We start from the raw sequence: 41,651 nt of genomic DNA, 5'->3' as shown, positions 1-41,651 counted from the left end.
TAATGCACCATAAATCCGTTTTTCAACAGCTTTAGTAGATATGTCTAAAAGTGCCGCAATTTCCTTAAAGCGTTTTCCTTCAACTCTATTCATTAAAAAAGCAACACGTTGTGCTTCAGTTAAATTTGCTATAGCATTTTGCAGTTTTTGATGATACTCCTTTTCTTGCATTATAAATTCTGGCGATTCATTAGTGGAGTGTTTCTGCGGTGTTTTTTCGTGTTTTAGCACAACCTTCTGGTGTGCAACAGCATTTAACATTAAGTTATTTGCAGTTGTAAACAAAAAACTTTTTGCTTTTTCTGGTGAAACTTTGCCGCAATTTTGCCAAAGTTTAATAAAAGCTTCCTGTACTTTATCTTTAGGATTTAGATGCTCACCAAATTTGTAATACAAAAAATCGTGCAAGTTTTTTGAGTGCTTTTTGTACAAACGCTCAAATAAGTGCTCTTCGCAAATATGATCTTGGATGGGTTGGCTCATAATTATCGCTCTGCAAATTATAAATAAATTTTATATAGCCTAGGTAGGAAAAATAAAACTATTATTGTTATATAATAAAAACCATAATGCTCCAATGATATGAAAGTGAAAATCAACAAGTTGTTATTATTTTCTTTTTTTGTGTTTTTAACATTTTTTGCTTGTCAAGAAGAAGCATCAGATGTTAATAATCCAGAAGACCAAGAAGTTATACAGCCAGACTCTCAGTTAGCAAGGGCTATGTCTTATGTTACAGCAAATGATGGATCTTACGATAATATTTTAGATAATTCTGATTGTTTTTCAATTGAATTACCTGTCACTATAATAGTTGGTGATGTAACAATTGTAATTGAAACTATAGAAAATATAGAGGGTTTAGAAGAGATGTTTGAAATGTATGAAGATGATGAAGATTTTTTAGATTTTGTTTTTCCGATTACAATAATTTTTAATGATTATACAGAGGTTATTATAGAAAACCAAGATCAACTCGAAGATTTTATAGAAGATTGTGAAATTGAAGAGAATGAAGTTGTTGAGTGTGTAGATTTTGTATATCCTATTTCATTTTCAGTATTTAATTCAAGCTTTAATATAGTAGATACTGTTACAATAGAAAGTGATGAGGCTTTATTTAGCTTTTTAGAAAACCTTGAAGAAGAAGAGAATATCTTAATTGTAAGTTTAAATTACCCAGTAACATTAGAGTATGTCAATGGTGCAACTATAGAGGTGAATTCTAATCAAGAATTAGCAGAGGCTATAGAAACCGCTGAAGAAGATTGTGAAGATAATGGAGAAGATCAATGCGAAGTTGAGGATGTTGAAATGTATTTGCAGGAATGTTATTGGATTGTAGAAACGTATAATGGAGATGACCATCTGCAAAATTTTGCTTTTCATTTCTTAGAAGATGGAACTATAAATGTGATAAATGGAGTTACAGCACAATATATTGATGGGAATTGGAATACGTCCATAAGTAATGAAGGTTATGTAGAAATTGTAATTTCAGATTTAGATGAAATTGAAGAGATGAACGGAAGTTGGATTGTGTATGAATGTGATGAAGACGAATTAGTTCTTAAACAAGAAATAGATGGGCAATTAGTTGTAGTTGAGTTAGAACAAGAATGTGAAGATGATTTAGACTGTACAGCACAAGAAATAGCCCTTAACTTACAAGAATGTAAATGGTGGATGGGGACAAGTTTGTTAAGTCCAAATTATAGTGGTCCATTGTTTTTTTATGAAGACGGAATAGTAAATGTTGGTTATGATAACGGAAATCAGCTAACAGGAACATGGGAAATTGTATTAGGTAATACAGGTGTGTTTCTAATTTTAGATTTACCAGGTAATTATGAAGCTATATCTGTAGAATGGAGAGTTGTAGAGTGTGAAGAGGATAGGATAACATTTGTTTTTGATGAAGAAGAGTTGGTGCTAGAACAAGAGTGTGAAGTACAAGAAGATGAAGTTTTTGATTGCTTTGAAGATTTTGAATTAGTAGAATGTTTAGGTGAAAATAATGAAGCAGAATTTAACCTTAGCGCAAATACTATAGGCTTAATAGATTGTCAATATAATTTTACACCATCTTTTCATGTTAGTTTAGCAGATGCAGAAGCCAATGTTAGTGCAATTATACAGACAGAATCATATTGGTCAGTATCAGGAGAAGTTTATTTGAGAATAGAATCAGATAGTGGAAATTTTGAAATCTTTACAGTATATCTCAACACAGAAGAATGTAATTATTTTGAGTGTTTTGGTAATTACGATCTTACGGTCTGTGATCAGGAAGATGGAGTCGCAGATGGATTTGGAGTTTTTGATCTAAATCTTATTTTCGATAATTGCCCTAATGATGATGTAGTCTATTATTTTTATTCAACAATAGTTGATGCTGAGACAGAAGTTGATGCTTTGCTTAGTCCTTTTGTTAATACAATTGCTTACCAACAAACTATTTACTCTAGAGTTGCTCTGGCTGGAAATCCAAATGTTTACGAGATTTTCTCACACACTTTAATTGTAGAAGATTGTTCTGTGAGTTGCTCAGAAGAAGATGTAGATGGGTTTTTAGTAGAGTGTATTTGGAATGCTGTAAACTACAATGGTAGTGATAATTTAATGAATTGGAATTTTGATTTTGAACCGAATAGCCAAATTGTAGTGATTTACAATGATACCTCTACAATAGATGCAACATGGTCAACATCGCAATCAGATGATGGTGTTGTGGTAACATTTTCTAATATTTCTGGGCCAAACATTCAGGCTATAATAGGTGATTGGTTGGTTGTTGAATGCGAAGAAGATCGTTTGCAATTACATAGAGGAGATGATATTTTGGTTTTAGAACAAAACTGTGAATAATATATAACGAACCACTTATTAGTTGGTAATTTAGTAAGTTTAAGTTGGTGAAAAGAGCTGCCGTCCGCTGGGTAGCTCTTTTCTTTTTTTAGCGAAACATAATTTTTAAAAGCTTGTAAGCATATTAAAATTGTTAGGTAATTAATTCTGCTAAAGGGTAGAATCTTTTTGATTTTGAATTCAGAATCATATAAAGTATTCGTTTATCTCTTGTAAATTCTTAAATTTGCAACTTCAAAAAGAGATAAAGATTATGTTTAATAATTTAAGTGATAAGTTAGATAAAGCGTTACACGTACTTAAAGGTCATGGTAGTATTACAGAAGTTAATGTTGCCGAAACATTAAAAGAAGTAAGACGTGCGCTTTTAGATGCCGATGTTAACTTTAAAATTGCTAAAGAATTTACTAAAAAAGTAAAAGAAAAAGCAATAGGTCAAAATGTATTAACGACACTTCAGCCAGGTCAGTTAATGGTTAAGATCGTTAAAGACGAGTTAACTGAGCTTATGGGAGGTGATGCAGAAGGAATTAATCTTTCAGGAAATCCATCTGTAGTTTTAATGTCTGGTTTACAGGGTTCTGGTAAAACAACGTTTTCTGGTAAACTTGCTAACTATCTTAAAAATAAAAAAACAAAAAAACCTTTATTAGTAGCCTGTGACGTGTATCGTCCTGCTGCGATAGATCAGCTTCATGTTGTAGGAGATCAAATCAATGTTGAGGTTTATAGTGATAAAGGAAATAATGATCCGGTTGCTATTGCACAAGCAGGTATAGCTCATGCAAAGGCTAATGGCCATAATGTGGTAATTATAGATACTGCTGGTCGTTTGGCTGTTGATGAAGCTATGATGACCGAAATTTCTAATATCCATAAAGCTATTCAGCCACAAGAAACCTTGTTTGTTGTGGATTCTATGACAGGTCAAGATGCTGTAAATACTGCAAAAGCCTTCAATGATATTTTAAATTTTGATGGTGTTATTCTTACCAAATTAGATGGTGATACCAGAGGTGGTGCTGCTATATCTATTAAATCGGTAGTTAATAAGCCAATTAAGTTTATTGGTACTGGTGAAAAGATGGAAGCCATAGACGTATTCTACCCATCTCGTATGGCAGATCGTATTTTGGGAATGGGTGATGTGGTGTCTCTTGTTGAGCGTGCTCAAGAACAATTTGATGAAGAAGAAGCACGAAAACTTCAAAAGAAAATTGCAAAAAACCAGTTTGGGTTTGATGATTTCTTAAAGCAGATTCAACAAATCAAGAAAATGGGTAACATGAAGGATTTAATAGGTATGATTCCTGGTGCTGGTAAAATGATGAAAGGCATAGATATAGATGATGATGCGTTTAAAGGTATTGAAGCAATTATTCATTCTATGACACCAGCAGAGCGTGCTAACCCTTCTATAATTAATGCAAGTCGTAAAAAACGTATAGGAAAAGGTTCAGGAACATCTGTGCAAGAAGTTAACCAGTTGCTAAAACAGTTTACTCAAATGAGTAAAATGATGAAGATGATGCAAGGCGGAGGCGGTAAGCGCATGATGCAAGCTATGAAAAATATGCCAAGGTAAGTAATTAGCAGTTTGGCAGTCGTCAGTTGGCAGTCAAAAAAGAACAACAAAATTATAATTACTGCAGACTCAATACTGCAGACTCAATACTGAATTATGACAATACTAGACGGAAGAAAAACAAGTAAGGATATAAAAGAGGAAATAAAAGCCGAAGTTGATAAAATGAAGGCTAATGGCGAAAAAGTGCCTCACCTTGCAGCTGTTATTGTAGGTAATGACGGAGCGAGTTTAACTTATGTAGGAAGTAAAGTAAGAGCTTGTGAACGTGTTGGTTTTGAATCTACAATGGTGCGTCTACCTAATACAACTAGCGAAATTGAATTGTTAGATACTATTGAAGAATTAAATAATAATGATGATATAGATGGTTTTATTATTCAGTTACCTCTTCCACCACAAATAAATACTCAAAAAGTTTTAATGGCTGTACATCCAGATAAAGATGTTGATGGTTTTCATCCTACTAATTTTGGTAAAATGTCATTAGATATGTCTACTTTCATACCAGCAACACCATTTGGTATTTTAGAGCTTATTGATCGTTATGGAGTAGAAACTAAAGGAAAGCATACTGTTGTTATTGGTCGTTCTCATATTGTTGGTCGCCCAATGAGTATTTTAATGGGACGTAAAGGGTTTCCTGGTAATTCTACAGTAACTCTAACGCATAGCCATACTAAAAATATTACTCAAATTACATCACAAGCAGATATAGTGATTTCGGCTTTGGGTATACCTAATTTCTTAAAGGCTGAAATGGTTAAGGACGATGCTGTTATTATTGATGTTGGTATTACTCGTGTTCCTGATGATTCTGAAAAAGGCTATCATATTACAGGTGATGTTGATTTTGAAAATGTGAGTAAAAAAGCAAGTTTTATTACTCCTGTTCCTGGTGGAGTAGGTCCTATGACTATTGCCATGCTTCTAAAGAATACTCTAATAGCTAGAGAACGCCATAGAAAAAATAGAGGTTAATTAACCTCTAAAGGGTTTGCAGATAAAGTCTGGATAGAATTATTTAGCGACGTTATTCCAAATGTCTAGATAAATTTTCCAATCATCATTAACTTTTTTCCAAACGATAAGGTATTTGCCTTGCCAAGACACTTCTTTTTTATCTTTGGTTAATGTTTTGCCTTCGTAATAGCCATAATCGTATGCAGTGTCATTTTCAATATGTATTTCATCTGGAGTGACTTTGTGATATAGAACGTCCACACCTTCCGGAATGGTCCAATACGATGATAAATCATTTTTGCCAGACATTATTTTTCTGTTGTTAGGAAATATCTTTCCGTCTTCGGTATACATGTTTACCAAGGCATTAATATCTCCATCCATATAAGCTTTTGAAAACGCTAGTGTGTTTTTCTTTATAACACCTATATCTGAATCATTGTTAGTGTTCTTTTTACAATCAATTTTCCATGTCGGAAATACAACTTTTTCTGTTTTGTCAACCCATTCCCCAACCCACTTGTAGCCTAAATCACTAATATCGTAGAATGTTAATCGGTAAAAGCCTTCCATGCCATTTGGTGCTTTTTGGTCACGATATAACACAATATTTCCGTTGTCTTTTTTTTCTCCTTCCCAAGTTGGTAATGATGTTGAAGGTAGATTAGATGAATAGTAATGTACATACCATTTACTACTGTCTGCAATAAACTGACGAATACTGCCAGAGTGTTTTCCATCTGCTTTTATGGTTTCGTCTTGCACAGCCATACCATTCATTATGTACTTCCATTCCCAGGTCATATCTACAGGTTCTGCCCAAGTTTGATCTTGTTTTCTGGTAACAGACTTGCAATTACATTTTCCTATTAAACCTTCAAAATCTTTGATTTGTTCTGGTGCTTCAGGATTTGGTAATCCATAAGGATTAGTGTCTGAAATCGAATAATCATTCTGTGAAAAACTAAATGCTGAAATAAAAAAGACAAGTGTAATGATTAATTTCATAGTAGTTGTGTAATTGGTTAGTATTTTTAAAGTTAAAAACCAATCAGTCAACTATGTTGTTAATTAGCATATAATTAACGTCTGCTTTTTCTTTGACGCTTATGATTTGGGTCGAAAGTTTTTTTAGAGTCGCTTATAAGTTCGCTTAGTGTTTTAAACTCTTCTTTGCTAAGTTCGCGATATTTTCCAATAGGAGTATCTAGCTTTATATTCATTATACGAACACGTTTTAGAGTCTGTACTTCGTAGTTTAAATAATCGCACATACGACGTATTTGGCGATTTAAACCCTGAGTTAAAACAATGCTAAAGGTATATTTATCTACTTTTTTAACGTTGCATTTTTTGGTACGTTGTTTCAGTTCTTCAATATAAATACCGCCTGCCATTCGCTCTATAAAAGTTTGGGAAATGGGTTTATCTACAGTAACAATATATTCTTTTTCATGATTGTTGCTTGCACGAAGAATTTTGTTAACGATATCTCCATCATCTGTTAAGAGGATTAAACCTTCACTTGGTTTGTCTAAACGGCCAATAGGAAAAATGCGTTTAGGATAATTGATGTAATCAATAATGTTGTCTTTTTCAACTCGAGTATCTGTAGTACATACAATACCTACGGGTTTATTGAAAGCTAAATAAACAAAGTCTTGTTTTCGTTCGCCAATAATTTCACCATCAACTTTTACAATATCATTAGTAGCTACTTTTGTGCCCATTTCTGGTACAGCATCGTTTATTGTAACACGACCAGCATCAATTAAGCGGTCAGCTTCGCGACGAGAGCAGTAACCAGCTTCGCTGAGATATTTATTAAGGCGTTTTAAATCTTCTGACATAGGGCAAAAATACAATAAAGTCTTTTAGGACTTTGGTAATAACAATGACATTTCATTAAAAATAACATCATCTAAATGTCCCATTTTCTTTTCGTTTTTAGTGATAAGATGCATGTGTAAAAAGGAATCGTGATGCGTAAAAACACCTTGGTGCTGTGTTGAGAAAAAGCCAATTATTTCTGTGTTTTCATTCTCTAATGTATAGTTAGTTTGTCCTTGGTGTGCTTCTTTTGGTGAAGAAACTCTAGTTTCTTTTGGTAAATTTTGAATATGAATTATAGCCTTTGAAACACTGCCTTCTAGTTTAAATGCAAACGGTCGTTTTTTATCTTTAGTTTTACTGTCAATAAAAGCTTCTAGTTCTTTTATAGATTTTACAGAACTTGGCAGTTTGATTTTGTTCCAGTCATTGACATTAGCATACACAAAAAATGGTGCTTTAGCGTTTTTAATTTCTTTTACAGTCATTGTAGAGTCTGTAAGTACTCGAGAGACATAAGTTTTTCCGTTATTGATAACTATTTCACCACGTAAATAAGCTTCAGGGCCAAGACCGTAAAGTCCTTTTTTAGGATTAATAGTGTCTAATTGTATTTTTCCGTACAACTCGCCTTTCCACATCACGTCTTTCATTGCAGCAACACTAACAACATCTGAATAAGTAATGTTTTGCTGTTCTTCCTTATTTGATTTGCAATTAAAACAAATAAGAGCTAAAAGGATGAAAACTAGTTTGTTATTTAGCATAATTAGTAACTACCGATTTATAAACTCAATAATTTTAGGTGTCAATGATGTGTCTTTTAAACCATGACCAAAACCTTGTGTTTCTATGAGCTCAGAATTTTTATAGCGATTAGCAAAAAGAAGTGCGTCTTCAAAAGGAATGATTTTGTCTTTTCTATCGTGAATAATTAATCCTTTTGCTTCAATTAATTTTGTGAAATTTGCTGCTGAAAAGTAATCTACAGGTTTTCCAAATCGTTCTAAAACTATGTTGTCTAATCCGTTAGAAATCCGTTTGTTGTAGCCCATCATAGATTTATATCTTGTAAATACACCTGTAAAATGTGCAGGCGCTCCCAATAATATCATTTTTTTTACTGAAGCTAATTGGTAATTGTGCATAAAAAATACTGTTGCCATTCCGCCTACAGAGTGTCCTATTATGGCTTCAGGTTTAAATTTTTGTGCAACAACATTAATAAATTCAGAATATAAAACAGCATTAAATAGTTTACCATCAGAGCTACCATGAGCTGGAGCGTCTAAGGCTATAATATTGTAATCTTGAGCTTTTAAGTCTTCTAAAATATATTGCCAACGCGAAACATTACTTTCCCAGCCATGGGCTAACAAAACTGTTTTTCCGTTGCCTTGCCAGTGGTAGGTAGCAATTTTTAGATTATCGTAAGTGAGCTCTTTAAATAATGCAGAGCTTACCAGTTTTTTTTGATTTTCTGTATAGCGTCCTTTACGTGGTGAAGCAAATAAATTTAAAGCTTTTTTAGAAGCGTATTTAGAAGAAATTATGCTCGTTGCATTTAATGCTCTACCTATTGATTTTATTACTAAAGTACTCATGCGTTTAATCTTCTTAGTTTTCTTAATACCTTCACTCTACCAATGCACCATAAAGAATTTAATTTTAGCCTGATCTGGAATTTGAATAGCATCAATACTAGCATCCATATCAAACCTTAATCCACTAGGTAATTCTTTTTTATCAATAGTAAAAGAGGCATTAATTTCATTAACTGATACAACAATGGTATTAATTAAATTATGAATTTTTGAAATTTTATAAGCTTCTTTAATATCCTTAAAAGTACTTAGTTTAGAGATGTTCTTTTTGGTTTTGTAGCGCTCGTCAATAATTCTTACACTTGAAATAAGAGAGGTAGAATCTAAAGCTTCTTTAGGTGATAAATCCAAAAGTTTTTTGCCGCCTTTCTCAAAAACTTCAATAGTATTAACAGAGCCGGTAAACTCATCGCCAGCAATGTATCGTACTACGGAATCGTTAATAAAAACAGCATCAAGGTCTTTAACTTTGGTAGAATCTGTAAGTAAACCAATATGATGTTTTTCAACTAAAAAAGGATTAGACGCTTTATCTGTATTGCAACTAGTTATAAGTATTGCACAAGTTATGAGTGCAAAAAAAATGTTTTTCATGTGTTTGTTTTTACTGAATAATTTTCAGAACCTCAAAACGTAGATATTCTGAATGTGATTTTGATTTAGGGTTAAATTATTTAAGCATTTTGGTTAAAATTCCTAAAACACTTCTAATTACAGTTGGGCTAGAAAGTACCTTTACAATAGGGTTTTGTCTATTACTACGTCTTCTAGAGCTAGATTTTCTTTTGCTTTCCGCTTTTTTAAGAGCCTCTTTTTCTTCTTTTGCTTTCCGTTTTGCTTCTTCAGCTTCAGCTTGTTCAATTTTTTTATTTAGCATTTCATAAGCACTCTCTCTATCAACCTCTTGATTGTATTTTTTTGCTAATTGAGACTGTGCTAATAAGTTACTAAGCTCACTTTCGGTTAAAATATCCATTCGGCTCATAGGAGCTCGCATCATAGTAGCTGCTAATGGTGTTGGTTTTCCTTTTTCGTCTAACGCAGAAACTAATGCTTCTCCAATTCCTAAAGAAGTTAAAACATCAGCAGTATCATAGTATTCAGTATCTGGATAATTTTGAGCTGTTAATTTAATAGCTTTTCTGTCTTTTGCTGTAAAAGCTCTTAAGGCATGTTGCACTTTTAAGCCTAATTGCCCAAGAACAGCTTCAGGAACATCAGTAGGGTTTTGAGTTACAAAATATAAGCCAACACCTTTACTACGTATAAGTTTAACAATGCTTTCTATCTGATTTAACAAAGCATCTGAGGCTTCGTTAAAAATTAAATGTGCCTCATCGATAAACATAACCAGTTCTGGTCTTCCACTATCTCCTTGTTCTGGAAATGTAGAATAGATTTCTGCCAATAAGCTTAACATAAAGGTCGAAAACAATTTAGGCTTATCTTGTATGTCTGTTAATCTTATTATATTGATATAACCACGACCATTTTCATCTATTCGTAATAAATCTTGTGTGTCAAAAGAGGTTTCTCCAAAGAACAAATCACCACCTTGTTGTTCAATCTCTATAAGCTTTCTTAAGATGGCACCTGTTGAAGCTGTTGAAATACGACCATAAGCTTCTTCAAATTCCTTTTTGCCTTCGTTAGTTGCGTATTGCAACATCTTCTTAAAGTCCTTTAAGTCTAGAAGAGGCAATTTATTATCATCGCAATATTTAAATATTACTGAAATAATACCTGCTTGGGTTTCGGTAACACCTAAAATTCTAGAAATTAAGACAGGGCCAAATTCACTTATAGTGGCACGTAATCTTACTCCGTCTTGTTCTGAAAGTGTCATGATTTCAACAGGAAAAGATTTAGCATCAAAAGGTAAGCCTATTTTTTGATGACGTTCATCGATTTTTGGATGTCCAGGACTAGGTTTTGCTAAGCCACTTAAATCTCCTTTTATATCCATTAATAAAACAGGAACTCCTTTTTCTGATAAGTTTTCTGCTAAAATTTGTAAAGTTTTGGTTTTTCCTGTACCTGTAGCACCAGCAATTAATCCATGACGATTCATGGTTTTTAGTGGTACATTTACATAAGCATTGGTTTTTGTTTCTCCATCTAACATTGCAGCACCTAGAGTGATAAAGTCGCCTTTAAAAGTGTTGCCTTCGGTGATATCATGTATGAATTTTTCAGAATTACTCATCGGTCAAAAAATTTGCATAAAAATAGTGTAATTTTAAGATAGTATAAAATTGAATTCATCTATTGAAGGTGCTTATATTGCTACTTTAGCAGTACTAACAGGGGAATACTGAAGACTTATTGATATATTTGCTAGCTATGACAAAAAGAGAAAAACAAAAATTGATAGATGAAGGATTACTTCTGCCTTTAATGGAAGAGTTTTATACCATTCAGGGAGAAGGCTATCATAAAGGAACAGCGGCTTATTTTGTAAGGATTGGAGGTTGTGATGTAGGTTGTCATTGGTGCGATGTTAAAGAAAGTTGGCTCCCAGAATTGCATCCTGCAACAGAAACAATTAAAATTGTTGAAAATGCAGTAAAGTATAGCGATATTATTGTAGTGACAGGTGGTGAACCTTTAACATGGAATATGGAGCCCTTAACAGAGCAACTAAAGGCTAAAGGTGTGCAAACACATATTGAAACTTCTGGAGCTTATAAGTTAACAGGGCAGTGGGATTGGATATGCTTATCACCTAAGAAAGTAAAATTACCTACCGAAGAAATTTATCAAAAAGCACACGAGCTTAAATGTATTGTTTACAACAAAGATGATTTTAAGTTTGCCGAAGAACAGGCTGCAAAAGTAAATAAAGATTGCATTTTGTATTTACAACCAGAATGGAGTAAGCGTGAAAAAATGATACCTCAAATAGTTGATTATGTTATGGTAAACCCTAAATGGAAAGTGTCTCTACAAACACACAAATATTTAAATATTCCTTAATAATTTAAAATTACGCCTAAGATTTATTATATTCCTATTATTATTTAGCTTGTTTTAACAAGCTCTAAGTACTTAAGAAACCCTAATTAATTACTTAAAAACCCTATAAAATGATCTTTGAAAATGTTAAAAACTATCGTGGCGAAGCGTGGAAAATAATCGCGTTTCCCGAAGAGGACAGTATCCTTCCAACAGAAATAATTTATATTTCTAATTATGGAAGATTAGTGAAATTAATTGATGACGAACCTAAAATTTACAAGCCTTACCTTCTTAATAAATATCCTCATATTAAGGTAAAAACTACAGAGAGGAAATTGTATCGAGGTTATATGAAGTATAAATACAAAGGCTATTATCTTCATAAGTTGGTTGCGCAAACTTTTTTAGAACAGCCAGAAGATGCTGTTTATGTTATTCATTTAGATTATGATAAGCTTAATAATGAGGCTAGAAATCTAAAATGGGCAACTAAGAGAGAAAAGGAATTGCATCAATGGGAAAACCCTGTTTTTATTGCGTCTAAAGAAAACCAAAAGCGGCCTTATTCGAAGCTTACAGAAAACAATGTAAGACTTATTAAAAAAATGCTAAATGATCCTAACCGTCGTACACGGTTAAAAATTATTGCTAAACGATTTGGAATTTCAACCATGCAATTACAGCGTATTAAAACAGGTGAAAATTGGGGTGATATTCCTTCACTTTAAATTTGTTAAAAGAAAGAAAAGCCTAGTTATGTTTAAATATAACTAGGCTTTTTATAAAGGAGGCTTTAATTAAAAGTGTTATTTTTTAAAAGGGACTGCAACTCTAACAGTTCCCCAACCCATGTGCATATGTATGCCGTCATCAGACTTTTTAAATGCAATAGAGAAAGCTTCTAGTGATTTGCTTCCTTCACTTGTTGGTACAGTTATTCTAGCTACATCATTTTTTTCATCGTAAAAGTAACTTCCCCAAACATTAAGGTCTGTGCTTACAATAATTGTCCATTCCTTCTCACCTGGAATTGCATAAACAGTGTATGTGCCTTTTTCAATTTTTGTTCCGTTTAATTCCATGTCAGTGTATACATTAAGTTCAGCAGCTTCGTTTGCGCCAAGTCTCCATACTTTTCCTGGTTTAGCCAAATCATAAACCTCTCTACCTTTTAATTGAGGCCTACTGTAAACAATCTTAATCAGTTTGTTAGATTCTTTGTAATTGCTAGGGTAAGAAGAAGCATCCATAGGGCTTTTATCTAATTCTGAAAATTTTTGAGCTTCAGCATTAAAAGATAGAAGCAATGTAAAAGCAAAAGCAATGGCTGAAATTAGTCGTGTTGTTTTCATGTTTTTTGATTTTTAGTTGTAGTAAAATTAGTTTTTAATTGATCTAACGGTCGAAAATAAATCCTAAAGTTTACAGATTAAAAGTTAAATAGAAGAATAGAGGTGGTTTAAGTTTTAATATCAAGATAATTAAAGGTTTTAAGTTTTAAATTAAAATCATTATAGCATTTGTTGTTAATAATATAAAAGCTTATAGTCATATTTGTATCGTAATTAATAATAAAAATAAATAGTTATGTGCGGAATAGTATGTGCGTTTGATGTGAAGCAAAAGTCAGAAATATTAAGACCTCAGATTTTAGAAATGGCAAAAACCATTCGTCATCGCGGACCAGATTGGAGTGGTATATATAGCGATGATAAAGTTATTATGGCTCACGAGCGCTTAGCAATTGTGGATCCAGCTTCTGGAAAACAGCCTTTATTTAGTGAAGATAAAAATCTCATTTTGGCAGCAAACGGAGAGATTTATAACCATAGAGCATTGAGAGCACAATTTTCAGATTATGAGTTTCAGACTAAAAGTGATTGTGAAGTTATTCTTGCGCTTTATAAAGAAAAAGGGTCTCACTTTCTAGATGATTTGAATGGTATTTTTGGTTTCGCTATTTATAATGTTGAAAAAGATGAATATTTTATTGCTCGAGATCATATGGGAATTATTCCTTTGTATATGGGTTGGGACAAGCATGGTACTTTTTATGTGGCTTCAGAATTAAAAGCACTTGAAGGGGTTTGTACAAAAATAGAGTTGTTTCCTCCTGGTCATTATATGAGTAGTGAAGATGAAAAGTTGGTAAAGTGGTACAAGCGAGATTGGGAAGATTACGATGCTGTAAAAGATAGTGAAACCAGTGTTACTGAGGTAAGGCAAGCGCTAGAAGATGCTGTGTATAGGCAATTAATGAGTGATGTGCCTTATGGAGTATTGTTGTCTGGTGGCTTAGATTCTTCGGTCACTTCTGCTATTGCAAAAAAATATTCGCAACGTCGTATTGAGGCAGATGATAAAGAACAGGCTTGGTGGCCACAGTTGCATAGTTTTTCGGTTGGATTAGAAGGTTCGCCAGATTTAGTAGCTGCAAAAAAAGTGGCAGATCATATTGGTACAGTTCATCACGAAATAAAGTTCACTATACAAGAAGGTTTAGATGCTATTAAAGATGTTATTTATCAGCTTGAGACTTATGACATAACAACTATTAGGGCAAGTACACCAATGTATTTAATGGCAAGGGTTATCAAATCTATGGGAATTAAAATGGTGCTATCTGGCGAAGGTGCTGATGAATTATTTGGAGGTTATTTATATTTTCATAAAGCGCCTAACGCTCAGGAATTTCATGAGGAAACTGTACGTAAATTAAATAAGTTACATATGTATGATTGTTTAAGGGCTAATAAAAGTTTAGCGGCTTGGGGAATTGAAGGGCGTGTACCATTTTTAGATAAAGAGTTTGTAGATGTTGCTATGCGTATTAATCCAAATGATAAAATGATTAGTAGTGAACGTATGGAAAAATGGATAATACGTAAAGCGTTTGAAGATATGTTGCCCGAAAGTGTGGTTTGGAGACAAAAGGAGCAGTTTAGCGATGGAGTAGGTTACAGTTGGATAGATACCTTAAAAACGTTGGTTGATGAGAAAATAAGTGATGAACAAATGGCAAATGCACATTTCCGTTTTCCGATACAGACACCTCAAAACAAAGAAGAATATTATTACAGAACCATTTTTGAAACTCACTTTCCAAGTGATACAGCTGCTTTAAGCGTGCCACAAGAACCAAGTGTAGCATGCAGTACTAAAATTGCTTTAGAGTGGGATGAAGCTTTTAAGGAAATGAATGATCCTTCAGGTAGAGCTGTAGCTAAAGTACATGAAGATGCTTATTAATTAAGAAAAACTCTTTTTTTGATTTATGTCATAAGCATTGATGTTTTCGCTCTATATATTCGAAAAAAAATAGAGATGAGATACATTGCTTTCTTAATCATTATAGGATTTGTTTTTTCTTGCAATAAAGATGAAACAACACGATCTGATGTTTATAAATTACAACACAAAGGATTACCTGCTCCTAACTTACCTTCTGATAATATTTTAACTCATGATGGAGTAGAATTGGGAAGACGTTTGTTTTATGAAAAAGCATTAAGCTTAGATAACACAATATCGTGTGCTTCATGTCATATTCAAGAATTTGCGTTTGGTGATCCTAATAGATTTTCAATTGGAGTAAATGGTCTACTTGGTAATAGGCAAGCAATGGGTGTGATTAATTTAGCTTGGAATGATAATGAGTTTTTTTGGGATGGTCGCGCTCATCTACTTAGAGATCAGGCTGTATTACCAATACAAGACCCTTTAGAGATGCAGGAAACAATTGAAAATGTAATTCAAAAATTAGGACAATTAGATTATATAAATCGTTTTAATGATGTATTTGGTTCAGAAGATATTACTGAAGAGCGTATAGGTTTAGCTTTAGAGCAATTTATGATTACTTTGGTTTCTAATAATAGTAAGTATGATAAAGTTCAGGCAGGTGAGGCTACTTTTTCTCCATCAGAAGAACGAGGAAGAAAATTGTTTTTTGACCCAGTTAATCCAACAGATCCACAAAACTCAGGAGCTTTTTGTGTAAAATGTCATGGTGGACCAAATTTTGCTAATAATCAGTATATGAACAATGGGTTGGATTTAGATGAGGACATTCTTGATCCAGGAAGATATAATGTAACTCAAAATATAAATGATACTGGTGCCTTTAGAGTTCCTACACTTCGAAATATAGAATTAACCGCTCCTTATATGCACGATGGACGATTTGAAACACTTGAGCAAGTTGTAGATCATTATAATAATGGCGTGCAGCAATCTGCTGGTACTGATTTAGGACTTGTATTTATTCAAAATGGAGGAGGCTTACAACTAACTCAGCAAGAAAAGAGCGATTTAGTAGCTTTTCTTAAAACACTAACAGATCCAACTTTTATTAATAACCCTAAGTATAGTGATCCTTTTTAGAAGAAATAAACTATTTCATTACAAATTAGTTTCATTTATTTATTAAACGAACGCAATAATATGTGTTTCGATTAGAGGCGAATTGAAAGATTCGTCTTTTTGTTTTAAAGCGTGAGAGCTTGCTTAAATGCTCTAACATGTGTTTGAAACCCTTATAAACACTATATTTGACATATAGGTGACATTTAAATGGCGTGAGAAAAACGAGCGTAGCACTATACATTTGTACCAACAAAATTATAGAACATGAAAAAGCAATCATTAAAGGAGAACTTAGTGTATCAACGCAAGTTAAAAGGGTATACCCAAGCCGAACTTTCAGATAAAACTACAGTTGGTGTGCGTACAATTCAACGTATAGAAAAAGGCGAAGTGGAGCCACATTTGCAAACCGTAAAATTATTAGCTGCAGGATTGGATGTAGAGGTTGAAGATTTAATCGTCTTAGATGATCCTAAAGAAGAAAAAATTCAAAGAAAATGGATGTTACTTATTCATGCCTCGCCATTTTTTGGCTTAATTATTCCATTTGCTAATATCTTAATTCCATTATTTGTATGGATTAGTAAAGCAGATGATAGTAAAGTTTATGATACACATGGTAGAACTGTGGTTAACTTTCATATGTCTATCACCTTATATTTTATACTGAGTTTGTTGATCTTTTTTATCCTTCCTGGGTTTAATTTCTTTATTACAGGTTTTATCGTTTTATTTAGTATCATCGTTACCGTTAGAAATATCATGTCTGCTCTAGAGCATGGCACCTGTAAGTATCCTTTAGCAATTCCTTTCTTAAAGCCAAAAGCGGCATAACCTTTTTTTAAATATCATATTATGTTAGGATTATTAGTCATTATAGTAGTCTCATGGTTGCTATTGCATTTTATTGAGAAAAAGAATATTGAAGTATTAGGTATTGTGCCTAATGTAAATAGAGTTATTCAGTTTGTAATTGGGTTTATAGCTATTGTAGTTATCATATTGGTTAACATTTATATAGAGACGATACTTTTGAAAGTGGAGTGGCAGTCCAAATCTATAAATTACAGTGTTGTTTTTGATGCTTTCGTATATCATATCAGGTCTGCGTTAACTGAGGATTTGGTGTTTAGAGGTGCAATACTTTATATTTTAATTCAAAGAATTGGCGCCACAAAAGCCATTTGGGTTTCTGCTATTGTATTTGGTGTGTACCATTGGTTCTCTTATGGTATTATTGGTGAGCGCATTATTCTTCTAGCCTATGTGCTTTTGGTAACTGGATTTACAGGCTATGTTTGGGCATATAGTTTTTATAAAACCAAATCCATAATGTTGGGACTTGGGTTTCACTTGGGTGTAAATTTTATAAATGCATGCTTTTTTGAATCACAACCTTATGGAGAACTTATCTTTCAAGAAATGTCTAGAATAGATGTGAAAGATTGGGATTGGCTTTACTTTAATCTATTTAAAGGTTTATTTCCTTCAACCATGATGCTAGTGGTTGTAAAGCTATTGCTGAAGACAAAACTGTATTCACAATCAGAAATCAATCATCATGAAAGCGCTATTTAAAACCTATCCAAAAGCGTCAAGATTTGTATTGGCACTTATACTTTTCGTTTTAGTATTATTTATAAGTGGATTGACTAATAAAGGATTTATAAAAGAATATATACCTTATGTATCACCTGTACTGTTGTTCGTGGTGACTTGGTTGCTCTATAAAACCGAAGGAAAGACATTAGCATCTATTGGATTAAATTTTAGTTTAAAGAACCTTTGGTTTTTACCACTTGGAGTTGGCATTGGTATGGTGGCTTTATTTGGAGCGACCTATTTAAAAGCATTGTATCTGGGTGAAAGCTTTGAGATGGCAAGTTCAATAGACTATTCAACATTATTGTTAGCCTTCTATTTTATTTTACCTCAAGTAGCTACTGAAGAATTTTTATTTAGAGGTTACTTGTTTAAGAAAACGATTGAAGTGTCTAATGTCATTGTAGCCAATATTATCTTTTCAATTTTGTTTATGCTAATTCATGTTTTAGACGAAAATGTACTGCAACAAAGAGGTTTGATAATTCTGCTTGTGGTATCTATTCCTGTTGGTCATTTGTTATTTGCAACTGCCTTATTAAAGTCTAAAACCTTATGGTTTCCGATAGGGTTACATCTGGGGAATAATTGGGCAACACGGCATTTGATAAGTAATACTAATGACAGTAATAGTATATTTTATCTGACTGAGATAAACACCTTTGAAACTTGGACGCCTTTTATTATGTTTTTAGTGATTTTTAATGGCTTTTTCTTGGTAGTGACTTACGTAATTTGGAAGTGGGATAACATTATCCTTTTATTTAAGTAATAACTCTAGGTTTAAGTTGAATTTAAAGCTGTTTGAATGTTTTTTATTAACTAAACAAGAGGCTAGATTTTACTCTAGTCTCTTGTTTTAACTAACTAATATATTGGTTAATAGCTATTCTTTTATAAAGCGTTTGGTAACAAAAGAATTTTCAATTTTAAATTTGATGAAATAGATTCCAGAAGATAAATTGCTGGTTTTAATACTTGAGTTAGGGTTATCTATTCTTTTAATATTTTTTCCGCTTATGTCATAGATAACTATAGTATTTATAATTAATTCGGTTGAAATTAATAATTCATCATTTACAGGAACTGGATAAAGTTTAATGTTTTTTGGAGAAATAGTTAAATTGTCTAATCCTAGAGTGTTTTCAACAGTTACCATAACAGTTATGCTTTGAGAATTTCCATAGGTATCTGTAGCTGTTAGCTCTACTGGGAAAGTGCCTACTTCTGTAAATGTATCTACGTCTATACTTAGTGTAAAGTTACAGTTGTCAAAAGAACCGTTGTCTATATCGTTTGCCGTAATAGAAACAGAAGGATTTCCGTTTAGATTTATAGTTATATCTTGACCAATAGCGGTAGGATCAATATTGTCTTCAATAGTTACAGTTGCAGTGTTGCTTTCTGAATTTCCACTTTGGTCAGTTACTGTTAATGTTACTGTATTTGCTCCTAAATCTGCACAGGTAAAATTAGAAACGTCAAGACTTCTAGAAGCAATGCTACAATTATCAGTAGAGTTGTTGTCTATTTGGTTAGTGGTTATAGAAGCAACTCCATTAGCGTCTAGTTGTACAGTTATGTTTTGCGTATTAACAGTAGGATCAATATTGTCTTCAATAGTTACAGTAGCGGTGCTACTTCCAGAATTTCCACTTTGATCAGTTACTGTTAGAGTTACTGTATTTGCACCTAAATCTGCACAAGTAAAAGAAGAGATATCAATGTTTTGAGAATTAATAGTACAATTATCTGTAGAGTTATTGTCTATTTGGTTTGCAGTAATAGAAGCGTCTCCATTAGCATCTAACTGTACAGTTATGTTTTGCGTATTAACAGTTGGATTTGTGTTGTCTTCTACAGTAACTGTAGCGGTAGGTGCATTGATGCTGCTATTACCACTTTGATCAATTGCTGTAAGTGTAACGGTGTTGACTCCAAGGTTAGAGCAATCAAAACTTGAAATATCTAATGAGAAATTAGTTACACCACAATTGTCAGTAGAGCCACCATCAATTTGAGAACCTGTTAAGGTTGCATTTCCGTTTGCATCTAAATCAATAGTAATATCTGTAGCCACTGCAACAGGATTTATAAGGTCTACAACATTTATATCAACATCTTGAGAGCTTACTTTATTTTCTGCATCTGTAGCGGTTATGGTTACTGAGTTTACGCCAAGATTAGCGCAAGTGTAATCAAATTGTAGTTGATTTAGTTCAACAGATACTAAATCACAATCATCATAAGTACCATTATCCACATCAGCTAAAGTGATTGATGCTTGCCCATTGATATCTAAAGCTGCGGTAATATTAGGGAAAACAACAATGGTTGGGTTGGCATTATCAAAAACTTCAACATCGAGTCCGTAATCATATAAAGACCACGTACCATCTGAGTTTTGAAGCCTTAAATAGAAATCATGAAAATCACATGTTACATTATTAGTTTCTAAACCAATGGTATATTCATTAGGATTTCCTGTGGCTACAATTGTAGTTGACGTGCCATTACCAAAACCAGGATCAGTGTCGTAAAAATATTCAGCACCTGTTATTGTTGGAGTCGTTAAAATTGTATCGTCTTCAGCATAAAAAATACGTTTTTCATATAAACTCCATACTCCCAAATCATCTTGAGTTCTTATGTAAAGGTGATTAAATCCCTCAGGTAAATCAACAGGAATTGGGATGATTTGTGTTAAATCTCCTGTGTTGGCATCAGCCACTAAAGTTGTACCATTACCAAAACCAGGATCTGTGTTAAAAAAGTATTCAATGTTTGCGATATTACTTGCGCTAGAAATTGGTGTAAAATCTGTAACATAGAATATGCGTTTTTCATAGAGGCTCCATTCTCCTAAGTCATCTAGAGTTCTTATGTATAGGCTATTGAATCCAGTGATTGTTCCAAGTGGAATTGCAAATGATTGTGTAATAGAGCCAGAATTAGAGTTTATAGTTAAAGGTGTGTTATTTCCAAATCCGAGATCAGTATTAAAAAAATATTCAGCAGAAACAATTTCAGTTGCACTTGTGGGTGTCATAAAATCTGTAATATAAAGCTGCCTTTTTTCATATAAGGTCCAGGTGTTTGAGTTATCTTGAGTTCTTATGTATAGACTATTAAAGCCTGTTAGAGATCCTGTTGGTATAGTCAATGTTTGAGTCAAATTTCCAGAATTTGCATTTGGAGTAATTGATGTAGCATTGCCAAAACCAGGGTCAGTGTTAAAGAAATATTCAATATCAATAATAGACTGACTAAACCCTAAAAAACTAAAACAGCCACATAAGAGCATTATGATGTGCGTTTTCATAGGATTAGATTTAGTTGGTTTTTGCTTCAATTGTTACATTCAACGTTCCGTTTTTGGCAATAGTTGGATCGTATGATAATACTTTAACACTAGGGTATCCTGTTGGAAGACCTAAATTTATAAATTTGTAGCCTTCGTAAAGTCCATCGTTATTTACAGGTGAAGCACCTTGTAATGTTAAATCATCATTTAGCGGATCATAATTGGTTTGTGTTCCTGCAATAGATGCTGGTGTTCCTGGTGTTACATTAGTGAATAACGGGTTTGTGTTTTCTTGTACATTAGCATTAATAGTAATGTAAGTGTCTGTTTCAAAGTTATACGTATAAGTATTGTTGTAGTTGTAAGTAACGCAATCATCTATTTGAATGGTATTTGTGCCATTTCTGTTTAATGTAACCGTTCTGTCTGCGCTAGCATTTAAAACAAAAATGCAATTACTTATGTTTAATAATGAATTTGTTGTAGCGTAATTGTTAATGCTCATATTACCTGTGTTACCCATTACATTGTAACTAAAGAATAAAGTGTCTACCATATAAAAGGAAATACTACCGCTAAAAAATAAATTATTAGTAATAGTTACATTAGATGAATTTTGAGACAATGTGAATGTGCTTCTAAATACATTGCCTTGTAAAAGCAGGTTTGTAAAAGTATGAGTGCTTCCAAGTCCAAAGGAATTGATGTCATTATCTAAAAACGAAAGTCCATCTATAGTTGTTGAACTTCCTGTTTGATTTAAAGCATTGATATCACAGCCTCTTACTGTAGCATTGCTAGCTCCATTACTTATGCTCATAGTGCCAATTGTAGTTGTATAACCATTATCTGAATGAGATCTGCCAATAATAGTTAAGTCTTTATTTAAAGTAACATTACCATATGTTGTTGGTGAATGTTGCACATATAAAATGTCACCAGCAGAAGCTGCGTTTATGGCAGATTGTAAGTCGGTAAAATCTGCTGATACATCAGGGTTATTATTAACAATATGTATTGTTTGTGCTAATAGAAACCAAGGTGTTAAAAGCAAAAAAAAGACTAAGGGCTTTTTGAAAAGAAGAATAAAATTTTTCATAATTAATAGTTTTTAAATTATTGATTAATAGCGACATAAATATTTAAAAAGCGCAAAGCTTACTATTAATTAAGTTCAAAATAGATGATCGTAGAGCTTAGAATGTTAATCTCTTGTGTGCAAAACTTGTTGGTTATTAAAAAAGTAGAGATTACTATAAAGATATCTTTGAGAGATTTTTTGTAAGTCCAGATTCTTTAATATGTCAATTATATGGACTTCTTAAGATGTGCTTTTTTAAACTCTAATGGTGTTTGTCCAGTTTCTTTTTTAAATACACCAAAAAAAGACGATCTAGAGTTAAAGCCAGCTTCTAAGCCAATTGAAACAATAGTGTAATTCGAAAACTCAGGATTAGATAGATATGTTTTGGCTTCCTCTATTCTATAAAGGTGTACATAGTTAGAAAAACTAGTGTTAAGCTCTTTGTGTATAAGACGAGATAAATAGCTAGAGCTTAAATTAAGCTTGTTAGCAACAGTTTCTAAAGATAAATTTGGGTTTAAGTAGTATTTTTCATGCTTCATTAAAAGCTCTAATTCCGCAATGTGTCCATTCTTTTTTTCATTACTATTTAAGTTAGTAATAGATGTAGATAATGTTCTTAGTTTTTTTCTTTCTATAATGATTCCATATTTATAAATGCCAATATGTCCTAACAAATAAATTATAGTTGCAATACCAATCCATAAAAGGTAAAAGTTTGGTTTATCATTTTCAATAAAGATGTTTCTGTATGTAAAATGCGCCCAAATACATGTAAATATTAAAATAAAACTTAATATGAATTTTAACCAATTTAAGTCTAATCTAATGTGTTCTTTATTAAACTCTTTTAGTGTTTTTTTATAATCAAATATTAATTTAAAAGACAGGTAGATAAGAACAAACGAAAAAATAACAGAGAAGATTTCATTTGTTTGAATTGTAATAGTAAAAGCTGAGTTTAAACTATCATTGCTAATATTAAAACAGTAGAGTAATCTAAAAATTAAGGTCAATGCTAAGAAAAAAGTAAACGGAATTAACAAAAGTTTTTTTTTACCTAAAGGTTTGTTGTAAAATAGATACGTTGATATGTAATAATAGATAAGAACAGGAATTAATGAGGCAGTAGGAAGGTAGATGTATTTATACATATTCCATAGCGAAATAACACCTATATCAGCTAAAATATATTGCAGGTTACCTAGAGAATAAATAAAAATAAGAGCAGTTAAAATAAGTGTGCTTTTAGATTTATATTTCTTTGAACTGAGCACTATAATGGTGAAAATAATACCTTGTATAATGCCAGTAATAATAATGGTATTAAATAAATTAAAGGTCATTTGGTTGGTATGTAACTAAAGATAATGATAAATTTTGTTATTTTAACAATTTGCTGATTTTATATCTTTTATGATAGTTTTATGAGCTATTGTTTTAATTATAAGATTGTGATTAAAATTAAAGTCATATTTAAATCTTTGAGTACTTATTAATAAAATTAATAAAGCATTTTAAGCTTATATGCTGCGTTTTTTGTGAATTTTAATTTTTTAATCCAGAAGAAATAAGGGGGGAATTTAATTTAAGATGCTTTTTAAGCGTTTTAAGGTGTTTTTTGTGAATTTGTTAAATGTTGATAAGTAAAAGATAAATCTATTAAAAGGCTTAAAAACGGCTAATAAAAAGAGTATATTTGTAAGTGTAAGAACAATGATGCTTTTAGCGTCATTTTTTTATGACTTTTAATCAAATTATAAAATATTGAAATTTTATGAGCGAAGAAAATAAAAAGCAATATGGCGCTGACAGTATTCAGGCCTTAGAAGGTATGGAGCACGTACGTATGCGTCCGTCAATGTATATTGGAGATGTAGGTGTTCGTGGATTACATCACTTAGTGTATGAGGTGGTAGATAACTCTATTGACGAAGCTCTAGCAGGCCATTGCGATAATATAACAGTAACCATAAACGAGGATAATTCTATTACAACAGAAGATGATGGTCGAGGTATTCCTGTTGGTCTTCATAAAAAAGAAGGGGTTTCAGCATTAGAAGTGGTGATGACCAAAATTGGTGCTGGTGGTAAGTTCGATAAAGATTCTTATAAAGTATCTGGTGGTTTGCATGGTGTAGGTGTAAGTTGTGTTAACGCACTTTCTGAGCATTTAAAAGCAACAGTACATAGAGACGGAAAAATCTGGGAGCAAGAGTATGAGCGTGGTAAAACAATGTACCCAGTGAAAACCGTTGGTGAATCAGATAAAACAGGTACAGTAGTAACCTTTAAGCCAGATCCGCAAATCTTTCAGCAAACTTTAGAGTATAATTACGATACACTTGCTAGTCGTATGCGAGAATTAGCATACTTAAATAAAGGCATTACAGTTCACTTAATTGACAGACGTCATAAAAAAGAAGATGGCTCTTTTGAAGGGGAAACTTTTCATTCTGAAAATGGACTACCAGAATTCGTAAAATTCTTAGATGGTAATAGAGAACCTTTAATGAAAGATGTAATTTCGTTTGAAGGTGAAAAGAACGGAGTTCCAGTTGAGGTGGCAATGGTTTACAATACATCTTATGCTGAGAATTTACACTCTTATGTAAATAATATTAATACTCATGAGGGAGGTACACACCTTTCAGGATTTCGCCGCGGATTAACGCATACGCTTAAGAAATATGCAGATAATTCTGGTATGTTAGATAAGTTGAAGTTTGATATTTCAGGTGATGATTTCCGTGAAGGTCTTACAGCAATAGTTTCTGTAAAAGTTGCTGAACCTCAGTTTGAAGGTCAGACTAAAACTAAACTAGGTAACAGAGAAGTTTCTGCAGCAGTAAGTCAGTCCGTTTCTGAAATGCTAACGGATTACCTAGAAGAGCATCCAGAAGATGCTAAAACAATTGTACAAAAGGTAATTTTAGCAGCTCAAGCACGTCATGCAGCTCAAAAAGCTCGTGAAATGGTGCAGCGAAAAACTGTAATGAGTATTGGAGGGCTTCCTGGGAAATTAAGTGATTGTTCAGAGCAAGATCCTGCTAAATGCGAAGTATTTCTTGTTGAGGGAGATTCGGCAGGTGGTACTGCAAAACAAGGTAGAGATAGAGCGTTTCAAGCTATTTTACCATTAAGAGGTAAAATTCTTAATGTTGAAAAAGCAATGCAACATAAGGTGTTTGAAAATGAGGAAATTAAAAACATCTTTACAGCACTTGGTGTAACTATTGGTACAGAAGAAGATCCAAGAGCATTAAATCTTTCAAAATTAAGATATCATAAAATTGTAATAATGTGTGATGCTGATATTGATGGTTCTCACATTGCAACATTAATCTTAACGTTCTTCTTTAGATACATGAAAGAGTTAATTGAAAATGGTCATGTTTACATTGCAACACCACCATTATATTTGGTTAAGAAAGGTGCTAAGAAACAATATGCGTGGTCAGATAAAGAACGTGATGAAATTGTATCACAGTTTGGTGACAATTCTAAAATACAGCGTTATAAAGGTCTTGGTGAGATGAATGCAGAGCAACTTTGGGATACCACAATGAATCCAGAGTTTAGAACTATGCGATTAGTGCAGATAGATAACGGAAGTGAAGCAGATCGTATATTCTCAATGTTAATGGGAGATGAAGTGCCACCACGTAGAGAGTTTATTGAGAAGAATGCTATTTATGCAAATATTGATGCGTAGGTTGAATTTGTCTAAAATACATTAGCTGATTTTTTCAGTATTAAAAAATACCCTTTTCAGGGTATTTTTTTGGTCTTTTGTTATAGTAATTTTACAGAAAGCATCGGTAAAGTGTAAATAACAACGATAAGATGTTGTTTTTTTCAATCTTTTTTTTAGATTTACATTATCTTAACCAATGAATTATGAAAAAAATATTTGCCTCAATTGTTTTAGTTGTAACCGTACAACTATCTAAAGCTCAAGAGTTAGAGACCATTTTGTTAGCTTCAGATGATGCTAGTCTTTTAACAGAAAATTATATTAAACCAGCAATGGAAGGTTTAATGTATAGTATGAATGGAGGATGGGCTACAACAGCTAAAGTTCATAAGAAATTTGGATTTGATCTTACTATTGGGTTAAATGCCTCTTTTGTGCCAAAGGATTTGCAAATGTTTGATTTTGTAGAAGACGATTATACGCATTTATCTTTACCTAATGGCGAGACAAAATTACCGACAGTAATGAGCGAGGATGATGCAGAAACCCAAATTGATGTAAGTGTTCCAATTGATGGCACTACAAATTTCAGAGTCGCTAGTTTTGATATGCCAGGCGGAATCACAGATGATTTACCTATAAACGCTGTACCAGCACCAACAGTTCAGTTAGGGTTTGGTTTGCCTTTTAAAACAGATATAAAAGCAAGGTTTGTTCCAAATACAGGTTTTGATGATGATGTTGAAGCTGGTTTGATTGGCTTTGGTTTGCAACACGATTTAACACAATATTTTGGTCCATTAGATAAATTACCGTTGAGTATTTCCGTACTTGGTGCATTTACTAATATGAATGTTACTTACAATATTGATGATGAAAATTTAGCTAATGATAATGTAACTACTTCTAACGGAGAGACAGAATTTAAAATGAATACATGGACAGTACAGGCTCTAGCTTCCTTAGACTTTAAGATAATTACTTTTTATGGTAGTGTAGGTTATAATAATGGAAAATCTACTGTAAAAATGAAAGGGGATTATGAGCTTACTTATGATATAGAAGATAGTAGTGGCAGTACGATTGGTACAGTAAGCGAAACAATATCTAATCCAATTGATTTAGATTTTAAAGCCAATGGTATGAGAGGAACAATAGGTACACGATTAAACTTAGGGTTCTTTAAAATATTTGGCGATTATACGTTTCAAAAATATAATACGGCAACAGTTGGTATTGCAATAAGTGTGAGATAGATCGCGTATTAAGAGTTTGTTTTTCTTACATTTTATGGTATTTAAATTGAACAAAAAAGCATTAGATTTGCGCTTCAATTTAAATTCAATCAATTAATGAGAAATTTTTTATTAGCCGTAAGTGCTTTTTTGTTTTTAGTAGGATGTTCCAGTGATTCAGATGGTGGTAGTGGAGAATGCGGAACAATTACCTTAACTAATGTGGTACAACAAGGAAATCAACTTGTTTTTAATTATCAAACACAAAATACTTTTAACTATTACGAAATAGGCTACGATGTTACTACAAATTTAACAGGTGTTAGTAATGATCAGCTTTATTTTAATTACGGTTTTACCACTACAGATGTATCTTCAACAACTCGCGAGGAGGATTTTTTAGCTTTCTTTGCAGAAGAAAATCAAACCTTAAGCTTTTATATACGAGCACAGTGTTCTAACGGAGAGCTTACCAAATGGAATGGGCCAATTGTATTACAGATAGAGGAGTATTGTGAGTCTCCAACAGACTTAAATGCTTTTGGTTCTGGTGTTTCATGGAATTTTGATGGAAATAACAATGCCTCATATTATCAAGTAGAGTATGGCTTACATGGATTTAACCTTGGTGAAGGTTCGCAAATAACCACAAGCGATACGTCAACTCATGATGCTGTAATGGCACAAGGAAATACTTACGATTTTTATGTTAGAGCATTTTGTGAAAATGGTTTAGGTTTTGGTAATTGGTCAGGTCCAGTATCTGTATTTGCAGACCAAGATTATAACCTTTGTACACCACCATCTAATGTGGTTCATGAGATAGAATATAATTTCTTTGGTGATCCTGTAGGAGTTGTTTTTCGTTGGGATTTTAATGGTGAAAGTATGTTTGAGCATGTCCTTGTGTCTGATGGATTCGATCCTAATAATACAACATCGGTAAATACATCTGATGGATCAGGTTGGCCAGTATATGGTCAAGGGTTATTTCAAAATACACCTTATGATTTTTATATAAGAGCTGTTTGTGTTGATGGATCTAGAACAGAGTGGGTAGGTCCAAAAAATATAGTTATCAATTAAAAGGGGAATTTTTAAAAATTATAACACAAGCCTAAGATTTAATCTTAGGCTTGTGTGTTTAATAAAGTGTCTTTAAGAAAGAAATATCATTATATGTTTTTTAATTAAAAGTTAGCTACAGTTTAGCGTTGTCGTATAAAAGTTATATTCTGAAATTAATTTTAAACTATGAGTTTTAGATCGTAGTATTTTATTGAAAGCCATAGTACTTATTTTGTAATTTATTTAGCGATAGTATGATATAAATCATTGAAATTAGATTGTAAAACCTTAAATTTGTTTCAAATTTTTAACGATTTAAAACAAAAATAAATGAAAGTAACCGTAGTTGGCGCTGGAGCTGTAGGCGCAAGTTGTGCAGAATATATTGCAATTAAAAATTTTGCTTCAGAAGTAGTAATCTTAGACATTAAGGAAGGATATGCCGAAGGAAAAGCCATGGATTTAATGCAGTGTGCATCTTTAAATGGTTTTGATACTAAAATTACAGGAAGCACTAATGATTATACGAAAACAGCAAATAGTGATATTTGTGTTATAACGTCTGGTATTCCTCGTAAACCAGGTATGACTCGCGAAGAGTTAATTGGTATTAATGCAGGTATAGTAAAGTCAGTTTCTGCTAGCTTAGTTGAGCATTCTCCAAATACGATTCTTATAGTGGTAAGTAATCCTATGGATACAATGACGTATTTAGCACATAAAACTACAGGTTTACCTAAGCATAGAATTATAGGAATGGGTGGAGCTTTAGATTCTGCTCGTTTTAAATATAGATTAGCAGAGGCATTAGATGCACCAATTAGCGATGTAGACGGAATGGTAATTGGAGGTCATAGTGATAAAGGTATGGTGCCATTAACGTCTCATGCAACACGTAATAGTATAAAAGTTTCAGAATTTTTATCTGAAGAACGTTTAAATCAAGTAAAAGAAGATACTAAAGTTGGTGGTGCAACATTAACTAAATTATTAGGAACTTCGGCTTGGTATGCGCCTGGTGCTGCTGTAAGCGGATTGGTACAAGCAATTGCATGCGATCAAAAGAAAATGTTCCCTTGTTCTACATTGCTAGATGGTGAATACGGATTAAACGACCTTTGTATTGGTGTACCTGTAATATTAGGTAGAAATGGTATCGAAAAAATAGTTGATGTACCATTAAGCGATGCTGAAAAAGCACATTTAGCTGAAAGTGCAGAGGGTGTTAAAAAGACGAACGGTCTTTTAGAATTATAATAACCTAATGAATTGATATTAGCCTCACTGGCATGCTTGTTGGTGAGGTTTTTTTGTATATTCAACAAAAATTTTAAAAAAATGAAAAAAATACTTGTATTGGCTGTTATGTCTATGTTCACTTTTGTAGTAGCAGCTCAAGAAAAAATTAAAGAAGGTATAGTAACCTCTAAGCAAACCATGACTACCGACAATGAGCAAATGCAAGCTCAGTTTGATGCTATGGGAGATATGATGAGCACTATCTATTTTAAAGGCACTAAATCTAGAGTAGAGTTGTCTAATCCTATGTCTGGTGATGTGGTTGTAATTTCAGATAGTGAGGAAATGCAAACCTTAACTTTAATGAATAACCCAATGTTAGGGAAAAAGTTTATGCTTCAAAACGTTGAGGTAACACCAGAAATGTTAGAGAATGTAAAATTAGAAGCAACTGATGAAACAAAAACTATTATTGGTTATGAGTGTAAACTATATCATGTAACAACTACAGAGCAAGGTGTAGAAGTGAAAATGGATATGTATGTTACAGAAGAGATAGCACCAGTTATGACCCAACAAACATCGGTGTTAGGTGAAAAACTTAAAGGGTTTCCTTTATATATGGAAATGCATGTAAACCAACAAGGAATGAGCATGGTTGTAAAAACTGAAGTGACTGAGTTGAAAAAAGAAACAGTATCTGATGATAAGTTTAGTATGACACCTCCAGAAGGTTATACTAAGATGGAAGGTATGTAATCTATGACAACATAAATCTAATTAAAGGCCACAGAAATGTGGTCTTTATTTTTTGTTATATTTGCCAAATGCAATCCAAATTACACTTTGGTATTTTACTTATTCTATTTGCCTTTTTAGGAAGGTATATAGAAACATCTACTGTGCCTAATCAGCAGATTGTAATTCAATTTTCAGATACACATGTCACTGAGTTTGATGTACAACATGCTATTGAAGATATTCAATTAAAACTTCAAAGTGTAGGTGTAGAGAATACGGTTATTGGCCAAGATTATGAAGGTAATCTTAAAATTACTTATTACAGTTCTAAAGATGTAAAAAAAATTGAAGCGATACTCTCTAGTGAGAATAACTTCAAAATTGCTCTTAGCCTTGAAGGTGAAAATTCTAAAAAAGATTCAGGCAGAGAAGCGTTAACGAATTATAAGCTTAATGTCTCTGAAATACATAAGAATGAAAACACTAGTGATTGGGATTTTGATGGTGTTCAAATTGCAGAACACAACCAAAAGACAGACCGATTTAAGACACCAAAACAAAGTTATTCTGGCACAAGAAACTATCCACATCAGATTAAAGGATGGGTTAATGTTGCATTAAATTCTAATACTAATAGTTTAGTATTAATAGATAATCATTCTTATATAATTCCTGAAGTAAGAGCAGGACCACTATCTTAAGGAATACATCTGAAAAAATTCCTCAATTTTTCGTGTAACTTTTTGAAACAATCAAAAAGCAAAAAAATCTATTTATAACATAAAAATCAATTGTCTGATTATGACGTAAATTCTATATTTGCGCGTTAAAAATTAGACGTAAAACAAAATAAAATGCAAAACAAAGGAATAATTAAGCTGTTTGCACTACTATTTGGTTTGGTGAGTATTTACCAATTGTCTTTCACATTTAAGGCCAACCAAATTGAAGACGACGCAAAAGTAGCTGCAGTAGCTAAGTATGACGAAACAGTAGAAGGGTATCAAGATTTAAGAGCCAATGCAGAAGTACGCTACTTAGATTCATTAAAGACCTCAAAAATTCAAGTAGATGATAAGTTTGAGCCCATAGAGGTTTATAACTTATTAGGTGTGACTCAATACACTTATAGTGAGGTAGAAGGTAATGCCATGAAATTAGGTTTAGACCTTAAAGGTGGTATTAATGCTATTATTCAAATTTCTGTAAAAGATATATTGAAAGGTTTAGCTAACAATAGTAAAGATCCTATTTTTAATAAAGCTTTAGCTGATGCTGAAGAGTTACAAAAAGACGCACAAGAATCTTATTTAGAGTCTTTCTTTAGAGCTTTTGATGCTATTAAAGGAGATACAAAATTAGCGTCTCCAGACATCTTTGCAAATAGAGATTTAAGTGACGACATTAAATTTGATATGTCTGATGACGAAGTAAAAGTAGTATTAGCAAAGAAGATTGATGAGTCTATCGTTTCTGCTTTCGAAGTATTGCGTAATCGTATTGATGGTTTTGGTGTATCATCACCAAACATTCAACGTTTAGGAAATTCTGGTCGTATTTTAATAGAATTACCTGGAGCAAGAGATAAAAATCGTGTTGTAGATATTATTACTAAAACAGCACAATTACAATTCTGGGAAACTTATAAAGCACAAGAAATGATGCCTTATGTTTTTCAGGTTAACCAAGCTTTAGTAGAAGCTGCTAAAGAAGCAAAATCTAATGATGAGGTAGCAGAAGAAGCAGCAGAAGTAGAGCAAGATTCTACTACAAATACTATTGATGAATTAACAGGTCAGATAGAAACAGATTCTACTAGCGTAGCAAATGCTAACCCACTTGGTATTCAAGGCCCTGGAAACGGACCAGTAATAGCAACTTTCTTAGCTAAGGATAAGGATAAAGTATTAGGGTTTTTAAATGATTCAAAAAACAGAGCCACGTTACCAGCAGAAATGCGTTATGCTAAGTTTGTTTGGGGACATCAAGTTCAGGATTCTGAGTTTATAGAATTATACGCTATTAAAAATAATAGAGATAACACTCCTAAATTAAGTGGTGCAGTTATTACAGATGCAAGACAAGATTACGATCCAATTAGTAGACCAGCAGTAAGCATGCAGATGAATGCTAAAGGTTCTAAAATTTGGGAAGAAATGACTAAAGTAGCATATGAAACACAAGGTCATATTGCTATTGTGTTAGATGATGTTGTGTATTCGGCGCCTAGTGTAACTTCTGGAGCAATTGCTGGTGGAAGATCTCAGATTTCGGGTTCATTTACTTTAAATGAAGCGGTAGATTTAGCTAACGTTTTAAGAGCTGGTAAATTACCTGCTTCTGCTGAGATTATTCAAGCAGATGAGGTAGGACCATCATTAGGGCAAGAAGCTATTGATAGTGGTATGATGTCTTTCCTTATAGCTTTAACGTTTGTAGTACTTTGGATGGTATTCTATTACGGAAAAGCTGGTGTAGCTGCAGATATAGCGTTATTACTAAACATTTTATTAATCTTTGGTGTATTAGCAAGTTTAGGTGCTGTATTAACTTTACCAGGTATTGCAGGTATTGTATTAACAATAGGTATTTCGGTTGATGCTAACGTACTTATATTTGAGCGTATTAGAGAAGAAATAGCAAAAGGAAAATCGCAAAAAGAATCTATTAAAGATGGTTTTGCTAATGCCTTATCTTCAATCTTAGATGCTAACATTACTACAGGTTTAACAGCTTTAATCTTATTTGTATTTGGTACAGGACCAATTAAAGGTTTTGCAACTACATTAATCATAGGTATTTTAACATCGTTATTTACTGCAATATTCATCACACGTTTATTAATAGATTGGTGGGTAAACAGAGGAGGGACTTTAGATTTCTCTACAGCAATGACTAAAGGTTTATTTAAGAATGTAAATATCAATTTCTTAAAGAAGCGTAAGATTGCTTATATCATTTCTGGAGGATTAATATTAGCGAGTTTAGCATCACTTTTTACAACAGGTTTAGATGAAGGTATCGATTTTGTTGGTGGTAGAACATATCAAGTGCGTTTTGAGCAACCAGTAAGTACTGAAGAGATTACAAGTATATTAAACGATCAAGCTGTTTTTGGAAGTGCAGAAGTTAAAACTATTGGTGCTGCAAATCAATTAAAGATTTCTACCAAATTTATGGTAGATGACAACTCTGTTGAAGCAGATGAGCAAGTACAAACTAAACTTTTTGAAGCTTTGAAGCCTTATTTGCCTTCTGGAATGACTTATGCTGAGTTTGATAGTGGTTCTGGTGAAGCAAAAATTGGTAAAATGTTATCAAGTAAAGTGAGTCCAACAATTGCAGATGATATTAAAAAATCATCGTTCTGGGCAGTATTAGGATCGTTAGTAGTGGTATTCCTTTATATCTTATTTAGATTTAAGAAATGGCAATTCTCTCTTGGTGCTGTAGCTGCAGTTTTCCATGATGTATTATTGGTATTAGGTATCTTCTCATTAACATGGAAGTTTATGCCATTTAGTATGGAAATAGACCAAGCCTTTATTGCGGCAATCTTAACAGTAATTGGTTACTCACTTAATGATACCGTAGTTGTATTTGATAGAATTAGAGAATTCTTAAATGAGCATACCGCTTGGGAGTTTGGTAAGACGATTAATGCTTCGCTAAACAGTACGTTAAGTAGAACATTAAATACGTCTGTGACTACCTTAGTAGTGTTATTAGCAATGTTCATTTTTGGTGCAGAATCTTTAAGAGGTTTATTATTTGCATTAATTGTAGGTGTAATAGTAGGTACATATTCATCTATGTTTATTGCAACACCATTAATGTACGATACAGCTAAAAAAGGAGATGCAGCAGAATCTTTAAAGGATAAAGTAAAAGAAGATGAAGACGAAGAATAAGTCTTTTGTATAATTGTAATTCTGAATCTGCTTCAGAATTTAAAAAGCCTTTCCGAAAAGAAAGGCTTTTTTTATTGAAAGGGGATAGCTGTTAAAAGTATTCTATCGTATAAATCATTTTTTAAGCAGAAAGAAATATTGATTTGGTTCGCTTAATTTTTAATAAAGCTAATCTTATCACCAACTTGTAATTGCCATTCATCAGAAAGCCCAGCATTAATTTCTAAGACATATTTTGCAGGCGCTTGCGATGGTAATGAAGTTTCGTTAAAAGGTTTGGCATTTTTTTGAAAGCTTACAATGCTTTTGTCTTCATCTATATAAATAATATCTAATGGAATTTTGGTGTTCTTCATATAAAAACTACGCATTTGCATATCAGGAAAAACAAACAACATGCCTTGATTAATGCCAAGTTCTGTTCTGTACATTAAACCCGTTTGAGTTTCATAATCATTATCTGCAATTTCTATATCTATTGTTGTAATAATAGAATCTGATGCGGCTTTTTTGAGTTGTAACGCGCCTTCTTTTTTAAAGCTAACAACAATTTTGTTTGTGGGTTTTGTTTTTTGCTCATTCTTGCAACTTAAATATATCGCTAAGCAAAAAACTACTAATAAATATTTATATAAAAGCTTCAAAAAGTATTATTGTATAGGTTTTTTAGCTTTATAAACAAACATAAAGTAAAGTCCAATTAGTACAAAAGGAATGCTAAGCAATTGCCCTGTATTAAGAAGCCAGTCTGCACGTTCTGTATTTTGAGCTTCTTTAATAAACTCTACAAAGAACCTAATGGTCCATAGAAATACTAGAAATAGACCAAATAAAAATCCTTCCTGTTTAGATTTGTTGGTTTTCCAATAGAAGTAAAATAAAGTGATAAAGACAAAAATATAACAGAATGCTTCGTATAACTGAGCAGGATGTCTCGGTTCGGTTTCGCTTAATTGTCTAAAAACAACACCAAAATCACTATTCGTATATTTTCCAACAATTTCAGAATTGATAAAATTGCCTATTCTCACAAAAATAGCACCAAGTGCTGTAGCAATTACCACCCGATCTAATATCCAAAGTATAGATTTTTTTAATACTTTTTTATTAAAAAGATACATGGATAAAATCATACCAATAGCTGCACCATGGCTGGCAAGGCCTTGAAAGCCTGTAAACTCAAAGCCGCCTTTGAATCTAAATGGTAAAAAGATGCTAAAAAAATCTTCTTTAAATAATTCTGGTTGATAAAAGATAACATGCCCTAATCTTGCACCAATCATTATGCCTAAAACAGAATATATAAACAAAGAATCTAAAGATTCGTTAGACTGGTTATCGTTTTTCCAGATTCGTTTGGTAATCTGAAATCCTAATACAAAAGCTACAATCCACATAACGCTGTAGAAGTGAAGTTCAAAAAAACCTAAGTCTATAGATTTTATAGGATCCCAAAATATCTTTAATGTACGCATAAGTGTAATCTTTTACGTGGTAAAGATACTATTTTGAATAAGACATAAAATAGGATTAACGTAATATTAATCTTCTTTTGGAGGAACAGGGTCATAACCCTTTCCGCCAAATGGATGACAACTAAAAATTCGTTTCAAAGCTAATTGTCCACCTTTAAAAAAACCATGCACTTCTAAAGCTTCTTTAGCATAATGAGAGCATGTTGGTTGATATCTACAAGTTGCAGGTGTAATAGGGGAAATAAAAGTTTGATAGATTTTTATTATTAGTAAAAAAGGAGCGATCAAAACTTTTTTCATTAGTTGCTGTTTCTTTTTTTAAGATATCAGAAATTACTATTTATGATTTTGGAATAAAATTTAAATCCCTTTTTAACTTATATATTTAAAAGGGATTTAAATAGAATTTTAATTTGTTGTATATGTAGTACCTTCTCTACTATCATTGAGTTTAATACCTACTTCAGCAAGTTCGTCTCTAATCTTATCTGATAATGCAAAATCTTTATTTAAACGAGCTTCTTTTCTAAGGTTGATTAAAATTTCAACAGCACCAGATAATTTATCTGATCCAGAGCTTTCTTTAGAAACATTAACCAATCCAAGAACATCAAAAGAAAAAGTATGTAATGTTTGTTTTAGTAATTCTAAATCTTCTTTCGTTACAGTAGCGCTTCCGTCTTTAACTTGGTTGATAAATTTAGCAGCATCAAAAAGTGTGGCTATTAAAATAGGAGTGTTAAAATCATCATTCATGGCATCATAACATTTCTGTTTCCATTCTATAACATTAAATGAAGATGAATTGCTTGTTTTTAAATCATCAATAATATTAATAGCATCCATTAATCTAAAGAATCCTTTTTCGCTAGCTAATAACCCATTATTGGTTAAATCTAAAATGCTTCGGTAAGAGGCCTGCATCATAAAAAATCTTATGACTTCTGGTGAAAAGCCTTTGCTCATAATGGTATTGTCTCCAGAAAAGAGCTCGGCAGGATTTATATAATTTCCTGTGGATTTACTCATACGTGCACCATTTAGCTCTAGCATATTAGCATGCATCCAATATTTTACAGGATCATTACCTTTTGCGGCGCAATTTTGGGCAATTTCACATTCGTGATGCGGAAATTTAAGATCCATACCACCACCATGAATATCAAAATAGTCGCCAAGGTACTTTGTACTCATTGCTGTACACTCTAAATGCCAGCCTGGGAAACCGTCACTCCAAGGAGATGGCCAGCGCATAATATGTGTAGGTTCAGCTTTTTTCCAAAGTGCAAAGTCTTGTGGGTTTTTCTTGTCGCTTTGCCCATCGAGTGTTCGAGTGTTATGTATTAAGTCTTCGAGTTTGCGTTTACTTAAAACTCCATACTCATTGGTTTCGTTGTACTTGTGTACATCAAAGTAAACAGAACCATTTATTACATAAGCAAAACCATTGTCTATTATAGATTTAATGAGTTCTATCTGTTCAATAATATGACCTGTTGCAGTAGGCTCTATACTTGGAGGTAAAAAGTTTAAAATATTTAGAACATTATGAAAATCTACAGTGTAACGTTGTACCACTTCCATAGGTTCTATTTCTTCAACACGTGCTTTTTTGGTGATTTTATCTTCGCCTAAATCTGCATCATTTTCTAAATGACCAGCATCAGTAATATTACGTACATAGCGTACTTTATAACCTAAGTGTTTTAGGTAACGAAAAATCATGTCAAAAGACATAAAGGTTCTTACATTACCTAAATGAACATTGCTATATACTGTTGGTCCACAAACATACATACCAATATAACCTTCATTTATGGGATTAAAAATTTCCTTTTCTCCAGAGAGAGAGTTGTATATTTTTATAGTTTGTGAATCGTATAATGACATGTCGTAAATTTCAAAAAATGTTTAAACAAAACTAAAGAACTAACTAAGATTAAAAAAGTTAAAATTGGGTGTCTAACTTTATATAATCTAAGAATTCTCTTCGTGTTTCTTTTTCTTTAAATTTTCCACCAAACTCAGAAGTTACAGTGCTACTCTCAATATCTCTTATTCCACGAGAATTTACACAAAGGTGTTTAGCGTCGATAACACAAGCTACATCGTCGGTGTTTAAAACATTTTGTAATTCTCTTACAATTTGAATTGTTAAACGTTCTTGTACTTGAGGACGTTTTGCATAATAGTCAACAATACGATTCATCTTAGAAAGTCCAACTACTGTGCCATTAGAAATATAAGCTACATGAGCTCTACCAACAATAGGAAGTAAATGATGTTCGCAAGTTGAATAGACCGTAATATTTTTTTCTACAAGCATTTCACCATACTTGTATTTGTTTTCAAAAGTAGATGCGTTTGGTTTTTTATCAGGATCTAAGCCGCCAAAAATTTCATTAACAAACATTTTGGCTACACGATTTGGTGTGCCTTTAAGGCTATCATCATTAAGGTCTAAGCCTAGGGTTTCCATAATATGTTTTACATCATCTTTTATGATGTCAATTTTTTGATCTTTAGATAAGTTAAAAGCATCTTCTCGCATGGGAGTATCACTAGATGAACCTATGTGATTATCACCTAATGCATCAATATCATTAAAATCGTTATCGATTTTCATAGTTAAATAATTATTAATCAATCTTTAATAAAGCAAGGCGCAAAGATACGTAATAAAAATAGGATGATAGTGGTAGGAGATTTACAATTGTACTTGTTATATTATTAAAACCGTTAAAATGCTAAATAACATTGATGAAGTAACTATGGTTTTTATAAAATTTTCTTAATTTTCCGAACTTTAAAATTATGGTTAAGCTATGAAAAAAACCCTTACAATTTTCATTTTAATACTTTTACCCGTTTGTTTATTTGCGCAGCAACCGAATAAGCGAGTTCCGTTAAAAGTTATTCAATTTAAAGACAATGTAGAACAACCACTAACAGCAAAAGAAAGGCTTCAAATAGATGAAGTTTATGGTGATTATGCTGAAAAATATGTTTATGGTAATGCTTTTAGCTTGAAGAGCATAAAAGATATATTAAGAAACAGAGTTGTTGTTAAACTCATTACAAATGAAAAAGACAAAAAAGAATGTCAAAAATTATCTGAGATTCCGCTTTTAAATAGTTTTGTTTCAGATTTAGAGAGAGATGAAACTTTTGATCCAAAAAACTTCAATCCTCTTAAGTATAATTTTGCTTTTCACTCTAAAGGTTCTTCAATGTACCAAGTAGACAATACTAATTATTACATTATCATAAAATCACAATATCAATAAAAATTTTACAAAATGAAGTATCTATTAACTTTAATTACAGTAGTATTTTCATCGGTATTGCTTGCCCAAGATGTAAATATGCAAACAGCAACAGTAAGCCAATGTGGTGGTGTGTTTTATGATTCTGGTGGCGAGTTTGGGAATTACGGGAATGATGAAAGCTTTATATTAACTATTTGTCCTGAAAACCCAGGTCAAAGAGTACAATTAAATTTTACAGAGTTCAGTACGCAGCTAAATGCTGATGTTATGACTATTTATAATAGTGATACTAATGATCCTGCAGAAGCATTTGGTCAATTTTCTGGAGCAGCTTCGCCAGGTTTAGTAGAAGCAACTGAAGCAAATACGAGTGGTTGTTTAACTATTGAGTTTGTTTCTAATGATTCTGCTAATGGTAGTGGTTGGGCAGCAAATATTTCTTGCCGCACACCATGCCAAGTTATTACATCTCAAATTGATACTGCTGTTCCTGCACCTAATGGTGATGGTTACATAAGAGTTTGTCCTAATGAAGAAATTACACTTACAGGAAGTGGGAATTTTGAAGTTGATGGTACAGGAGCAACTTATGAGTGGGATTTAGGAGATGGTAACACAGTATCAGGGCAAACAGCCGTTTTTTCTTATGCAGATCCAGGAGTTTATATTGTAAATCTTAGTATTAGAGATGCCAACACAACGATAGATCCTGAAGGTTGTCCTAATACAAACCTTATAAATCAAGTAATTCAAGTAGCTACTGAAGCAGACTTTACTGGAACTAGTGCAGCAGAAAATACAATTTGTTATGGTGAAAGTACCGATATAACAGGAATTGTAAATCCTGTGCAGTTTATCAATGACTGTACGCCGCCAATTAGTGGTACAACATTCTTACCAGATGGGTCAGGAGCACAATACGAAACTTGTATTACTGTAGATTGTTTTGATTCCGCTCAAACATTAACAGATCCTAACCAGTTAATTGAGGTTTGTGTTAATATGGAGCATTCTTTTTCTGGTGATTTAGATATTTTTATTCAAAGTCCAAACGGACAGGAGATTAGATTATTTGACCAAGCAGGTGGTGGAACTTATTTTGGAGGTGCTAATGATGATGGTACAAATACACCAGGGCAAGGTGAGCAATATTGTTTTTCAATGAGTGCATCAGTGCTATTGGCCAATGCACCTACAGAAACCAATGGAACCAATCCACCAGGCAATTCTTGGGTTCCAGGAACGTATCTGCCTTTTGAAGATTTTAATGGTCTTGTAGGTAGTCCATTAAACGGTGATTGGTGTATTAGGATAGTGGATAATTTAGCAATAGATAATGGTTATATATTTGAATGGTTCTTAAACTTTGATCCTGCAATACAACCACCAGAATTATCTTTTACACCTGCAATTACTTCTGAAGCATGGGATGCAGATCCAACAATAACTAATACAGCTGGTAATGTTATTACAGTAACACCTCCAGATGCAGGGCAATATTGTTACACTTATAGAGCAACTGACGATTTCGGATGTGAATATACCGAGCAAGTATGTATTGATGTTTTACCAGAAATTGTAACAGAAGCCCCAAACAATTTATTTGTTTGTGACACAGGTACTCCGCCTTATATTTTCGATTTAGAAAGTAATACTGCAGTCGTTTTAGCAAGTGCGACTAATGTAGGAGATTTGGTAGTGACATATCATGATTCACAAATAGATGCGGATGATGATGTTGATGCCTTAACAGGTTTAGCCGCATATTCAGGAACTGATGGTGAAACCATTTATATTAGAGTTGAATATTTAGATTCTGATTGTTATGAAGTGTTGCCGTTTACATTAAATGTTTCTGGTCAACCAGATATAAACCCAGTGTTAGATTTAGAATTATGTGATGATATATCTAATGATGGTGTTGAAGAATTTGATTTAAGCGTGCAAACTTTAGGAATATTAGGTGCTCAGCCAGAGTCAGATTTTAATGTTACATATCATTTAAGTTTTGATGATGCTGATGATGGAGTTGGTGTTTTACCTAACTTATACACCAATGTTAATAACCCAGAACCAATATTTGTTAGAGTTGAGAGTGCCGGAGATTCTAATTGTTATATAGCTTCTCCTACTGCAGTGTTTAATTTAATTGTTCATCAAAGAGCAATAGCTAACCAGCCAATGGATATGGTTGTTTGTGATGACACTAGTAATGATGGTTTTGCAACATTCGATTTAAGTACTCAGGAATCAGATATTTTAGGTGGGCAAGATCCTGCAATTTTTGATGTTTCTTTTCATATCAGTCAAGATGATGCAGATAATAATGTGGGTAATCTACCGATAAACTATACTAATGTTACACCTAATTTAGAAACGATATTTGTTAGAGTTCAAGACCCTGCCAATCCAGATTGTTATAGTACAACATCTTTTGATTTAATTGTAAATACGTTACCAACAATTGTTGCTGTTACTCCATTACAAGTTTGTGATGATGATACAGATGGTTTTGTAGCTTTTAATATGACTACTAAGATTGCTGAAATTTTAAATGGTCAATCTGGAGTTGATGTGTCTTTCCATGAAACTTTTATTGGTGCAGATACTGATACTGCTGAAATATTTGATGGATATATCAATACTACACCTAACAACCAGATTATATATGTGCGTTTAGAAAATACAACAACGAATTGTCATAACGTTAACACCTTAGATTTAGAAGTATTAGGTAATCCAACGGCAAATTCACCTTCAGCATTATCGGTTTGTGATGATGACACAGACGGTTTAGTGGAATTTGATTTAAGTTTAAGTGAGGCAGAAGTTATAGGAGTACAGACAGGAGTT

35 protein-coding genes are annotated in these 41,651 nt (G+C 32.7%); 19 read left to right on the top strand and 16 right to left on the bottom strand.

Annotation, left to right across the window (positions count from 1 at the left end):
- The coding region (locus tag N4A42_RS13275) for a sigma-70 family RNA polymerase sigma factor (protein ID WP_294074912.1) at positions 1 to 483 on the bottom strand (483 nt) is incomplete at its 3' end.
- A 99-nt stretch (positions 484 to 582) separates the two neighbouring features.
- Here N4A42_RS13275 and N4A42_RS13270 point away from each other — a divergent pair.
- The 3 genes from N4A42_RS13270 to N4A42_RS13260 all read left to right on the top strand — a co-directional run bounded on the left by N4A42_RS13270 (position 583) and on the right by N4A42_RS13260 (position 5,434).
- Positions 583 to 2,868: a hypothetical protein gene (locus tag N4A42_RS13270; RefSeq protein WP_294074909.1), complete on the top strand. Its 2,286-nt coding sequence runs from the start codon at positions 583 to 585 to the stop codon at positions 2,866 to 2,868.
- Between the two features lie 253 nt (positions 2,869 to 3,121).
- Complete coding sequence (gene ffh / locus N4A42_RS13265; RefSeq protein ID WP_294074906.1) at positions 3,122 to 4,453, top strand: signal recognition particle protein; 1,332 nt, start codon at positions 3,122 to 3,124, stop codon at positions 4,451 to 4,453.
- Positions 4,454 to 4,549: 96 nt separating this feature from the next.
- A complete protein-coding gene (locus N4A42_RS13260; RefSeq protein ID WP_294074904.1) occupies positions 4,550 to 5,434 on the top strand; it encodes a bifunctional 5,10-methylenetetrahydrofolate dehydrogenase/5,10-methenyltetrahydrofolate cyclohydrolase in 885 nt (294 codons plus the stop codon).
- Between the two features lie 39 nt (positions 5,435 to 5,473).
- On the opposite strand, the gene N4A42_RS13255 is transcribed toward N4A42_RS13260, so the two are convergent.
- The 6 genes from N4A42_RS13255 to N4A42_RS13230 form a co-directional block, all read right to left on the bottom strand.
- Positions 5,474 to 6,424: a nuclear transport factor 2 family protein gene (locus N4A42_RS13255; RefSeq protein WP_294074902.1), complete on the bottom strand. Its 951-nt coding sequence runs from the start codon at positions 6,422 to 6,424 to the stop codon at positions 5,474 to 5,476.
- A gap of 74 nt (positions 6,425 to 6,498) precedes the next feature.
- Positions 6,499 to 7,266, bottom strand: a complete 768-nt coding sequence (rluF, locus tag N4A42_RS13250; protein ID WP_294074899.1) for a 23S rRNA pseudouridine(2604) synthase RluF — start codon at positions 7,264 to 7,266, stop codon at positions 6,499 to 6,501.
- Positions 7,267 to 7,290: 24 nt separating this feature from the next.
- Positions 7,291 to 8,013, bottom strand: a complete 723-nt coding sequence (locus N4A42_RS13245) for an acetolactate decarboxylase (RefSeq protein WP_294074896.1) — start codon at positions 8,011 to 8,013, stop codon at positions 7,291 to 7,293.
- Positions 8,014 to 8,022: 9 nt separating this feature from the next.
- Positions 8,023 to 8,850: an alpha/beta hydrolase gene (locus N4A42_RS13240; RefSeq protein ID WP_294074894.1), complete on the bottom strand. Its 828-nt coding sequence runs from the start codon at positions 8,848 to 8,850 to the stop codon at positions 8,023 to 8,025.
- A 36-nt stretch (positions 8,851 to 8,886) separates the two neighbouring features.
- On the bottom strand, positions 8,887 to 9,444 hold the full coding sequence (locus N4A42_RS13235; protein ID WP_294074891.1) for a hypothetical protein: 558 nt from the start codon (positions 9,442 to 9,444) through the stop codon (positions 8,887 to 8,889).
- A gap of 76 nt (positions 9,445 to 9,520) precedes the next feature.
- Complete coding sequence (locus N4A42_RS13230; protein WP_294074889.1) at positions 9,521 to 11,056, bottom strand: helicase HerA-like domain-containing protein; 1,536 nt, start codon at positions 11,054 to 11,056, stop codon at positions 9,521 to 9,523.
- Between the two features lie 137 nt (positions 11,057 to 11,193).
- Between N4A42_RS13230 and N4A42_RS13225 the strand changes: the two genes are divergently transcribed.
- Entirely contained in the window at positions 11,194 to 11,826 is a 633-nt protein-coding gene (locus N4A42_RS13225; RefSeq protein ID WP_294074886.1) for a 7-carboxy-7-deazaguanine synthase QueE, read from the top strand.
- 110 nt (positions 11,827 to 11,936) lie between these two features.
- On the top strand, positions 11,937 to 12,536 hold the full coding sequence (locus N4A42_RS13220; RefSeq protein ID WP_294074883.1) for an HNH endonuclease: 600 nt from the start codon (positions 11,937 to 11,939) through the stop codon (positions 12,534 to 12,536).
- Between the two features lie 78 nt (positions 12,537 to 12,614).
- Here N4A42_RS13220 and N4A42_RS13215 read toward each other — a convergent pair whose 3' ends face one another.
- A complete protein-coding gene (locus tag N4A42_RS13215; RefSeq protein WP_294074880.1) occupies positions 12,615 to 13,160 on the bottom strand; it encodes a DUF2911 domain-containing protein in 546 nt (181 codons plus the stop codon).
- Positions 13,161 to 13,395: 235 nt separating this feature from the next.
- On the opposite strand from N4A42_RS13215, the gene asnB reads away from it, so the two are divergent.
- The 5 genes from asnB (at position 13,396) to N4A42_RS13190 (ending at position 18,547) form a co-directional block, all read left to right on the top strand.
- The gene (gene asnB / locus N4A42_RS13210; RefSeq protein WP_294074877.1) at positions 13,396 to 15,057 is read left to right on the top strand and encodes an asparagine synthase B; all 1,662 of its coding nucleotides are present in this window, start codon (positions 13,396 to 13,398) and stop codon (positions 15,055 to 15,057) included.
- A 75-nt stretch (positions 15,058 to 15,132) separates the two neighbouring features.
- Complete coding sequence (locus N4A42_RS13205) at positions 15,133 to 16,191, top strand: cytochrome c peroxidase (RefSeq protein ID WP_294074874.1); 1,059 nt, start codon at positions 15,133 to 15,135, stop codon at positions 16,189 to 16,191.
- Between the two features lie 246 nt (positions 16,192 to 16,437).
- Positions 16,438 to 17,007, top strand: a complete 570-nt coding sequence (locus tag N4A42_RS13200; RefSeq protein WP_294074872.1) for a helix-turn-helix domain-containing protein — start codon at positions 16,438 to 16,440, stop codon at positions 17,005 to 17,007.
- A 21-nt stretch (positions 17,008 to 17,028) separates the two neighbouring features.
- Positions 17,029 to 17,751 carry a CPBP family intramembrane glutamic endopeptidase gene (locus N4A42_RS13195; RefSeq protein WP_294074866.1) on the top strand — a complete coding sequence of 241 codons (723 nt, stop codon included), beginning with the start codon at positions 17,029 to 17,031 and terminating at the stop codon, positions 17,749 to 17,751.
- On the top strand, positions 17,735 to 18,547 hold the full coding sequence (locus N4A42_RS13190) for a type II CAAX endopeptidase family protein (protein WP_294074859.1): 813 nt from the start codon (positions 17,735 to 17,737) through the stop codon (positions 18,545 to 18,547). The genes N4A42_RS13195 and N4A42_RS13190 overlap by 17 nt, the downstream gene beginning before the upstream one ends.
- A 114-nt stretch (positions 18,548 to 18,661) precedes the next feature.
- Here N4A42_RS13190 and N4A42_RS13185 read toward each other — a convergent pair whose 3' ends face one another.
- From N4A42_RS13185 to N4A42_RS13175, 3 genes are all read right to left on the bottom strand, one after another.
- Positions 18,662 to 21,097 carry a T9SS type A sorting domain-containing protein gene (locus N4A42_RS13185; RefSeq protein WP_294074856.1) on the bottom strand — a complete coding sequence of 812 codons (2,436 nt, stop codon included), beginning with the start codon at positions 21,095 to 21,097 and terminating at the stop codon, positions 18,662 to 18,664.
- A gap of 10 nt (positions 21,098 to 21,107) precedes the next feature.
- Positions 21,108 to 22,178, bottom strand: a complete 1,071-nt coding sequence (locus tag N4A42_RS13180; protein WP_294074852.1) for a hypothetical protein — start codon at positions 22,176 to 22,178, stop codon at positions 21,108 to 21,110.
- 209 nt (positions 22,179 to 22,387) lie between these two features.
- The gene (locus N4A42_RS13175) at positions 22,388 to 23,509 is read right to left on the bottom strand and encodes an AraC family transcriptional regulator (protein WP_294074849.1); all 1,122 of its coding nucleotides are present in this window, start codon (positions 23,507 to 23,509) and stop codon (positions 22,388 to 22,390) included.
- Positions 23,510 to 23,940: 431 nt separating this feature from the next.
- On the opposite strand from N4A42_RS13175, the gene gyrB reads away from it, so the two are divergent.
- The 7 genes from gyrB to secDF all read left to right on the top strand — a co-directional run bounded on the left by gyrB (position 23,941) and on the right by secDF (position 34,054).
- Complete coding sequence (gene gyrB, locus N4A42_RS13170; RefSeq protein ID WP_294074847.1) at positions 23,941 to 25,878, top strand: DNA topoisomerase (ATP-hydrolyzing) subunit B; 1,938 nt, start codon at positions 23,941 to 23,943, stop codon at positions 25,876 to 25,878.
- Between the two features lie 185 nt (positions 25,879 to 26,063).
- Positions 26,064 to 27,116: a DUF6588 family protein gene (locus N4A42_RS13165; RefSeq protein ID WP_294074845.1), complete on the top strand. Its 1,053-nt coding sequence runs from the start codon at positions 26,064 to 26,066 to the stop codon at positions 27,114 to 27,116.
- Between the two features lie 96 nt (positions 27,117 to 27,212).
- Positions 27,213 to 28,181 (top strand): hypothetical protein, encoded by a 969-nt coding sequence (locus tag N4A42_RS13160; protein WP_294074842.1) that lies wholly within the window; start codon positions 27,213 to 27,215, stop codon positions 28,179 to 28,181.
- Between the two features lie 312 nt (positions 28,182 to 28,493).
- A complete protein-coding gene (gene mdh / locus N4A42_RS13155; RefSeq protein ID WP_294074840.1) occupies positions 28,494 to 29,420 on the top strand; it encodes a malate dehydrogenase in 927 nt (308 codons plus the stop codon).
- Positions 29,421 to 29,501: 81 nt separating this feature from the next.
- Positions 29,502 to 30,161 (top strand): DUF4412 domain-containing protein, encoded by a 660-nt coding sequence (locus N4A42_RS13150; protein ID WP_294074837.1) that lies wholly within the window; start codon positions 29,502 to 29,504, stop codon positions 30,159 to 30,161.
- A gap of 68 nt (positions 30,162 to 30,229) precedes the next feature.
- Positions 30,230 to 30,844 (top strand): hypothetical protein, encoded by a 615-nt coding sequence (locus tag N4A42_RS13145; RefSeq protein WP_294074835.1) that lies wholly within the window; start codon positions 30,230 to 30,232, stop codon positions 30,842 to 30,844.
- Between the two features lie 153 nt (positions 30,845 to 30,997).
- Positions 30,998 to 34,054: a protein translocase subunit SecDF gene (gene secDF / locus N4A42_RS13140; protein WP_294074832.1), complete on the top strand. Its 3,057-nt coding sequence runs from the start codon at positions 30,998 to 31,000 to the stop codon at positions 34,052 to 34,054.
- Positions 34,055 to 34,206: 152 nt separating this feature from the next.
- On the opposite strand, the gene N4A42_RS13135 is transcribed toward secDF, so the two are convergent.
- The 5 genes from N4A42_RS13135 to folE form a co-directional block, all read right to left on the bottom strand.
- The gene (locus N4A42_RS13135; protein WP_294074830.1) at positions 34,207 to 34,698 is read right to left on the bottom strand and encodes a DUF192 domain-containing protein; all 492 of its coding nucleotides are present in this window, start codon (positions 34,696 to 34,698) and stop codon (positions 34,207 to 34,209) included.
- A gap of 6 nt (positions 34,699 to 34,704) precedes the next feature.
- Positions 34,705 to 35,529, bottom strand: coding sequence for a prolipoprotein diacylglyceryl transferase (lgt, locus tag N4A42_RS13130; RefSeq protein WP_294074828.1), 825 nt, complete (start codon positions 35,527 to 35,529; stop codon positions 34,705 to 34,707).
- A 66-nt stretch (positions 35,530 to 35,595) separates the two neighbouring features.
- Complete coding sequence (yidD, locus tag N4A42_RS13125; RefSeq protein WP_294074825.1) at positions 35,596 to 35,829, bottom strand: membrane protein insertion efficiency factor YidD; 234 nt, start codon at positions 35,827 to 35,829, stop codon at positions 35,596 to 35,598.
- 108 nt (positions 35,830 to 35,937) lie between these two features.
- On the bottom strand, positions 35,938 to 37,419 hold the full coding sequence (gene cysS / locus N4A42_RS13120; protein ID WP_294074823.1) for a cysteine--tRNA ligase: 1,482 nt from the start codon (positions 37,417 to 37,419) through the stop codon (positions 35,938 to 35,940).
- 58 nt (positions 37,420 to 37,477) lie between these two features.
- Positions 37,478 to 38,155, bottom strand: a complete 678-nt coding sequence (folE, locus tag N4A42_RS13115) for a GTP cyclohydrolase I FolE (RefSeq protein WP_294074820.1) — start codon at positions 38,153 to 38,155, stop codon at positions 37,478 to 37,480.
- Positions 38,156 to 38,354: 199 nt separating this feature from the next.
- Between folE and N4A42_RS13110 the strand changes: the two genes are divergently transcribed.
- Together N4A42_RS13110 and N4A42_RS13105 are read left to right on the top strand one after the other, a co-directional pair.
- Positions 38,355 to 38,816: a hypothetical protein gene (locus N4A42_RS13110; protein WP_294074818.1), complete on the top strand. Its 462-nt coding sequence runs from the start codon at positions 38,355 to 38,357 to the stop codon at positions 38,814 to 38,816.
- A 12-nt stretch (positions 38,817 to 38,828) separates the two neighbouring features.
- Positions 38,829 to 41,651 (top strand): PKD domain-containing protein (locus N4A42_RS13105; protein WP_294074816.1); only part of this gene is annotated, 2,823 nt, incomplete at its 3' end.

It is taken from the genome of Winogradskyella sp., assembly GCF_025210595.1.
Lineage (GTDB): Bacteria > Bacteroidota > Bacteroidia > Flavobacteriales > Flavobacteriaceae > Winogradskyella.
This window is presented reverse-complemented; position numbering and strand designations above follow the sequence as displayed.

Bases quoted from the DNA above. Each gene is read 5' to 3' on its own strand.
- N4A42_RS13145 (WP_294074835.1), top strand. From the start codon at position 30,230: ATGCAATCCAAATTACACTTTGGTATTTTACTTATTCTATTTGCCTTT.
- asnB (WP_294074877.1), top strand. From the start codon at position 13,396: ATGTGCGGAATAGTATGTGCGTTTGATGTGAAGCAAAAGTCAGAAATA.
- N4A42_RS13245 (WP_294074896.1), bottom strand. From the start codon at position 8,013: ATGCTAAATAACAAACTAGTTTTCATCCTTTTAGCTCTTATTTGTTTT.
- lgt (WP_294074828.1), bottom strand. From the start codon at position 35,529: ATGCGTACATTAAAGATATTTTGGGATCCTATAAAATCTATAGACTTA.
- N4A42_RS13220 (WP_294074883.1), top strand. From the start codon at position 11,937: ATGATCTTTGAAAATGTTAAAAACTATCGTGGCGAAGCGTGGAAAATA.
- N4A42_RS13150 (WP_294074837.1), top strand. From the start codon at position 29,502: ATGAAAAAAATACTTGTATTGGCTGTTATGTCTATGTTCACTTTTGTA.
- N4A42_RS13165 (WP_294074845.1), top strand. From the start codon at position 26,064: ATGAAAAAAATATTTGCCTCAATTGTTTTAGTTGTAACCGTACAACTA.
- N4A42_RS13230 (WP_294074889.1), bottom strand. From the start codon at position 11,056: ATGAGTAATTCTGAAAAATTCATACATGATATCACCGAAGGCAACACT.
- secDF (WP_294074832.1), top strand. From the start codon at position 30,998: ATGCAAAACAAAGGAATAATTAAGCTGTTTGCACTACTATTTGGTTTG.
- N4A42_RS13205 (WP_294074874.1), top strand. From the start codon at position 15,133: ATGAGATACATTGCTTTCTTAATCATTATAGGATTTGTTTTTTCTTGC.
- cysS (WP_294074823.1), bottom strand. From the start codon at position 37,419: ATGTCATTATACGATTCACAAACTATAAAAATATACAACTCTCTCTCT.
- N4A42_RS13175 (WP_294074849.1), bottom strand. From the start codon at position 23,509: ATGACCTTTAATTTATTTAATACCATTATTATTACTGGCATTATACAA.
- rluF (WP_294074899.1), bottom strand. From the start codon at position 7,266: ATGTCAGAAGATTTAAAACGCCTTAATAAATATCTCAGCGAAGCTGGT.
- N4A42_RS13260 (WP_294074904.1), top strand. From the start codon at position 4,550: ATGACAATACTAGACGGAAGAAAAACAAGTAAGGATATAAAAGAGGAA.
- N4A42_RS13195 (WP_294074866.1), top strand. From the start codon at position 17,029: ATGTTAGGATTATTAGTCATTATAGTAGTCTCATGGTTGCTATTGCAT.
- N4A42_RS13240 (WP_294074894.1), bottom strand. From the start codon at position 8,850: ATGAGTACTTTAGTAATAAAATCAATAGGTAGAGCATTAAATGCAACG.
- N4A42_RS13190 (WP_294074859.1), top strand. From the start codon at position 17,735: ATGAAAGCGCTATTTAAAACCTATCCAAAAGCGTCAAGATTTGTATTG.
- N4A42_RS13160 (WP_294074842.1), top strand. From the start codon at position 27,213: ATGAGAAATTTTTTATTAGCCGTAAGTGCTTTTTTGTTTTTAGTAGGA.
- N4A42_RS13270 (WP_294074909.1), top strand. From the start codon at position 583: ATGAAAGTGAAAATCAACAAGTTGTTATTATTTTCTTTTTTTGTGTTT.
- gyrB (WP_294074847.1), top strand. From the start codon at position 23,941: ATGAGCGAAGAAAATAAAAAGCAATATGGCGCTGACAGTATTCAGGCC.
- N4A42_RS13110 (WP_294074818.1), top strand. From the start codon at position 38,355: ATGAAAAAAACCCTTACAATTTTCATTTTAATACTTTTACCCGTTTGT.
- N4A42_RS13215 (WP_294074880.1), bottom strand. From the start codon at position 13,160: ATGAAAACAACACGACTAATTTCAGCCATTGCTTTTGCTTTTACATTG.
- mdh (WP_294074840.1), top strand. From the start codon at position 28,494: ATGAAAGTAACCGTAGTTGGCGCTGGAGCTGTAGGCGCAAGTTGTGCA.
- N4A42_RS13235 (WP_294074891.1), bottom strand. From the start codon at position 9,444: ATGAAAAACATTTTTTTTGCACTCATAACTTGTGCAATACTTATAACT.
- N4A42_RS13200 (WP_294074872.1), top strand. From the start codon at position 16,438: ATGAAAAAGCAATCATTAAAGGAGAACTTAGTGTATCAACGCAAGTTA.
- N4A42_RS13180 (WP_294074852.1), bottom strand. From the start codon at position 22,178: ATGAAAAATTTTATTCTTCTTTTCAAAAAGCCCTTAGTCTTTTTTTTG.
- folE (WP_294074820.1), bottom strand. From the start codon at position 38,155: ATGAAAATCGATAACGATTTTAATGATATTGATGCATTAGGTGATAAT.
- yidD (WP_294074825.1), bottom strand. From the start codon at position 35,829: ATGAAAAAAGTTTTGATCGCTCCTTTTTTACTAATAATAAAAATCTAT.
- N4A42_RS13225 (WP_294074886.1), top strand. From the start codon at position 11,194: ATGACAAAAAGAGAAAAACAAAAATTGATAGATGAAGGATTACTTCTG.
- N4A42_RS13185 (WP_294074856.1), bottom strand. From the start codon at position 21,097: ATGAAAACGCACATCATAATGCTCTTATGTGGCTGTTTTAGTTTTTTA.
- ffh (WP_294074906.1), top strand. From the start codon at position 3,122: ATGTTTAATAATTTAAGTGATAAGTTAGATAAAGCGTTACACGTACTT.
- N4A42_RS13255 (WP_294074902.1), bottom strand. From the start codon at position 6,424: ATGAAATTAATCATTACACTTGTCTTTTTTATTTCAGCATTTAGTTTT.